This window comes from Streptococcus infantis (assembly GCF_047463655.1).
Taxonomy (GTDB): domain Bacteria; phylum Bacillota; class Bacilli; order Lactobacillales; family Streptococcaceae; genus Streptococcus; species Streptococcus infantis_Z.
The window spans coordinates 1-57671 of record NZ_JASHDM010000010.1 but is presented as its reverse complement, the minus strand read 5'-3'; the positions used below and the strand labels follow the sequence as shown (position 1 = coordinate 57671).

The following is a 57671-nucleotide window of genomic DNA, read 5'->3' as shown; positions in this document are numbered from 1 at the left end:
GTTAAACCGTGGAGGTGATGATATGTTTGAAAAGATGATTGAGGATCTAAAGTCGAATATTCTGGAATCAGTGGAACGGTATCTAAAGAACCATGAAAAAATTCCTCCAAAGAAGTTGAATTTGATTAGTAAAACGGAACTTAAGGAAGAGTTAAATATAGGGGACAAAACCCTGAGTAGTTGGGAACATGCAGGCTTACGGCAATATATTCCACCAATCGAGGATACTAGAAAGGCTTATTATAAAATTTCCGAAGTTCTCAAGTTCTTGGGGGTGGAAGAATGCGAGTGATCGAGTTGATTTTATCAGCTGACAAATTAGCATTATTTGCCTTTCTCAAGTCTACACCAACTCAAGTTTGGAAGAATGGAAACTACTATAAGTTTGTGTACTACGAGCCAATAGGTGAGGGACTGACGGATTTTCGTTACAAAGGCTTATATGTAGCTATCCGAGACGAAAAGAGTGATAGGGAGGGCTGGGAACTAGCTAGACCATTAGAAATTACCTTGGCCAGTCCTGACTTACTAATGATCTTGAAAGATTTAGAAGTAAACAAGTTGACTGAGCAACGGCAGGGGCTTGGCGTGGAGCTGAAAGGGTGGATTTTTGACTTAATATGTAATGGTATCCATACCAGGTATGAGACGGCTACACTAGTCCGATTATTATTTGTCAATGGCTACAGTTTTAGTCAGTTAGTGGACTTGTTTTCTACTATCGTCAGACGGAAAGAGTTGGCCAGTTATTTCCTTGAAGTAGCGACAAAATTCTATAAGGAGGTGGCTTTTGAATAACAATGACATTGTAAATAAAATCATTGAGGAAGAGCAAACGCCGCCTACCGTGGTGAACTTGACCCAAGCAAGAGAGACCAACGAGGATAATAATAGTCTGAATCTAACACCGAAAACCAAAGGGAAAGGCTTTGCGGTTACCTTGGACAATCTTAAGAAGATTTTAAGTGGAGATAGCAAACTGAAGGGGGCGATACAGTACAATACATTCACTTATGAAATTGACGTGACAAAAGCAACAAAATTGAACGGTAGAACCTTAAGCGGAACCATTGACGACCTAATTATTAGAGAGATTAGGGCTTATATTGCTACAAAGTACAAGATAGATTATAAAAAAGGGGATATCGCTGATATTTTGGAGGTGGTGGCTGGTGAGCATAGCTACAACCCTTTAAAAGACTATCTGGAATCATGCGAAAGCGAATATAGAGACTTAGTGAATCAGCGTGACCCCTTTGCTATTTTAAGGAATTATCTCAATATCAAAGATGATGAATATAACCGTATTATCATGGATTTGTTTTTCCGTGGGGCGGTTGCTAAGGTATTTGACCCCTCTATTAAGTTTGACTTTGTGCTGGACTTGACTGGAAGGCAGGGAGTAGGGAAAACCCAATTTTTTGAGGGGCTATTCACTCACAAGTATTTTACAACCGTTGAAACTTTCACAGACAAAGACGATAAGGCTAGAATGGTTAGAAATTGGTGTGTATTTGATGATGAAATGGTGGCCAGTAAAAAGGCTAGTTTTTCAGAGTTGAAGAAGTTCATCACCGAAACCAAACTAGAGTATAGACCTCCTTATGCTTCCAGTGATAGACGACTACCCAAGAATTTTATCATCGTGAGGGCAACTAATGATCATGATTATTTGAACGACTTAACAGGGGAAAGGCGCTTTCTTGTTGCTGAAGTACATAAGGATACCACTTATAAGGGCAGGAAGTGGACGAAAAAAGACCGCAGAGCCTTTTGGGGCGCTATGGTAGTAGCTTGGAAGTCTAACCAGTATTTGACGCTGACAGACGAACAGGAGAAGCTGGTAAATGAGGTAAGAAGTAGGTACAAATTTGCTGATGAAACTCTTGAGGATTTGGAGCGTTATTTGGCTTTACCTTTTCCAAAAAACATGTACCATTACCCAGTTACAGATAGAACCAGGTATTACTATATTTATGACATGATGAACGAGGGCTATTTTAGAAATAGTAAAGGCGGAACTGTTGAACTTGATACAGATAAATATGGCGAATTGGTAGAACGTGACAAGATGACTATAAACCTATTTTTCCAAGAAGTCTATCTAACTGACAAAGCACCACCAAAGGATAAAGCAAAGGTTAAAAAGTATATGCAAAATAAAGAGGGATGGGAACACAAACGATCTTTGAAATTTGGAAAAAGCGTTAAACCTGGTTACTCAAAACATAAAAGGTAGTTAGGGTAGTCACTAACTCAAAAAATAACTACCTTTTAGAGGGGAGCTAGAGCCTTTAAACAAAAAGGATTTAGAAAAAGTGTAGTTTTTAAGTTTTTACTGACTACCCTATTAAGCCCTTGATATTATTGACTTTTATATTAAAAAGTAGTTATTTTACATTATTTATAAAGTAAATAGAATAAATAGATTAAAAGCGTTTATTATTTATTTTTTTTCGGAGCGAGGTGACTACCTGACTACGCATTTTCTAAACCCTTGTGGCTGTAAGGCAGAAGTGGTAGTCACTAGATATTCAAAAATGACTACCTTTTTGAAACTGATTATTTTTCAGTGATTGAATTTGATTTTTGGAGGTTATTTTAGCTATAAAATTCATGTGTATTTAACATAATGAAAAAATGTAAATTAAAAAACGCAAAATAGGCCTTTCCCCTTGATACAAAAGGGATTGAGAAAACGGCTTGAATTTAACAGAATAGAAGATATGTTAAATATATGACACTAAAAAAGAGAGGAAAAACAGATGAATCCGAACAAAGATTACACGCCATTTTTACAGGATAACTTTATTATTTTTGTCAAAAATGGTATAATAGAAATGAAAAAAATACCAGACTTTGGAAGTGTAGTATTTACCAGTCAAGATGGTAATATTGTCCAGATTGAAACAACAATTAAAGAAAGATAGCTGACTAGAAAACTAGAGGCGTAACATTAAAGCTAAGTGGCTTTTTGTTACGTCTCTTTTTGCTTTTGGAAAGAGGAGAACAATGAGGAATAAAGATCCAGTAGACAATCGTAGGTAACAAGTACAATAAAAAAGAATAAAAGAAATGAGGAATAAAAACATGGAAACATTACAAACTATTGAAACTAAAATTGACAAACTGATTGAACAAAATAAGAAGGATATTGAGACAACTGAAGCGGAATTAGTTAAAGTCAATCAAGCTATTTCAGATGTTCAAGCCAAGCTGGTACAGGCTCAAAAAGAAATCAATTCAGAAAAATACGTTGAGGCAAAAAGCGAACTATGGGCAGCAGAACGTACAAAGGAATTTCATGAGGGACGTTTGAAAGAATTGACTAAAGCCCCAATGATTTCTTACGATGAATACCATGCTATGGTTGCAGACATATATAGATTGGCTGATGAAGAGCAAAATAATTTCTTTACACCAGCAGAAGCAAAATTGATGGAAGTTGTAGAACTTGGAGACGATGCAATTAAGGCAATGGAACGTGTAAACGAAGTGCTGAAAAAACTTGAAAAGGAAATCTCTAAAAATAATGAGGATTATAAGAAAGGTAAAAACGGCGGTTGGATTATGAATCCATTATCAGTTTTATCTTATTCTCCAAGAAATACCCTGTACGGATATCAGTATAGCTTGAAAGAAATTGTCGGGAATTTTAAAAAGGGACAAGGTTAAAAAATACTCCTCCCTTCCAATTATCAGCCCCTACTAGCCAAATAGAAAGATGAGGTATATACAATGACCCTACCCAATGTTAAGATTGATTTAAACGAATATGGGAAGAATTTAGCAGAAAAGTCTTCTGAGATTTATGAAGAGAAAACTAAACAAATTGAGGATGCTTGGGAACGTCAGAGACAAGGCTATATAGCAAGAGACGCTAAGTGGCAAGCGGTACTAGATCGTTCCGATGAACTATTAAAAGAACAGAAGGAAAGAAAGAGAGAGCAAGAGATTGAACGCTTGACGGAAGAGAAACGCAAAGAGGTTGATAAGGAAGTTAGTCAGCGCCTATCAATGCCAGATGAACATCAGCAAAAACTCAACAAAGCTATGAGTGAAATGCTGAAAGATTTATTTTAAAGAATCCATAAAAAATAATTTTAAAAATTTTTTTAATAAAGTGAAACGGGAAAAATATTTTTTGTGAAAGAGGTTGGAGCAATCAGGGAGAAGATGGGGGGATATCCCCCTCCCCCTCGGAGCTCGCGAGCTTCACGCCGTCACTGTACATTTTTTCTCGCGCCAAATCACAGAATTAAGAAATAATGAAATAAAATGTTAGGGCTTAGAAATATAAAAAATGATATAATCGAGATGTGGTAATTTTATATGAAAAAAGATGAAATTAAAAAACATTTAGACACAGATCTTGAATTTAATTATAATGGCCGAGGTGCTTGTTTCTTATCCAGCATTTGTGTAGTTGGTTATGACTATGAAGGTAAGCAGTTTGATACAATTGATGAAGCTATGGAAGCTAAAGTTTTTGATGGTAAAAGTTTAGTGGATATATGGGATGAAGTTTTTCCACAAGTATCGTAAAATAAAAATATGGTCACATTATTTCAAGAGATGATAGAAAGAGCCTGAATGATGTTAAATAATGACTTAATGGAGTGCGATAAACCAAGTTCATCCCATGAATTGGATGAAGTTCTTATTTCAGAGTCTAATCTTGAAGGATATAGTGATTTTTACAAAAACAATGAAGAATCAAAAATTTGGTGGATTGATAAGATAGATTTTAGAGGAGAGCTGTTGTTCAGTTTTGATCAGCAAAAAATTTATAACTTATTTCTTGATTATCCTCACAATATGACGGAAGAAGAAGTTAGAATTTTTGATAGAGAGAATCCTTTCTGGAGAGATTTTTTTCAATGAGTTAGGTAGTATGAAATGGAAGTAGACAACGTAGAGACAGCTAAAAGAGCATATCATTTTTTGAAGAGTTACAAGTCGCTGAAGAAGTTAGCCAATCTTAGAGATACTCCAGGAGCATTTGAAACCAAAGCTATAGAAATAGTCGAAATGATAGACTCTCATAGTAGTAGCCTAGACGGAAAGAAACGTGATATATTTTATAATTTATTTATTGTTTCCCAAAAACAAAAGCAGACTTTGAAAGAACTTTATAGCTCACTGGATATTGATAAAACAGAGTATGATCGTCTCAAAAGTGAAATCCTACTAGATTTTGCTCGTAATTATCGAGAAGGAGCATTATTGACATATTACGATTGAAAACTACTGGTGGAATAAAAAGTCCCTAGAAACAAATCTAAGGGCTTTTTGACTGCTCGGTTTTATCAGCAATTTCAACTTTTAAAATTTCATTTTCAAATAACCTCGTCCATCGTAAACCTGTCTTAACAGATAAAGCATCATACTCTTCATCAAAAGTATCCTTATCTTCAAAAAGACAAATTCCCTCAAAGGTCTGGTTATCAACGTCTGTCATCGTTACAACTTTATTGTTAAACTTTCTAAGTTTCATTTTTATTTTCCTGATTTTGTAGTACTATAGCTTGTTATATTATTGGAATCCCTTTAACGTAAGCTTCCTTAGCTTTTGCTAGTGTCATCTTGTTTGGGCCTCCATCAATGTTGGTTTCCCCCGTATTTTGCCAATTACAATGATCACAAATGTCATAAACTGCGGTCAATGTTCCGCAAACTGGACAATGTACGTATTCTTCATCATTAATCATTACTAAATTTTCTTTACCAGTCTTATTCATAATTATTTACTCCTAATTATTGTTTTTAAAATAGTGAAACCAGAAATATTAATTGGCTAGAACTAAATATTTTTATATTAAATTCTCTTATCTTTCTAAACTTTTCTGAGATAGGCTTTCTTAGCTTCTGCAAGAGTTATAGTATCATTATACTTCAACATTGGAGCTATTGCTAATGATTGAGAGAGTTTTCTGGATATGCTATAATATTACCAGGTATTAAAAAAGCACGTTTGACCGTGCTAGTTTCTCGCCTGCTGAACTCGTCAATATTACGCCCTTTTCAGGGCTTTTTTTGTGGACTTTTCTAGGAACTTTCAAGAAAAACTAAGGCGAATTAATGCCAAAGTGTTTTTTAAAAAAGTCAGTATTTCCAATGGTTGAGCCTTAAAAATTTGACTTATAGAGTGTTAAATGATAGTATAGTCAAAGATAGTCAAGGTTTAAAGAGAGGTGGGTTTGTTATGAGACTTAAAAATACATCAGATCATATTGAGGCCTACATCAAGGCAATTTTAGATCAATCTGGTATTGTGGAGTTGCAACGGAGTCAGTTGGCAGATACTTTCCAGGTTGTTCCTAGTCAGATTAACTATGTGATTAAGACTCGTTTTACAGAAAGCAGGGGATACTTGGTTGAAAGTAAGCGTGGTGGTGGTGGCTACATTCGTATAGGACGGATTGAATTCTCAAACCACCATGAAATGCTCCGCGATTTACTGTATTCGGTGGGCGAAGAAGTCAGCCTAGTTATCTTTGAAGATGTTTTAAGACTCTTGTTTGAACAGGATTTAGTGACTCGTCAGGAGATGAATCTATTACTAGCGATGGCGACAGACCGGGTTTTAGGTGAGGATGCCAATCTTATCCGTGCCAATATGCTCCGACAGTTATTACAAGAGGTAGATAGAAAAGGAAAATAGAACTAAATGAAATATTCAAAAGCATTGAAAGAATGTATAGACAGTGCCTTTCTGGTCGCAAGTCATTTTGGGGCAGAATACCTAGAGTCTTGGCACCTATTGATTGCTATGGCCAATCATAGTTACAGTGTAGCTGGGGCGACTTTAAATGAATTTCCCTATGAGATTGATCGTCTGGAGGAAGTTGCTGTAGAGCTGACTGAAACAAAGTATAGCGATAAGGAAAATTATCAGGAGTTGCCTTTTTCACACCGTTTGAAGGTATTGTTGTTGGAAGCAGAGCATGTAGCTTCTGTGGTGCATGCCAAGGTTTTAGGAACAGAGCACGTGCTTTATGCTATCTTACATGATGGCAATGCCCTAGCTACTCGCATTCTAGAAAAAGCGGGATTTTCTTACGAAGATCAGAAGGATCAGGTCAAGATTGCTGGACTTCGTCGTAGTCTTGAAGCGCGTGCTGGTTGGACTAGAGATGATTTGAAGGCCCTTCGTCAACGCCATCGTACGGTAGTGGACAAGCAAAATTCTATGGCTAATATGATGGGTATGCCTCAGACACCAAGTGGAGGTTTGGAAGATTATACGCATGATCTTACAGAGCAAGCTCGCTCAGGTAAATTGGAACCAGTCATCGGGCGTGACCAAGAAATCTCTCGTATGATTCAAATCTTGAGCCGTAAAACTAAAAACAATCCAGTTTTAGTTGGAGATGCAGGTGTGGGTAAAACAGCGTTGGCACTTGGCCTTGCGCAACGTATTGCCAACGGAGATGTACCAACTGAGATGGCTAAAATGCGAGTTTTAGAGCTTGATTTGATGAATGTGGTTGCGGGAACTCGTTTCCGTGGAGACTTTGAAGAACGTATGAACAATATCATCAAAGATATCGAGGAAGATGGCAAGGTCATCCTCTTTATCGATGAGCTTCATACCATTATGGGTTCAGGAAGTGGGATTGATTCGACCTTGGATGCGGCCAATATCCTAAAACCTGCCTTGGCGCGTGGAACTCTGAGAACTGTCGGTGCGACTACTCAGGAAGAGTATCAAAAGCACATCGAAAAAGACGCAGCCCTTTCTCGTCGCTTTGCAAAGGTGATGATTGAGGAGCCAAGTTTAGCAGATAGTATGGCTATTTTGCAGGGCTTGAAAGCAACCTATGAGAAACACCACCATGTCCAAATTACAGACGATGCAGTCGAAACAGCTGTCAAAATGGCACATCGTTATTTGACGAGTCGTCATTTGCCAGACTCAGCAATCGATCTTTTGGATGAAGCGGCAGCAACAGTGCAAAATAAATCGAAACACGCTAAACAAGAAGAGTCAGGTTTAACACCAGCTGATAAGGCCTTGATGGATGGTAAATGGAAGCAAGCTACTCAACTTATTGCAAAAGAGCAGGAAGTTCCGGTCTATAAAGACTTAGTGACAGAATCAGATATTTTGACCACCTTGAGTCGTTTGTCAGGTATTCCAGTTCAAAAATTGACCCAAACAGATGCCAAGAAGTATCTTAATCTTGAAGCGGAACTCCACAAGCGTGTGATCGGACAGGAACAGGCGGTTTCTAGCATTAGTCGTGCTATTCGTCGTAACCAATCGGGTATCCGCAATAACAAACGCCCGATTGGCTCCTTTATGTTCCTTGGACCGACAGGTGTTGGTAAAACTGAACTAGCCAAGGCTTTGGCAGAAGTTCTCTTTGATGATGAGTCTGCTCTTATCCGCTTTGACATGAGTGAATACATGGAGAAATTTGCAGCTAGTCGTCTTAATGGAGCTCCTCCGGGTTATGTAGGTTACGAAGAAGGTGGAGAATTGACCGAGAAGGTTCGTAACAAGCCATACTCAGTCTTGCTCTTTGACGAGGTAGAAAAGGCGCATCCAGACATCTTTAACGTCCTCTTGCAAGTCTTGGATGATGGTGTTCTGACAGACAGTAAAGGTCGCAAGGTTGATTTCTCAAATACGATCATCATCATGACTTCAAACCTTGGTGCGACAGCCCTTCGTGATGACAAGACAGTCGGCTTTGGAGCCAAGGATATTCGTTTTGACCAAGAAAATATGGAAAAACGGATGTTTGAGGAGCTGAAAAAGGCTTATCGTCCAGAGTTTATCAACCGTATTGATGAAAAAGTGGTCTTCCATAGCTTGTCAAGTCAAGATATGCAAGAAGTAGTTAAGATTATGGTCAAACCATTGATTGCAAGCCTAGCAGAAAAAGGAATTGACTTGAAACTCCAAGCATCTGCCCTTAAACTTCTAGCTCAGCAAGGCTATGATCCAGAGATGGGGGCTCGTCCACTGCGCAGAACTCTGCAAACAGAAGTAGAAGACAAACTAGCAGAGCTTCTCCTTAAAGGTGAATTGGAAGCTGGCAAGACTCTGAAAATTGGTGTTAAAGCTGGTCAATTAAAATTTGAGATTGTTTAAAAATGTGAGGTTGAAACAGATTGTTTCAGCCTCTTTTTTGAAAAGTTGTTGCCCAAATAGCTACTTGGATTGTGCATTTATTTTAAGGATTTCAAAACAGAATTCTCCTGATCCGGTTTTGCATATCAAGTAAAAAATTCTTATCATGCAGCAATGTTTTTATAAAAAATAATAAAAAAGCATTGACAAACAGAAGAAGATAGAGTATGATATAAAATATAAAAATTTATAAAAAGGTTGAACAGATATGAAAAAGAGTATAGCGGTGGTTTTTGGCACCTTTGCTCCCTTACATCAAGGGCATATTGATTTAATCCAAAGAGCAAAACGTCAATGTGATGCTGTATGGGTGGTAGTTTCAGGTTATAAGGGAGATCGTGGTGAACAGGTGGGGCTTACACTACAAAAGAGATTTCGCTATATTCGTGAAGCTTTTCGAGATGATGAGTTGACCTCTGTTTGTAAACTTGACGAAACCAATATTCCACGCTATCCAATGGGCTGGCAGGAGTGGTTGGATCAGATGTTGCAGGCCATTTCCTACGACCAGACTGGTCAGGAGCTCATCTTTTTTGTAGGAGAATCCGAATACCAACAAGAATTGTCAGAACGTGGTTTCGAGACTGTCCTACAGGAAAGAAAATTTGGAATTTCGGCTACTATGATTCGAGAAAATCCAAGCAAATATTGGAAATACATTGCTCAACCTTTCCGCTGTCAGTTTACGAAAAAAGTGTTGATTATGGGAAGTGCTAGTAATGGGAAAACAACTCTAGCCAAGGATTTAGCTCGCTTTTATGATGCGCCAGTCAGTCTGGAGTATGCTCGTGAATATCAGATAAAAAATAATGTCCGAGATGATGAGCTTACCCCAAAAGATTATTATTACCTTCTTTTGGGCCAATATGACCAAACTTCCAAGTTAATCGATAGCAATGCCAATCGAGGCCTGGTCATTGCAGATACAAACTCTTTGGTAACTAAGGGCTACTACGATTACTACATGGAAAGCGAAGAGCAGGAGGACTTATCCGGAGAGACCTTTGATAATCTCTTTGTTTCCATCTTAGCCAAGGAAAAGTGGGATTTAATCCTCTTTGTGCAACCTGTTGGCTCTTATGTCAATGATGGTTTTCGCGACATGACCATGGCAGAAGACCATATCCGTCACAGTTTTTCTCAGCATTTGGATATGATGAGGGAGCAATATCTAGCTACTATCCCTCATGTTTATCTAGCTGATGACTATCTAGGAAATTATGAAGCAGCAAAAGTAGCTATCGATGCCATTTACCAAGCAGATTAGGAGAAGAAAATGAAAAAAATAACTGAAAAAATTACTCGATTTATCGCAAACTTTAAAAATGTTCACGCAGAAGCTCGTAAAATTGGTTTTGCAGGAGTTATGCGTTTGCTTTGGAAAGACCTCTTTGTAGGACGTAGTCTTTTCCAGTGGCTCTATTTGATTGTTTTATCGAGTGTTCCTCTTATTCTGGAGTTTACACAAAATACAGAAAGTCATGACTGGATTGGTCTCTTGGCTTCTTGGACAGGGATTGTCTGCGTTATCTTAGTAGCTGAAGGTCGAGCTAGTAACTACCTTTTTGGTGCTATTAACTCTGCAATCTATTTGGTCCTAGCTATGAATGCTACTTTCTACGGTGAAGTTTTGACAACAGTTTATTTCTTTGTCATGCAGCCTATTGGTCTCTATACTTGGTTGTCTAATCGGATCAATGAACAAGGAAGACCAGAGGAGTCTCACTTTGAAGCTAAGAAACTTAGCCTGATTGATTGGCTCAAGTACTTGGCTTTGACAGTTCTCATCTGGATTGGCATGGGTTTGGCTTACCAAAGTATCCATAGCGCTCGCCCATTCCGTGATAGTGTAACTGATGCGACCAATGGTGTTGGTCAGCTCTTGATGACACGTCTTTACCGTGAGCAATGGATTTTCTGGATTGCAACCAATCTCTTTAGTATCTACCTCTGGTGGGGTGAAAACATCCATATCCAAGGGATGTACTGGGTCTACACCATCAATAGTCTAGTCGGTTGGTACCAATGGACTAAGGCTGTCAAGGAGGGATAAGATGACTGAAACGATAATCCCGGCTGGAATGACAGAGAGAGAATATTTTGAGATTCATGCGACTGAGAAGGAATTTTTAGACTGGTACTGCAAACAGGATCTTCCTCAGTATGAAAAACCGAGCGTGACGGTGGATATGGTAGCTTATTGCTTTGTGGAAGGGAAAATCAAACTCTTGCTAATTCGTCGCAAGGCCCATCCTTATCAAAACTGTCTGGCTTTGGTCGGTGGTTTTATGGATAAGAGCGAAGATGCAAGGCATGCTTGTCAGCGTGAAGTGAGAGAGGAGGTTAATCTTGACCTTCCTTTGGAAAAAATCGAACAGTTGATGACAGTGTCTACCCCAGGTCGTGATCCGCGGGGGTGGACGGTTACTATCGCCCACTTGGTGTATCTACCTAGCCGCGCACTTGATCTCGTTCAAGCTGGAGATGATGCCAAGGATGTGGTTTTTGTCGATGTTGATTTTCAGACGGGCAAGTGCTTCCTAGAGGGACTAGAGCTGGGGGAGCAAGCCTTCGCCTTTGACCATTATGCCATTATCCAAGAGTCTATTAAACGAATCCAAGGGCGTCTTGACTGGAATCCGACCTTTCTCTATCTGCTGGAGGAGGAATTCACTGTCTATGAAGGGACTGAACTGGTTAATCTCATCAACCCAGGACGACCAATCGTCAGCAATAACTTTCTCGTAAAATACGGAGAATACGTAGAAGAAGTTGGACTTAAACGAGTTCCTAAAAAGAAACCAAGAAAAACCTATCGATTAAAATAAAAAGATTGGGGACCGAAATCGATAGCCTAAGTCTTAGTTTCTTAGTTTCAGTCCTGAGAAGTTTCAACAAATCCGATGGCTGGTTGAGCTTGAGAATAGAGAAAATAAAGTTTGTGTCAAAAGTCAATTCAGCCATCGTGTCAAAGACTTATTAGTCATAAAAAAGTGAGGTCGGGATTTTTCCCGACCTCTTTTTTGATGCTATTTGACTGCTTTACTAATTAAGGATGTTTATCTGTCTTTGAATTACTCATGATTCGAATGAATAAATCTTTGTATTTATATTTTAAATAGGTTTCGTGTAAATACAATAAAGCTACATAGACAATCATGAAAATGGCAGTTAGGTAGAACAAATCAAATGTTGTTTGAGCGTAATGAGTAGCTGCCCCATAAGAAACGAAAGCATCTAAAATCACCCAAGGAAGATACTTGTAATATTTGCTTAACATAAGCCTACACCTCCAATATCCTATTTCAATTTTATTATAGTTCTTTAAGAAAAAAATGCAAGCGATTACACGTATAAAATATAGTATTCTCATAGGAAAAATTTTCCTGTTTTTTTTTAATTCTTTACGAATAAAAGATATAGGAGGGATAAGGAAATAAATGTACTAAAAAATAATTCTAAAAAATTTTAGATAAATAGTTGACAGATTCAAAAACAAATATTACAATAATGTTACAAAAATATTTCTTAACATTTCAAAAATGTTACAAAAGGAGCATAAAATGAAAAATAAAACTTCTATCAAATTAATGGCTGCAACTGTACTCGCTTCAACATTACTATTGGGGGCTTGTGGTAATAAGAAAGAAAATACCACAAGTGATAGTTCTAGCAAGACAACACAAGCATCTTCTAGTTCTAAGGCAAGTTCTTCAAGTAAAGAGAACAAGACTCAGAAATCCTCAAGTTCAACTTCATCAGAAAAAGCTAAATCATCATCTTCTGATCAGTCAACGACTACTGCTAACCAATCGCAAGCAACACCAGCACCAGAAACAAGACAGGGGCAAGAAGTTTCTAACCAACAAGCGTCTTCGCAAACTCCGTCAAATCAGCAAGGCTCTCAAGCACAGACAAGCCAATCAGCTTATGATCCAACTACTGACCGCAAACTTCAAGATAAGCAAGCAGAACACAACAAACGTTACAAGGGTGTTCTAACCATGGTTGATGGAGATTTCTCTGCCGTAGCTGGCAACTGGAAGGGGGCTAATGGCGAGACTATCACGGTTTCATCAGGTGGTCAATTTACAGTAGAATCTGCTGATGGTAAGAAAGAAAACTACTCTATCCAAGGCTATGCCTATACTCTTGATGATGGTAAATATAATGCCAAAATTGGTGGTGGAAAAATCATCCAAATTACAACAGGTGCGGATGGCACTGTTTCAAGTGTTACTTTGATTAAGCCATAGACTTCAGTACAGAAATAATTTGTTTAAAAATAGTTCAGTTGATGAGTACCTACAGCATTTGAAGTTGATAAGACGTCATAAATGAACTTCAGAGATGAGACGAACTTAGGAGTATATGTAATCATATCTACCTGAACTGACCGTTTTTCACTTAGTTTCTTTCAGAGAAAGTGGTATAATGAAAAAATCAAAGGGAAACGAGTGATGAATCAATGCCAGATAAATTAATTTTACCTCAAAACACACGACTCATGGGAGTGTTCCTTGGCTTTATCGGTGGTTCTTTGGATGTGTTCTGTCATATCCAGTACCATAGTTTGGTGGCGACACAGACAGGGAACATTCTCCTACTGATATCAGATTGGCACGATTCACATGTCATCAATACTATGTTGAGATTCTGCTCGATTATATTCTTTTCCCTAGGCTTTCTTTTTGCCTTACACATGAAAGAATATCGCAAAACAGCCTATTGGCGAATTAAGATGCTACTTCCCTTATTTATCGGGACCCTTGTTCTGCCCTTCTTTTCTCGCTTTCCTTTATTAGAAGTTCCTTTTATTGCTTTTGGAACTGGAATGATGATGCTAACATTTACGGGTAGTTTGATTGAAGATCATCCCTATGTCATTTTTATGACCTCTGGAAATTACCGAAAAATGTTGACTGCTTTGTATCGTATCGTTAGAGGAGAAGGAGATGTTCAAGAATATCGTCGTCAAGCCTTGAACTATGGCATTGTTGTAGGCAGTTTCGTAGTGGGGGCCATTAGCTTGGCTGTATCTATGCATTTTCTCCATGAATGGTCTATCTGGATTGTCAGCTTCAATCTGTTTTTGATCATGTCCTGCTATATTGCTAGAGTGAAGCAACTCGATTTGCAAGATGAAAATATATAAAAAAACGGCAGATCTCTCAAATTGAGATTTGCCGTTTTTGGTATGATGGACATGTCGTATCCGTGGGCTCCCCAATACCGGTGAACTCTTGAGCAACTGAATTTGTCCATTAGGTGATGGATAAATTATTTCTCATTGGGAAATATGAAGCGCATAGTCACCAGCGTAGATGAGCGATTGCGAACTCGCCTACAAGTGATTATCTGGAAGTAACGGAAAAAGAAACCTAGTTAACTGTGGGTCCTACTTAAGTTAGGAATTACTAAATGGATAGCAGATAAGGTATCTGGCTGGGGTGAACACTATCAATTAGGGCTCAGAGGTCGGTACTTAAACGCGATATATCAAAACCAGTCCTCGAAAACGTGGACTGGTTTCGTATTATGTGACTTTCAGTCCGTCTCGCTCCGTTAGGTGCGAGACAAAAAAATCACCCGCTATGCGGGTGCGCATCGAAGGTTATACCAAAAAACTCCAAACGCGATACAATTAAGGTGTTCAAGCCAATTGTAAAGCGAAAGGAGAAAAATATGGCTCAAAAAGCACATAGTTTATCACACACAAAATGGATGTGTAAATATCACATTGTGTTCACCCCTAAGTATAGACGAAAAGTGATCTATAATCAATATCGAAGTAGTTTGGGAGAAATATTCCATAGATTATGTAGTTATAAAGGTGTTGAGATTATCGAGGGCCATTTAATGCCAGATCATGTTCATATGTTGGTAAGTATTCCACCTAGAATTAGTATTTCAAGTTTCATGGGATATTTAAAAGGTAAAAGCGCTCTAATGATGTTCGATAAACACGCAAATCTGAAATATAAGTTTGGGAATCGACATTTTTGGGCAGAGGGATATTATGTGAGTACAGTTGGCCTCAATGAAGCCACAATAAAGAAATACATTCAGGAACAAGAGCGAAAAGATATTGCTTTAGATAAGTTGAGTGTAAAAGAATATGAAGATCCCTTTAGGGATAGTGGCAAGTAGTACATATGCCTCTTTGAGAGGCTTGTGACGAGTCAAAGGCAATAAGGCTTGAACAAAGTGAAAGCCAGCGTCTTTAGGCGCTGGCTGGTAATTTGGGCTTATAGCCCTAGTACAGACCACCCGTTTGACGGGTGGTTATGATTTGGCTTATTGCCTTGAACAGCATGCGTTAAAAGTTAGTTGAACTGCCGTATGCCGAACGGCATGTACGGTAGTGTGAGTGGGGATAGTCTTAGCCGCTACTCGATTTTATTTCACCAACTTCTTCATCTCATCAATACGCGCGACGGTCGCGTCGTATTTAGCTTGGTAGTCGGCTTGTTTGTCGCGTTCTTTTTGGACGACTTCTGGTTTGGCATTGGCTACGAAGCGTTCGTTAGAGAGCTTTTTGCCGACCATATCCAGTTCTTTTTGCCATTTAGCCAGTTCCTTGTCGAGACGAGCGAGTTCTTCTTCGACATTGAGGAGGTCTGCCAGTGGCAAGTAGATTTCTGCTCCTGTGATGACGCTTGACATAGCGAGTTCAGGTGCAGGGGTGTTTGATGCGATTTCCAAGTGTTCTGGATTTGTGAAGCGTTTGATGTAGTTGACATTACTGTTAAAGAAGGCTTCCAAATCGCTATCACTAGTCTTAACAAGAATCGTGATTGGCTTGCTTGGTGCTACGTTTACTTCCGCACGCGCATTACGAACAGCACGGATTAAGTCTTTAAGGCTTTCCACACCTGTGTGAGCAGCGAGGTCTTCAAAGGCTGGGTTAACAGTTGGGTATTCCGCTGTAACGATAGAGCCTTCTGAGATTTGTCCAAAGATTTCCTCTGTCACAAATGGCATGATTGGGTGAAGGAGACGAAGGATTTTGTCCAAAGTATAAAGGAGAACAGAACGTGTGATGACTTTCTCTTCTTCGTTATCGCTATAAAGGACTTCCTTAGTCAACTCAACGTACCAGTCCGCAAACTCATCCCAGATGAAGTTGTAGAGGATGTGGCCAGCAACACCAAACTCAAACTTGTCAAAGTTAGCAGTTGCTTTTCCGATAGTTTCATTGAGGTTGTGGAGAATCCAGCGGTCAGTGACATTTCCAGCTTCCTTGTTGACCACTTTTTCGACATTGGCAGTTGCTTGCTCAAGAGTCAAGCCTTCATTGTTCATAAGGATGTAGCGAGAGATGTTCCAGATTTTGTTAATGAAGTTCCAAGATGCATCCATTTTTTCGTAAGAGAAGCGCACGTCTTGCCCTGGTGCAGATCCGTTTGAAAGGAACCAACGAAGGGCATCGGCACCGTATTTCTCGATGACATCCATCGGATCAATCCCGTTACCGAGAGATTTAGACATCTTACGTCCTTGCTCATCACGGATAAGACCGTGGATCAGAACGTTTTGGAATGGTTGACGGCCAGTGAATTCCAATGACTGGAAGATCATACGAGACACCCAGAAGAAGATGATGTCGTAACCTGTTACCAAGGTTGAAGTTGGGAAGTAACGTTTGAAGTCTTCTGAGTCGACATCAGGCCAGCCCATAGTTGAGAATGGCCAAAGGGCAGAACTGAACCACGTATCCAAAACGTCTTCGTCCTGAGTCCATCCGTCACCTTCTGGAGCTTCTTCACCGACGTACATTTCACCCTCAGCATTGTACCAAGCAGGGATTTGGTGACCCCACCAGAGCTGACGAGAGATTACCCAGTCGTGGACATTTTCCATCCATTGGAGGAAGGTATCGTTGAAACGAGGTGGGTAGAATTCTACCTTATCATCTGTATCTTGGTTGGCAATGGCATTCTTAGCCAATTGGTCCATCTTAACGAACCATTGTGTAGACAAGCGTGGCTCAACCACAACACCTGTACGTTCTGAGTGACCAACACTGTGGACACGTTTTTCGATTTTAACGAGGGCACCGATTTCTTCTAACTTAGCCACGACTGCCTTACGAGCTTCGAAGCGATCCATACCTGCAAATTCGAAGGCCAAGTCATTCATGGTTCCGTCGTCGTTCATGACATTAACTTGTGGCAAGTTATGGCGTTGACCAACCAAGAAGTCATTTGGATCGTGGGCAGGTGTGATTTTCACGACACCAGTACCAAACTCAGGATCTGCGTGTTCATCTCCAACGATTGGAATCAATTTATTAGCGATAGGAAGGACGACGTTTTTACCAATCAAGTCCTTGTAGCGTGGGTCTTCTGGATTGACCGCAACGGCAACGTCCCCAAACATGGTCTCAGGACGAGTTGTCGCCACTTCAAGGGCGCGTGAACCATCTTCTAGCATGTAGTTCATGTGGTAGAAGGCACCCTCGACATCCTTATGGATCACCTCGATATCAGAAAGGGCTGTGCGAGCTGCTGGGTCCCAGTTGATGATAAACTCACCACGATAAATCCAGCCTTTCTTGTAAAGGTCCACAAAGACCTTGCGAACCGCTTTAGACAAGCCTTCGTCAAGCGTGAAACGCTCACGAGAGTAGTCTACAGAGAGGCCCATCTTGCCCCATTGTTCCTTGATAGTAGTGGCATATTCGTCTTTCCATTCCCAGACTTTCTCAAGGAATTTTTCACGACCGAGGTCATAACGACTAATGCCCTCACCACGCAAGCGCTCCTCAACCTTAGCTTGAGTGGCAATCCCAGCATGGTCCATACCAGGAAGCCAAAGCGTGTCGAAACCTTGCATGCGTTTTTGACGGATGATGATATCTTGCAAAGTTGTATCCCAAGCGTGACCGAGGTGGAGTTTCCCAGTTACGTTTGGTGGTGGAATGACGATTGAATAAGGCTTAGCCTTTTTATCGCCTGAAGGCTTGAAAACATCTTCGTCAAGCCATTTTTGGTAACGACCAGCCTCAACCTCGGCTGGATTGTATTTAGGTGAAAGTTCTTTAGACATGTGTGTGTCCTTTCTAGTTTATATCTTTAAATAAAATTAGTATGTAGAAGATAGGCTTTGATTCAACTCATCTTGTTTTTATCATTATCTTCTATAAGCAAAGAAACGGTGAAAAATTTTGCATTAACTTTCTCTCATTATCTTCATAATATGTTTATCAAAGTCTGATATGATTTGTTGAGTGCGGTTAAATTTTTCATACTCCTGGATGGCTTTTGAGTCTGCTTGTTTCTTGGAAATGCTTCCTTTTCCTTCTAAGATTTCATATTCATTAAAAGATAGAAAGCGATCAATACTATCTGCCAATCCTCGCATTGTAAAAGTGTTACGACGCTCAACCAAACTCTCGATATAATCAAAATAGGCTGTAACAGTTCGCTCTAGTTGTCGAATTTCTTGTTCTTGCAAATAATTTTTTGCCACCGTTACATCGGATTTGAGCACTCGTCCATCAGGTGCATTCTTCCAAGTAGTTAATCCCATTTTTTCTTTATTAGCATCGGCTTGCTGATAGATAATTTCTGCAGCAGTATTTCCAGTAATTGCATAATGAAATTTATTTTGCACCATAGCATAGAAGTTTTTAGTAATATCTGAGTTTCGATCATAATCTATAGCACATTCAGCAAAGATATCCGTAATTTGTTGATAGATTCGGCGCTCGCTAGAACGAATAGAGCGAATCCGTTCTAAAAGTTCACGGAAATAATCTTGTCCGAAAACTGTTTGTCCTTGTTTCAAGCGTTCATCATCTAAAACAAAACCTTTGATGATAAATTCTTTCAAGGTGTTGGTTGCCCAAATTCTAAATTGAGTAGCCTTGCTGGAATTTACACGATAGCCGACTGAAATGATAGCATCCAGATTGTAATATTCAAGTTCACGACGAACAGTTCTATTCCCCTCTTGTTGAACCTGTGCAAATTTTGCACAAGTTGACACCTTATCCAACTCACCACTATCATAAATGTTTCTCAAGTGCTTTGTAATGACACTTCGTTCAACTCCAAAGAGCTCTGCAAGACCTTTTTGAGTCAACCAAAGATTTTCATCTTGTAAAAGAATATCTAGCTGAACGTCACCATTTGGCGTAGTATATAGGATGAAATTAGAAATTTCATTCAAGACAATTTCACCTCCCCCCTTCCATAAACAATTACTTCTCGTTCTTAAACTTTATACCGTTTTCTTTCAGCTTTTTAACGGTTACGGGACCAATTCCCTTCAAAGCGAGAACTTCTTTTTCAGTCCATTTTTCGAAATCTGAAGACCTACGAATCCCATTTTCAACAAAGATGTGAACAAGATCCATCCGAATTCCCTTCATTTTTTCCTCGCTCATAAAGGAATGCCAGTCAGTGACCTCGGATAAATTTTTTATCATACTAGAATGATTCGAAAATACTGGTTTACGACGGAACTTCTTGGCTTCGTTTGTTAAAAATTTCGTTAAAATAATATTTTCTAGTAAATAATCAAACAGAGGATACAAACTAGCTTGTAACGATTCAACTGAATTTGGACAATAACATTCTTGGTTTTCGATCTCTATAACCTTGAATTGCCAATCTTCCTCTATAAAGAATTCAACAGCTTCATCATTGATTTCCACTAATTTTGCAAATAGCTGACTAGCTTCCTCAATTTTTCCTTGAGAAAAAGCAGAGATGATGGCATGAATAAGAATGGTATCATCCCGTTTCCCTTTATTTAATTCTTCGCGGTAGAAACGCTCAACCTTTAGTTCCTGACCAGTAATATGATACAAGGAAAGCATACAAAAGACAAAATTAGGAGGAAAACGTTCTGGTCGCTTACTCAAATATAGGTCAATCAATTCTATAGCCTTAGAATTTAAGTTCTCCGTCATATAATATTCAATCAGAAACATGAGAGCAGACAGGATAGGACGTGCTTCAAAATAATTCCAACTATTGTATCCGTTCATTTTCCATTTTTCTAAAACTAGAACTTCAAAATCCAATACTTTTTTAAAAGTTGACAAATCAAAATCTTCAACTTCTGATAAGAATAAATGAAAATCAGCAGCAAAATAATCTGGATTGATTTTTAAAACTTGCTTTAACAGTTTATTTCGCTTCTGTGTATTTGGAGTATGCATAGCTTCTCTAAATAAAGCGTGATCCTGACTCCAATCAAAAGTCCTATTTTTCAGTTGGTAATTGATTAGCTGAACATCTGGATACTCTCCGTGTTCATCAGCATATTGCATCACTGCTGTATGTAGTTCATCGAAATTTTGAATGGTCCGACGTTCTACAAAAGTTGGATTTTTGGCCATGATTTCTGTCCAAGCAGCCTCTTCTTCAGAAATAACTTTGATATCCAACTTTTGCTGGCGTTTTAATTCTTTTTTTCTATTTTTCTTTTTAGTCATCTATTTCTCCTCTAATTCATTCTTCAATAGGTCCTATCTCGACTGCCAGATACAAGCATTAATGGGAAAAACCACTTTCTCAGCGATTCGTTGATTTTGAAGGTTGTGCCCTAAGCGTAAGCAAGGTGGAGTTTTTCCAGTTACATTGGGTGGTGGGAATCACGAACGAAAAAGATTGAGACTTTTGAACTTCTTGAGTCTTGAGAACGTCTTCTTAAAGTTGTTTTGTTAACGACCAGCCTCAACATAGGATGGAGTGTATTTAGGTGGAAGTTGTTTCACTTTAGTTCTCCATTTTTTGCTTTTACATATAATTGTATAGTATTATTAAACTTGTTTAATCCCATTTTTTTACCTATATTTAATAAAAATTTGGCTACTCTTCCTTCTTCTTTCTTATGATTCAATAGATAATAATAGCCAAAGAGTATACTAAATAATATTATCACTGATACTACAAGAAATAACATTGAATATACTCTTGTTGCCCCGTTGCTTAAATAATCTTCAAAAGAACATGGACTTTTCTTTTCGAAGAATGACGATATTATAAGTGAAAAGTAAAATAAAAATGTGAAAATATAAATAACAAATTTATTAATTGACCACTTATATTTTAACTCTTTTGGAACATTTTCTATTTTTTTCCCACCTCTTAGATACATGAGAAAGTCCTCTGAATTAATAAAATTCCACAATGTTATGAAACCAGTGACTAGAGCCCACCATTTTATATCAAATGCTCCCAGTAATAATAAGATTGGAAGAAAAACTATCATAAGAACTAGAAGAGTTCGTACTTTTATCCCAATCATTATTGCTAAGAGTGAAAAAATTAATGAGTAAGCCAACAAAAGAGAGCAAATCTCCTTAAACTGATCATCTAAACTTATATTAAAAGATGAAAGTAATATTTGTATCCAAGCGAGTATTACAATCCATAAGAATCTAAAGACAATACTCCTTATAGCTAATGCAAGTTTATTTTTTTCATTTTTTCTATCTAACTGATAATAATTTGATAAAGTAAAGTATGAAATAGATAATATTACCATAGATAACAGTAATAGGTATTTTATAATAAAAAAATTAGCATCTTGAAGCCGAGAGGAAATAAATATTATTACAGCAAATGATAGTAAATGCCATCCAAAAATATTATTAAATAAGTCTGTAACAATTTTTTTCATTTCACCACCTCCCACTCACTCCTCAGCAAGCCGTATCTCAAATCATCGCAGCGATTGCCTTGGGCATCTTTGCGGTCTCGGATACGAGCTTCAAGAGTAAACCCAAGTTTATCAGCAACTCGTTGACTTTGGGTATTGTAACCAAAACAAGTCAGCTCAATCTTGTGTAGGTTCAATTCTTTAAAAGCTAAATCAATCAAGGCACGCGCCGCTTCAGGAACATAACCGCGGCCCCAATAATCTGGGTGCAAGGTATAGCCAATCTCTAGCACATCATCTTCGTGGCGATGGGGGAAATCGACAGAACCAATGATTGTATCGGTCCCTTTAATCACAATTCCATAGCCTGCTGGGAGATTATCCTTTTGATTACGCTCGGGAAGGATATGTTCTAGGTAATAAATTTCATCTTCCAAAGTCTTGATAGGTGGAAAACCTGCTGGGTAAGAAACTTCTGGACGATTAGCATAGTCAAAGATATCCTCTACATCCGCAACTGTACGGACTCGTAAGACCAGTCGCTCAGTTTCGATTCGTTCAGGCAGTTCAGCTCTTGTCATTCTTCTTCCTCGCTTTCTTGATGAAGCTCCCCATAGGATCGACTCGGTCATCTAGATAACGATAAACGCGCTGATGGCCATCCCCCATAAAGTAAGTAGGTGCAAAGTGGTCATTTTTAAAATGGCCCTTGTCATCTAAGAGCTCTTGGTCAGCCAGTCGCTCGAGAATTTTGGCAAAGATATGACAGATGCCATCTTCCTCGATAATCCGATCAACCTGGCAATCCAAAACGACTGGACAGGCCTCCAAAATCGGAGCCTGAGTTCGTTCAGAAATCTCGTAGTCAAGCCCTAGGTGTTTCAATTTCTCCCGATGGCTGATAAAGCCAGCCTGCTCCATCTGGATCATGAGTTTTTCGTCAGGGATGTTGACAGTGAACTGTTGGTAATGCTTAATCTGGTCAGCTGCATTTTCCTCAGCACCAACACCTATGACCAACCAATCTCCCAGACTATAAGAGGAACTGCAGGTCGTGATATTGTGCCCAAAGTTCTGGTCCTGATAGCCCAAAATGAAGATAGGAAAACCATAGTAGAGCTTACTGGTGTTAAAAGATTGTTTCATGGCAACCTCCTTTGGCTAGGGGTGTAAAAGAAAAATCGCCCCTGTCATTAATCTGACAGGGACGAATATGTTTATCCGCGGTACCACCCAATTTCGGGCAGAGCCCGCATCTCTCGTCTTTTAAACAAAAAGACATTTATATTTCATTTTTTAATTTCATCCATTAGCAACCAGTTTTGACACATTTGTGGACTTCTCAGCACCGCCACTTTCTGTAAAATGTGGGACTCAAAACACCTCTAATGGCTATATTTTAACAAGTTTTTGACGGAAAAGCAAGGAACAAGAAAGATTACTTGAACTTAATGCCGTTTTCTTTTAATTTCTTGATAGTTGCTGGACCGATTCCTTTCAAGGCAAGGAGTTCTTTTTCTGTCCAGTTTTTGAAGTCAGCTGCAGATTTAATCCCTTCATCGTAGAAAGTTTTAGCACGATCTACTGAAAGTCCACCTAGGTTAGCTGCGAATTCCTCTACAGAGCTTGTAACTTTTTGAGCTTGCTCTTTGGTTGCTTCTACAGTTTTTTCAACCTTTTTAGAGACAGCTTTACCTGCATCACTTGCTGCTTTTTCAGCGTGTTTTACAACTTTTTTTGTTTCTTCGACAACCTTGTTTACAGTGTTTGAAAATGCACCTGAGCGACGGAGGCTGTTTCTCAATTGTTTTTTACGTTGGAGTGCCTTTGACATGATAAAATCCTTTCAATAAAAAATCCCTGTGGCTGAACAAGGATCGAATCTCTATGGTCTTATTGTATCAACTTTCTTTAGGAATTGCAAGGCTTGATATACTGGAAATATAGGAGATATATGGGAAATTTCGCCGTAGAATGATAGGCGATAATAGAAGAAAAGTGAAAAATATGGTATAATGAAACGATAGATTTTTGAATAGGAATACAATCATGTTTGGATTTTTAAAAAAAGATAAAGCAACCGAAACCCCGACAATGGTGCCAGACCACATCGGTGTGATCATGGATGGGAATGGCCGTTGGGCTAAAAAACGGATGCAGCCACGAGTCTTTGGCCATAAGGCTGGGATGGATGCTTTGAGAAAGGTAGCTATTGCTGCTAGTGATATGGGCGTCAAAGCCTTGACAGTCTATGCCTTCTCAACTGAAAATTGGACACGTCCAGACCAGGAAGTCAAGTTTATCATGAACTTACCTGTTGAATTTTATGATAAGTTTGTTCCCGAATTGCATCAGAAGAACATGAAGATTCAAATGATTGGGGAGACTGATCGTTTGCCGAAGCAGACTTTTGATGCTCTTAAAAAGGCAGAAGAGCTGACTAAGTTAAATACAGGATTGATTCTCAATTTTGCCCTTAATTATGGTGGACGAGCTGAGATTACACAAGCGGTCAAGTTGATTGCACAGGATGTTTTAGATGCTAAGATCAATCCTGGTGATATCACAGAGGAATTGATTGGGGAATATCTCTTTACGGGACATTTGCCAAAAGTCTTGCGTGATCCTGACTTGATTATTCGAACCAGCGGTGAACTTCGTTTGAGTAATTTCTTGCCTTGGCAGGCTGCTTATAGCGAGCTCTATTTCACGGATGTCTTGTGGCCTGACTTTGATGGGGAAGCCTTGAAAGATGCTATCATCGAGTACAATCATCGCAATCGTCGTTTTGGAGGAGTTTAGGAGATATTATGATACAGGATTTACAAAAGAGAACCCTTTTTGCTATCTTGGCCTTGGCTATCTTTATCCCAATCTTGGCGATTGGTGGCTTATGGCTTCAGATTGCCATGGGGATTGTGGCTATGTTGGGAGTACATGAGTTACTGCGCATGAAGGGTTTAAATACCATGACGCCTGAAGGACTCTTGACTTTACTAGCGACCTTTGCTCTGACCGTACCTTTGGAAAACTACTGGAAGTTTTTACCTGTAGATGGGAATGTTGTAGCTTATAGTGTCGTGATACTGATTTTACTAGGGGCAACAGTCTTCAGCAAGAACTATACCATTGAGGATGCTGTTTTTCCGATTGCCATGAGTTTTTATGTTGGCTCTGGCTTTAATGCTTTGGTCGATGCTCGTATCGCAGGTTTGGATAAGGCGCTTTTGGGGCTTTGTATGGTCTGGGCAACCGATAGTGGAGCCTATCTAGTAGGGATGAAGTTTGGTAAGAGAAAACTAGCTCCGAGAGTTTCCCCTAACAAGACCATAGAGGGTGCTATGGGAGGTATATTGGCTGCTATGCTAGTGACTTTGATTTTTATGCTAGTTGATAGTACTGTTGCTTTACCTTATGGGATTTACAAAATGATGGTTTTTGCTATTTTCTTTAGTATAGCTGGTCAGTTGGGAGATTTGATTGAAAGTGCTATGAAACGTCACTTTGGTGTCAAAGACTCAGGCAAGTTTATCCCAGGTCATGGTGGGGTATTGGATCGTTTTGATTGCATGCTGGCTGTCTTCCCTATTATGCACCTCTTTGGCTTATTTTAAGGAAAGGTAAATAGAAATTAAATGATAGGATTACTAACATTTATCCTGGTCTTTGGGATTATCGTAGTGGTTCACGAATTCGGCCATTTTTACTTTGCTAAGAAATCTGGGATTTTAGTTCGTGAATTTGCCATCGGTATGGGCCCCAAAATCTTTGCCCACATAGGAAAAGATGGAACTGCTTATACCATTCGTCTCCTGCCACTTGGTGGTTACGTTCGGATGGCAGGTTGGGGTGAAGATACGACAGAAATTAAGACTGGAACTCCTGCAAGCCTAACATTGGCAGCGGATGGTAAGGTCAAACGCATCAATCTCTCTGGTAAAAAGGTTGACCAGACAGCTCTGCCAATGCAGGTCACTCAGTTTGATTTTGAGGATAAACTCTTTATTAGAGGCTTGGTCTTAGAAGAGGAAAAGACTTTCTCAGTAGACCATGATGCGACCATTGTGGAAGCTGATGGAACGGAAGTTCGTATCGCTCCCTTAGACGTCCAATATCAGAATGCGACTGTCTGGGGCAAATTGATTACCAACTTTGCTGGTCCTATGAATAATTTTATCCTAGGAGTCGTCGTTTTCTGGATCTTGATTTTCATGCAAGGCGGTGTTCGTGATACGCAAACGAACAATTTCAGCATTATTCCAGATAGCGCTTTGGCTAAGGTTGGAGTTGAAAATACGGCCCAAATCACTAAGGTCGGCAGTTATGAGATTTCAAACTGGTCAGATCTGATCCAGGCTGTTGATGCAGAAACCAGGGACAAAACAGATCCCGTTTTGGATGTGACAGTCTCTGAAAATGGAACTGAAAAACAAGTGAGTGTGATACCTGAAGAAAGCCAAGGACGCTATATCTTGGGTGTTCAACCGAGACTCAAATCAGATATATGGTCTATGTTTATGGGTGGATTTACAACTGCGGCTGATTCAGCTTTGCGCATCCTCAATGCTTTGAAGAGTCTGATTTTTCACCCGGATTTGAATAAGCTGGGCGGTCCCGTTGCTATCTTTAAGGCAAGTAGCGATGCTGCCAAGAATGGACTGGAAAATGTCTTGTACTTCTTGGCTATGATTTCCATCAATATCGGGATTTTCAATCTGATTCCGATACCTGCGCTCGACGGTGGAAAAATCGTGCTTAATATCATCGAAGCCATTCGTCGCAAACCACTAAAACAAGAAATTGAAACCTATGTCACTCTGGTCGGAGTTGTCATTATGGTCGTTTTGATGATCGCCGTAACTTGGAATGACATCATGCGAACCTTCTTTTAAGAAATAGAGGAGTAATTATGAAACAAAGTAAAATGCTTATCCCAACGCTTCGCGAAATGCCAAGCGATGCTCAAGTTATCAGTCACGCACTTATGTTGCGTGCTGGTTATGTTCGTCAAGTATCTGCAGGTGTTTACTCTTACTTACCACTTGCTAACCGTGTTATCGAAAAAGCTAAGAAGATCATGCGTCAAGAGTTTGACAAGATTGGTGCGGTTGAGATGTTGACTCCAGCACTTCTCAGTGCTGACCTTTGGCGTGAGTCTGGCCGTTATGAAACCTACGGTGAGGACTTGTACAAATTGAAAAACCGTGAGAAGTCAGACTTTATCTTGGGGCCAACTCACGAAGAAACTTTTACAGCTATTGTCCGTGATTCTGTCAAGTCTTACAAACAATTACCTTTGAACTTGTATCAAATCCAGCCTAAGTATCGTGATGAAAAACGTCCACGTAATGGACTTCTTCGGACCCGTGAGTTCATCATGAAAGATGGTTATAGCTTCCACGCTAACTACGATAGCTTGGATGTAACCTATGATGAGTACAAGGCTGCTTACGAGCGTATCTTTACTCGTAGTGGCTTGGACTTCAAGGCAATCATCGGTGACGGTGGAGCTATGGGTGGTAAGGATAGCCAAGAATTTATGGCCATCACACCTGCTCGTACAGACCTTGACCGTTGGGTAGTGTTAGATAAATCTGTCGCGTCGTTTGATGAAATCCCTGATCAAGTGCAAGAAGAAATCAAGGCTGAATTGCTCAAATGGATGGTTTCTGGTGAAGACACCATTGCCTACTCAAGTGAGTCAAGCTATGCAGCCAACTTGGAAATGGCAACCAACGCCTACAAACCAAGCAACCGTGTTGTGACTGAAGATCAAGTAGCTCGTGTGGAAACACCAGGTGTCAAATCAATTGATGAAGTTGCTGCTTTCTTGAATGTCTCTGAAGAGCAAACAATCAAGACCTTGGTTTATATCGCAGACGAGGAGCCAATTGTTGCCCTACTCGTTGGCAATGACCAACTCAATGAAGTCAAATTGAAAAACTACCTTGGAGCAGACTTCTTGGAACCTGCAACCGAGGCGGAAGTGAAAGAATTGTTAGGAGCGGACTTTGGTTCACTTGGCCCAGTAAATCTTCCAGAAAATGTCAAGATTATCGCAGACCGCAAGGTACAAGATAGCCGCAATGCTGTAGTGGGGGCTAACGAAGATGGCTACCACTTGACTGGTGTAAACCCCGGTCGTGATTTTACTTCTGAGTATGTCGATATCCGTGAAGTTCGTGAGGGTGAAATCTCTCCAGACGGACAAGGAGTTCTTAACTTTGCGCGTGGTATCGAAATTGGTCACATATTCAAACTTGGGACTCGTTACTCAGCAAGCATGGGTGCAGATGTCTTGGATGAAAATGGTCGTGCTGTGCCAATCATCATGGGATGCTATGGTATCGGTGTGAGCCGTCTCCTTTCAGCAGTCATGGAGCAACACGCTCGCCTCTTTGTCAACAAAACTCCAAAAGGTGAATACCGTTACGCTTGGGGAATCAACTTCCCTAAAGAATTGGCGCCATTTGATGTGCACTTGATTCCAGTTAATGTCAAGGATGAAGAAAGTCTTGCATTGACAGATCGTATCGAAAAAGCTTTGGTAAATAAAGGCTACGAAGTCTTGACGGATGACCGTAACGAACGTGTCGGTGTTAAATTCAGTGACAGCGACTTGATTGGTCTTCCAATCCGTATCACTGTTGGGAAGAAAGCAGCTGATGGTATCGTAGAAGTCAAGATCAAGGCGACAGGGGATACAATCGAAATTCACGCAGATAGCTTGCTTGAAACCCTTGAAATCCTAACAAATAAATAAAATCTATAATCAGAAGAAAAACAAGACAAAAATGTAACTAGTTTTTGCCTTGTTTTTTCTGTATAATGAGAGAAAGTAAGACTCAATGAAAATCAAAGAGCAAACTAGGAAACTAGCCGAAGGTTGCTCAAAACACCGTTTTGAGGTTGTGGATAGAACTGACGAAGTCAGTAACACATATACGGCAAGGCGACGTTGACGCGGTTTGAATTTGATTTTCGAAGAGTATAAACATTAAAAGCGTAAAAAGAGGTAGTACTATGCTAAAATTTCCAAAGGATTTTGTCTGGGGGTCCTCAACTTCTGGACCACAGACAGAAGGACGAGTACCTGGTGATGGCAAGGGAGATAATCTCTGGGATTATTGGTACCAAGTAGAGCCAAACCGTTACTACAATGGCATTGGACCTGATAAGACATCGACCTTCTATGAAAACTGGGAAAAGGATATCGAACTTCTGTTAGAAACAGGGCATACAGCCTTTCGAACTTCTATCCAGTGGTCTCGTATTTTCCCACAGGGGCGTGGAGCAGTCAATCCTCAAGGGGTGGCTTTCTACCGTCAGGTTTTTGAAGCTATCAAAGCTAAGGGGATTCGCCTCTTAGTCAATCTCTATCACTTTGACCTGCCTTTCGCCCTTCAAGAAGATGGGGATGGTTGGGAAAATAAGGCAACTATCAAGACTTATGAAGACTATGCTCGTTTCTGTTTTGAGACCTATGGTGACCTTGTGGACCAATGGATTACCTTCAACGAACCTATCGTTCCTGTTGAGTTTGGCTATTTCTATGATGCCCATTATCCTCACAAGGTAGATGCTAAGGCAGCAGTTAAGGTTGCCTATCATACACAACTAGCCAGCACTCTTGCAGTTAAGGCTTGTCATGAAGTCTTGCCTGGCTCTAAGATTGGGATTGTCCTCAACTTGACACCAGCCTATCCACGTAGCCAGCATCCTGCAGATGTGAAAGCTGCTCGTATTGCCGATCTCTTCCAGGCACAATCTTTCCTAGATCCGTCTGTTTTAGGAGCCTATCCAGAAGAGTTAGTAGAGATTTTAGCAGACCATGACTTATTACCAGAGTACACAGCCGAAGAGTTGGAACTCATTCGTGAAAACACCGTTGACTTCCTAGGAGTCAATTACTATCAGCCTTTGCGTGTTATGGCGCCACGTTTTGCTAAGCATCCTGATAGTCCACTATTACCAGAACATTTCTATGAACCTTACGTTATGCCAGGTCGTAAGATTAATCCGCATCGCGGTTGGGAAATCTACGAGCAAGGGATTTATGACATTGCCCAAAACATCAAGGAAAACTACGGTAATATTGAGTGGATGCTGACAGAGAATGGGATGGGTGTTGAAGGTGAAGACAAATTCCGTGAAAATGGCATGATTCAGGATGACTACCGTATCGACTTTGTCAAAGGTCACCTTCGTGAACTCCATCGCGCTATTGAAGATGGGGCTAACTGTAAAGGCTACTTGATCTGGACCTTTATCGATTGTTGGTCATGGCTCAATAGCTATAAAAACCGTTATGGTTTGGTCGAGCTAGACTTAAAAACACAAGAGCGTCGCTTGAAAAAATCCGGCCACTGGTTCAAAGAACTAAGTGATAATAATGGATTTTAAGATTTTGTAGTCTAACGAATGATATGAAAAAACCATTGGACCTCAACTCTTTTCGAGTTTTTCCAATGGTTTTTCTTGTTCTTATAATAGTCCAATAAAGAGTAGTAGAGCTGATAAACCAATAAAGGCTAGCGTTGCTATACCACGTTGCCCAAAACTATAAATCTTTCTTTCGCCTCGAACTGGGAAGACAATAGCTAGTAATGCGCCACCGACAGCTCCACCTACGTGTCCAGTAAGGCTGATACCAGGTATTAAAACACTACCTACTAGGTTGATGACCAAGAGGGAGAGGTAAGATTGACCGAGCTGTTGCAGATAGGGATTGCGTGAGGCATAACGGAGAACGACAATAGAAGCGAACATACCGTAGAGGGCAGTTGAAGCACCTGCAGTAATGGCATTGGGACTAAAAACGAGGACAAAGAGATTTCCCATCATACCTGATAGAAGGTAGATAAAGAAAAACTGTTTGGAGCCAAAGATTTGTTCCATCTGACGTCCCAAGAAGTAAAGGGATAGCATATTGACTAAAAAGTGCTCCAAGCCAATGTGGACAAAGGTTGCCGAAAATAAGCGCCAGATTTGTTCAGGCATGGCCTTGATAGCAGGAGGATAAACAGCTCCAAACCGATACAAGGTAGCTGCACTTGTGTAATTGAAACCACTGGTTAGAAACATGAGTATAAAAACCAGGGTGGTCACGAGAAGAAAGAAGCTCGTGACAGGATAACGACGATCAAAAATTTCTTTCATAGATGAGTACCTCCTCAACGGGAATATCATGTGGATCAGGATGGAAATCCTGAATCTGACAAGGATAAAGTGTACTAATGGTATGGCCTGGGAAATGCTCCAAGTAGCGGTCGTAATAGCCTCCTCCGTAGCCAACCCGATAGCCAGAAGGATTGAAAGCCAAACCAGGAACATGAATCAAGTCAATCAGAGAGGGTTCAATGATTGAGAAGTTTCCTTTGGGTTCAAGAAGTCCAAAAGAATTTCTTTCGAGCTTCTCTGGTTCATAGAGCACCAGGTCCATTTTCCCATGTGGATAAGTTTTGGGAATGAGGATAGTCTTCCCATCTTTTTGAGCTTGTTCAATGAGCTCAGCTGTCTGAAATTCATGAGGGAAAGACAGGTAAGTGGCGATAGTTTTTGCTTCCTTATAAAAAGGATGTTGAAAGAACTGCTCTGTGAGCCAATCGTTCATGCTCTGCTTTTCTTCCTTAGATAGAGACTTGAGTTCTTGTAAGACCTGCTTGCGTAAGCTTTTTTTCATAGTTTACTCCGCAGCTTTCTTTGCTAAGAAGCTTGATACAGCTTCGACACCGATAGCTAGAGCTTCTTCTTTAGGACTCATCTTTGGATGGTGAAGGGCGTAGGGACTATCAATACCTAGCCAGAACATGACGCCAGGAACCTTTGAAAGAAGATACCCAAAGTCTTCACCTGTCATGGCAGGTTCAATATCGATTAGTTCAATGCCCTCTTTTTCATCAAAGAAGGTCATCAATTCACGGGCTAGTTCAGGGTTGTTTTCGACAGGTAAATAACCTCTCTGCTTGAGTTCAACTTCCACTTCCATATCAAAGGCAGCTACCACACCTTCTGCGATAGCTTTGACACGTTTTTGAACCAAGAGACTCATATTGTGTGTAAGAGCTCGAATGGTTCCATGTAAGAAGGCTGTATCAGCGATGACATTATTGGTTGTACCAGCTTGAAAAACACCGAAAGTGACAACAGCTCCCTCGATAGGATCGACATTACGGCTGACAACCGACTGAACTTGGGTCACAAAATAGCTAGCTGCAACCAGAGCGTCGTTGGCTTCATGTGGAAAGGCAGCGTGACCACCTTTACCCTTGAAACGAATCTTGACTTCGCAAGTTCCTGCAAAGAGTGTATGGGTATTGGTCGCAATTTGTCCAACTTTTAAGTCGGGACGAACATGAAGTCCATAGAATTGGTCAGGCAACCAGTCGCCAAAAGCATCATCTTCATACATGAGCATACCACCTGCTTCGTTTTCTTCTGCAGGTTGGAAGAGAAAGAGGAGGTTGTTTTTTGGTTGTTTTTCTAAAGCACGTTCGAGACTTCCAAGTGCAATGGTCATATGAAAATCATGCCCACAAGCATGCATGCGGTCTTGGTGTTGAGAGGCAAAAGGAAGGCCTGTTTGTTCAACAATTGGGAGTCCGTCGATGTCTGTTCGCCAACCAATGGTACGTTCTGGCTGACTTCCCTGCAAGTAAACTAAAATACCTGTTCGCCAAGTACGAATCTGAACGAAATCCTTACCAGCTGTTAATGTTTCAATGACATTGAGTAAATAAGCGTGAGTCTTGAATTCTTCTAAACCAATCTCAGGAATTTGGTGAAGATCGCGTCGAGTTTGAATCAAATCTAACATAGTTAATTTCCTTCTATTGATACGAGAAAGAGGCTGGAAATATTTCCGCCTCTGTTACTAATTACAAGGTGCGAAGCGCATCTTCTAGCGCTGTTTTTTGTTGGGTTTGGCTATCGATTTCTTTGATAACACGAGCTGGAACACCTGCCACCACAACATTTTCTGGGACATCTTGAGTGACGATGGCACCTGCTGCAACAACAGAACCGCTACCGATTTGAACACCTTCGATAACTACAGCGTTAGCACCGATGAGAACATTATCACCGACACGGACAGGCTCTGCACTAGCTGGTTCGATGACACCTGCAAGAACGGCACCTGCACCAACGTGACTGTTTTTCCCCACGATGGCACGGCCACCAAGGATAGCCCCCATGTCAATCATAGTTCCTGCACCAATTTCAGCACCGATATTGATAACTGCTCCCATCATGATAACAGCATTGTCACCAATTTCAACTTGGTCACGGATGATAGCGCCTGGCTCGATACGAGCATTGATAGCACGTTTATCAAGGAGAGGAACAGCAGAGTTGCGAGCGTCTTGTTCAACAACATAGTCCTTGTTTTCTGTAAGTCCTTCAAGAAGTGGAGCGACATCTTTCCAGTCTCCAAAAAGAACATTCCCAAGCTTGATAACAGAGGCAGGGATCGATCCGTCAAGTTGTCCTTCAAAGGTCACTTTTACGCTTGTCTTTTTCTCAGCATTTGCGATAAATTGGATAATTTCTTGTGCATTCATTTTTGTAGCAGTCATAGGTGTCTCCTCACTCTTTGTAATGCTTACTATTCTACCAAAAAAGGCTTCAATTTTGAAGCCTTAAGTGTCAAAAGAAGGTGTTTAATTCTTGGATTTTGATTCTTCGATGGACAAGAAAATCATAGGAACGATAATCAAAATCATGGCCAGTATTAAGAAACCATCCAGAACCATGCCAAGGAAAAGAACGCTTAGAATAGCAGAGGATAGCGGTTCGCTTGCGCTGACGACTGACACCACCAAGGGAGAAACGAGAGAGACAGCCTTCATCGATAGGAAGAAGGCAAAGGCAGTTCCCAAAAAGGCAATAGTCAAACAAATACAGATACTGATGGCATCAACCTGGAAGCTAATCTTATAAACGGGGTAGAGAAAATTACTAAAAAGGCCCGCAATAATCATTCCCCAACCAACAGTTGGCACAAAACCGTATTTTTTAGCAAAGCGTTGGGGTAAGATGACATTGAACATAACACCTAGGGCACTGAGAAGACCTGTCAGTAAAGCAAGAGGAGTGATGGATAGCTTAGACAAATCGCCTTTGGTAGCCATCAAAAAGACCCCAACCATAGCGACCAAAACATAAAAAATCGCACTTTTAGAAGCTTTTTTCTTGTAGATGATGCGATTATATAGAAGTATAAAGACAGGACTGATAAATTGGAGGATGGTTGCTGTTGTTGCATTAGAGTATTCTACACAGAGATAGAAGAAATACTGAACGGAGAAGATTCCTAAGATAGCATAGGCCAGAAAAGGAAGGTAATTGTTTCGATTTTTCCAGATCTCGAAGAGTTGGGACCGGAGTTTAAGACTAGATAAGACGATTACGAAACTACCTGCGACGAGTAGACGCATAGAAGTAATCCAGCCTGAAGATACTTGATAATGGGCAAAAAAGTACTCTCCTAAAATTCCGCAGATCCCCCAGATCAAGCCAGATAGGAGAGAATAAATGGTTCCCTTAAAAATATTCTTTTGATATTTATTCATGTTGCTATTGTACCATGAAATGAAAAAAGAAAAAAGAGAGTGGAGAAAAATCATTTCTTTCCCACTCTCAATGATTGTGCTAGTTAGCGCTGTTGATTGCTGCTTCTATTATTGGAACTAGAGCTACTGCTCCCGTTACTATTAGAAGTATTATTACGATTATTATTGTTATTGCTATTGTTCGATGAGGAAGAAGATGCTTTAGGAAGACTTCCTAAAATGGTGTTCCAAGCATTTTGGTAGTCTGCATCGCTTCCACCAATAGCGAATTTATAAGTGGTAGTCGGAGCACCATTTTGGTTAGCCCAGTAACTTGTTACCATTTCACCAGTCACATTAATCTCTTTACCATTGATAGTAACCTTACCTGGTTTTTGACCAGTTGATTTGAGGACTTGTGATGAAGTGACACTTGGATCGAGTTTGAAACGTTCTGAACCCCAAGAAGAAGGGGCTGCTTGTTGAATGGCATTTACCAGATGAGCCATATATTTTGCATTACGGTAGTGTCCTGCACCTTTGCCAAGTGGTCGGTTATCATCGTGACCAAGCCAAGCACCAAGGGTTAATCTTGGAGTTGAAAGCATGAGCCACATATCGCCATCTTCATTGGTAGTACCAGTTTTACCAATCCAGTCAGCACCTGCCAAACTTGGGTTGATTGCAACAAGATCGCTCTGGAAGCTTGAAGTCACTTGGGAAGAAATCACATCTCTTAGTAAGCTCTGCATAATGGTTGCAGTTGCTTTAGAGTAGACTTGTACAGGTTCATCTTTGTGCTCATAGATAACCTCGCCGCTGGTTTTTTCGATTTTCGAAATCATGTATTTCTTATGGTAAACACCATTGTTAGCCAAGGTTTGGTAGCCATTTGTATGTTGGGCTACAGTGACATCGATTCCTCCCCCCATAGGAAGACTTTCGATGCCGTACTCAGGAATATCATAGCCCATTTTTTCCATGTAAGAGCGTACATCAACTCCTTTTTGAAGAAGTAACTGATAGGTCCAGTAGGCTGGGATATTCCAAGAGTAATTCAGAGCTTCTTTCAGACTCATCATGGCAGTACCAGAACTATTGACATACATAATCGGATTTCCGTTAGAGAAGTTAGTTGGATAGTTAGATAAGACGCTTGCACTTCCCATCAAACCTTGGTCAATCGCAATACTGTAGGCTAGGATTGGTTTAGTAGTTGAAGCAGGAGACCGTTTAGTGTTAAAGGCGTGGTTGTTTTGATTACTTTGGTAATCACGACCACCGACAAATCCTAAAATGGCTCCTGTTTGGTTATCCATCAAGACATTTCCGACTTCTGGTTGACCAGTATTATCATCGACAAGGTAGCCATAGTTTGCGACAGCATCTTGCATGGCAGAATGGATAGCTTTATCAATTGTAGTTGTGATACGGTAACCACCATTTTGAATCTCTTTTTCAGCCAATTCATGATAAGATTTTTGGATAGATTCGTTCTTTTGTTCTTGTGCAGAGACGTTATCTTTTTTGATTAGATAATCATACATGAGGTTCGTCGCTTCATCGAGGGCAGAGAAGTAGAGGAAACCTTTAGCAGTTACGTTGACATTTTCTGCTGGCAGGAAGTCTTTCTTAATATCGTAGGCTTTATAGGTTTCGTAATCTTCTTGGCTAAGGACTCCAGTTCTGTACATATTGTAGAGAACATCTTTTGAGCGCTTGATTCCAAGTTCAATATCTTCTTCGCTCTTCATCTCACCAGTAGACTCATAAGGTGAGTAGGAAATAGGGCTTTGTGGTAAACCTGCTAGGAAGGCTGCTTGAGGAATGGTTAGTTTGCTAGCATCCACTCCGAAAATCCCAGTTGCAGCCTGCTGAGCCCCTGCGATATTTTGCCCCTTGTTATTGCGACCAAAAGGTGCAACATTTAGATAGGTAGTCAGGATTTCATCCTTATTCATAGCACGTTCTAGGGCTAGAGCATCTACGATTTCACTAGCTTTACGAGCAAGAGTAGGAGCGTCCCCAACTACTTGTTGTTTGATGAGCTGTTGTGTTAGGGTAGAACCACCACTCGAAGAACCAAGGCCGATAAAGTTTCCTAGACTGGCACGAATGACCGCTTTGGGGACGACACCATTGTGCTCTGCAAAGTGTTCGTCCTCGGTTGCAACGATAGCTTGCTTGAGATTCTCTGAGATGGCATCGGATGCGACAGATGTTCGCAAAAGATCGCTCTCGATGGCCCCAATCATGGAACCATCTGCATAGCGAATCTCAGAAATAGATGAAATATCGTTCACCTGTTTAACCAAATCCTCCGTTTGAGGGACACTAACCTGATCAAAAAGAGAAACCGCATACCCCAAAACAACCCCAGTCCCGAGGAGACCGCCAATAAAAGCTAGGATAAAAAGAGTGTTAAAAGTTGCTTTTATTCCAAGTAAAATCTTGGTCCAAATAGTCCAAATGGTTAGTTTTGTTTTGACTTTCTTATTTTTATCTGGATTTTTTTTGGAAGTTGTTAATTTTAGAGACCGAAGTAAGGCCAGTCCTTTTTGTTTGATTCTTGTTACATGTTTGTTCATAGAATTCCTCACTCTTTATTATTATACCATAAAAGCATCTCTTGCAAGAAATTAGGCTTAGAATGGGGGTTAGATAGGGATTGGTTCTTGGGATTTAGACATCAAAAAAGCCAGATTTAAACTAAATCTGACTGTTTGGTAAATTGTTTATTTGTCTCCTGAAAGTTCTTTTCCAAGATCAATCAAGTAGTCCTTCAAGTGCTCTTTGACTTGTGGATGTTTGAGAGCGTATTCGATGGAAGTCTTCATAAATCCAAACTTATCTCCAACATCGTAACGTGAGCCTTTAAACTCGCGAGCAAATACTCGTTGGGTTTTGTTGAGGGTATCGATAGCATCTGTTAGCTGGATTTCATTTCCTGCTCCTGGTGTTTGATTTTCAAGAATACCGAAAATCTCAGGTGTGAGAAGGTAGCGACCGATGATGGCTAAATCACTTGGTGCATCCTCAGGAGCTGGTTTTTCAACGAAGGTTTCAACGCTGTAAAGACCGTCATTTCCTTCACCTTGAGGAGCGATGACACCGTATGAAGAAACTTCATCATGTGGGACAGGCATTACGGCGATAGTAGAAGCATGAGTCTTCTCATAATCATTCATGAGCTGCTTGGTCAATGGAATGGCCTTGTCATTTGTGATATCCATGAGGTCATCTCCAAGCATAACCACAAAGGGTTCGTTTCCAACGAAAGCTTTGGCTTGTAAGACGGCATCTCCGAGTCCACGTGGGTGTGTTTGACGGATGAAGTGAAGACGCATACCAGTTGTTTCGTCAACTAGTTTCAAAAGGTCGGTTTTTCCTTTTTCCTTGAGGTTGTATTCTAGTTCAAAGTTTGAGTCGAAATGGTCTTCGATAGAACGTTTTGACTTTCCTGTTACCACAAGAATGTCCTCAATTCCAGACTTAAGAGCTTCTTCAACGATGAACTGGATGGTTGGTTTATCGACGATTGGCAACATTTCTTTGGCCAAAGCTTTAGTAGCAGGTAGGAAACGAGTTCCAAGTCCCGCAGCAGGGATAACGGCTTTTCTAACTTTTTGCTTCATGAGCTTCCTTTCTAACGGTGACTAAGACCACTCGTTCTCTGCCTTGAACTCATTGCTCATGAGTTCAGAAACGGCATCCTTAATATTAACATTTTCATAAATAACTTGGTAAATGGCTTGGGTGATAGGCATATAAACTCCGAGTTCTTGCGCCAATTCGTAAGCAGCTTTGGTTGTTGAAATTCCTTCAATGACCATTCCCATATTTGCTTCAATATCTGCCAAGGCTTCACCGCGACCAAGAGCATCTCCAGCACGCCAGTTACGTGAGTGGACAGAAGTTCCTGTAACGATTAAATCCCCAACTCCAGAAAGACCACTGTAAGTTAATGGATTTGCTCCAAGTTTAACTCCCAGACGGGTAATTTCTGCCAGCCCGCGCGTGATAATAGCAGCTTTTGCATTATCACCAAATCCAAGTCCATGAAGGGCACCTGCACCAACAGCGATGATATTTTTAAGAGCACCAGCTGTTTCCACTCCGATCACATCCGTATTGGTATAAAGGCGGAAGTAGTGGTTACTAAAGAGTGTCTGAACATATTGAGCAGTTTGTAAATCCTTGGATGCAGCCGTAATCAAGGTGATGTCACGTACAATCGTTTCTTCCGCATGGCTAGGACCAGATACAACCACAATCTCACTACGCAATTCTTCAGGGATTTCTTCTTCTAGAATGGTTGAAAGGCGTTTGTGGCTATTGGGTTCGAGGCCTTTTGAAGCATGCATGACCACCACTTTATGATCCAAAACAGCAGCCACTTGTTGAGCTACCAATCTGGTCACCTTGGTTGGCACCACAAACAAGACAGCATCAACACCCTTCAAGGCTTCTGCTAAATTATGGTAGGCAACAATTTTTTCGTCTAATACAGTATCCTTAAAATAGCGTTTGTTAGTATGTTGTGTATTGATTTCGTCAATTTGATCAGGAATATTTCCCCAGATACGCACTTGGTGTCCGTTGTCATTAAGAACTTGTGACAGTGCAGTACCCCATGAACCAGGCCCTAAAACAGCGATGGTTTGTTTGTCCATATTTTCCTCCTTCTGAGAAAGCACTTTCTTATATTCTACCATAAAAAGCCCTATCATGCATCTATAGAATTCATTAAGAAATTTTTGTCAGACTATTTATGTATCTGAGAAAGAAATTGAAAAAATGACAGTAGAATAATAGGGTGTTCATGGGTCAAAACAATAAAATCACGAAAAGAGAAACAATATTCCCCCTAAAAATGGTATAATAGGAGCATCACGAAAATTGGAGAGACGCTATGAGTTTTTACAATCATAAAGAAATCGAGCCTAAGTGGCAAAAATACTGGGCTGACAATCACACTTTTAAGACAGGAACAGATGCTTCAAAACCGAAGTTTTATGCACTCGATATGTTCCCTTATCCATCTGGAGCTGGTCTTCACGTAGGACACCCAGAAGGCTACACAGCAACAGATATCCTTAGCCGTTTCAAACGTGCGCAAGGCTACAATGTCCTTCATCCAATGGGATGGGATGCCTTTGGTTTGCCTGCAGAGCAATACGCTATGGATACAGGAAATGACCCGGCGGAATTCACAGCGGAAAACATTGCCAACTTCAAACGCCAAATCAATGCCCTTGGTTTCTCTTACGACTGGGACCGTGAAGTCAATACGACAGATCCAAACTACTATAAGTGGACGCAATGGATCTTTACTAAGCTTTACGAAAAAGGCTTGGCCTATGAAGCTGAAGTGCCAGTAAACTGGGTTGAAGAATTGGGAACAGCTATCGCCAACGAAGAAGTACTTCCAGATGGAACATCTGAGCGTGGTGGCTATCCAGTTGTCCGCAAACCAATGCGCCAATGGATGCTTAAAATTACTGCCTATGCGGAGCGCTTGCTCAATGACTTGGATGATCTTGACTGGCCAGAGTCTATCAAAGATATGCAACGCAACTGGATTGGGAAATCAACTGGTGCCAATGTCACTTTCAAAGTAAAAGGGACTGACAAGGAATTCACTGTCTTTACGACACGTCCAGACACCCTCTTTGGTGCGACCTTCACTGTTTTGGCGCCTGAGCATGAACTAGTAGATGCCATCACAAGTCCTGAACAAGCTGAGGCTGTAGCGAACTACAAACACCAAGCTAGCTTGAAGTCAGACTTGGCTCGTACAGATCTTGCCAAGGAAAAAACAGGGGTTTGGACTGGAGCTTATGCTATTAACCCTGTTAATGGTAAGGAAATCCCAATCTGGATTGCGGATTACGTTTTGTCTAGCTATGGTACAGGTGCTGTTATGGCTGTACCTGCCCACGACCAACGTGACTGGGAATTTGCTAAACAATTCGGCCTTCCAATCGTAGAAGTCTTGGAAGGTGGAAACGTAGCAGAAGCTGCTTACACAGAGGATGGCCTTCACGTCAACTCTGACTTCTTGAACGGTCTCAACAAAGAAGAAGCGATTGCTAAAATCGTGTCTTGGCTAGAAGAAAAAGGCTTTGGTCAAGAGAAGGTGACTTACCGCCTTCGCGACTGGCTCTTTAGCCGTCAACGTTACTGGGGTGAACCAATCCCAATTATTCATTGGGAAGATGGAACTTCAACAGCTGTTCCAGAAAGTGAATTGCCACTTGTCTTGCCAGTAACCAAGGACATACGCCCTTCAGGTACTGGAGAAAGCCCATTGGCGAACTTGACAGACTGGCTTGAAGTGACTCGTGAAGATGGTGTTAAAGGTCGTCGTGAAACAAATACTATGCCACAATGGGCAGGTTCAAGCTGGTATTACCTCCGTTATATCGATCCACACAACACTGAGAAATTAGCCGATGAGGACCTCCTCAAACAATGGTTGCCAGTCGATATCTATGTGGGTGGTGCAGAACACGCTGTTCTCCACTTGCTTTACGCTCGTTTCTGGCACAAATTCCTCTATGACCTTGGTGTTGTACCGACTAAAGAGCCATTCCAAAAACTCTTTAACCAAGGAATGATCTTAGGAACAAGCTACCGTGACCACCGTGGTGCTCTTGTGGCAACTGACAAGGTTGAAAAACGTGATGGTTCCTTCTTCCATGTGGAAACAGGCGAAGAGTTGGAGCAAGCACCAGCCAAGATGTCTAAATCCCTCAAGAACGTGGTTAACCCAGACGATGTGGTGGAACAATACGGTGCGGATACCCTTCGTGTCTATGAAATGTTCATGGGACCACTAGATGCTTCTATCGCTTGGTCAGAAGAAGGTTTGGAAGGAAGCCGTAAATTCCTTGACCGTGTTTACCGTTTGATTACAAGTAAAGAAATCGTTGCGGAAAACAATGGCGCTCTTGACAAGGTTTATAACGAAACTGTTAAGGCTGTCACTGAGCAAATAGAGTCGATGAAATTCAACACAGCCATTGCTCAGCTCATGGTCTTTGTCAATGCGGCGAATAAGGAAGACAAACTCTATGTGGATTACGCCAAAGGCTTTATCCAATTGATTGCCCCATTTGCGCCTCACTTGGCAGAAGAACTCTGGCAAACAGTCGCAGCAACAGGTGAGTCTATCTCTTATGTAGCTTGGCCAACATGGGATGAAAGCAAATTGGTTGAAGACGAAATTGAAATCGTCGTCCAAATCAAAGGTAAAGTCCGTGCTAAACTCATGGTCGCTAAAGACCTATCACGAGAAGAATTGCAAGAAGTCGCTCTCGCTGACGAAAAAGTCAAAGCAGAGATCGATGGCAAGGAAATTGTGAAAGTGATTGCGGTACCGAATAAGCTCGTGAATATTGTCGTTAAATAACGAGTTTATTAGCCATATCTGCCACCTTCAATAGTCCACTGGACTATTGAAGCCAACCAAACTTGTAAATATTGTTGTGAAATAAATTTAAAAGTCCTTCAGAGCTAAGCTTTGGAGGATTTTTTAGGCTCAGCTTGACAACAAATAGTATTTTTGTTAATATCATTAACAAAAGAGGGGCGTTATGAATAAGAAAGAACTGCATAAGTTTAATAATCGTTTTAACAGCTTTGCTTTAGCTTTTGAACAGTTGAAAAAAGCTCAGCATAGGAACAGTATTGATAAATCAATCACTATTAATGAAGTCCATTTGATCGACCTGATAGGCCGCAATCAGCCTGTGAATCTAGTGAAATTATCTGAGTTACTTGAAGTATCTAGGAGTGCCATTACTCAGAGTGTTAGACGTTTAACCCAGAAAGACCTCGTTGCTTTTGAATTTGCATCGGATAATGAAAAGAATAAATATCTGATATTATCCCAAAAAGGGGTTGACGTTTTTAACATTCATAAAGAACAGCAAGAATATATAGAGACAGCCATTTTTTCAGTTTTAAATAACTATAGTGAAAAGGACCTTCAAATGATTATGAAATTGATGGATGATGTTGAAAAGGTATGGCAAGAATTACCGTGGTAAAAATCACGGTAATTTTAAAACTATATTGTTAATTATATTAACAAAAAGAGGAAGATATGAATATAAAAATTGAACTGATTTCAGAGTCTGATTTAGCAGACGAATCTTTTAATATTGTCATCGATGGCTTAAAACCAAGAGAAACATATCGAGTCGAAATGTTTCTATCCGATTATTATTGTATCAATGCTCCCATGCTATTAGCTCATGATGTCTTATGGAAATCAACAGCGACTTTTGTATCGGATATGAATGGTATTATTGATATTTCACAAACTCCATCTTGTTCTGGCTCTGATGAAGATATTGCAATAATGGGGTTATTCTTTAATGCCAAGCCCTTGACCAATAAGGAAAAGAAACTGTCAAACTCTCTTTCTAAAATTCCCTTATTAGATCATTTTTTTGTGGAAGTCAAAATTATGCAAGGAAGTACTGTCATTGCAGAGAGAACTTTCACAAGACATTACATGAGTTCGCAAATTAGTCATCAAGATATTTACGGGAAACATTTTCAAGGGAGACTCTTTTATGATCAAAAGGCAATAAAAGCACCAGCATTGATTATTGTGAGCGGTAGTGAAGGAAGGATTGAAAAGGCACAGAATATAGCTCAGCTTCTATCTTCTAGAGGTTATATTTGCCTAGCAGTTGCCTACTTTGGTTTAGAGGGGTTGCCAAAACATTTGGAACGTATTCCTTTAGAGTGCCTTGTGGAAGCAAAGGATTATCTACGTCAGCATCATCAAGTAGATAGTGAAAGAATTGGAATCTATGGACGGTCTAAGGGAGCAGAGTTAGTTTTAGCTGAGGAGAGCATTTTTAATGACGTTCAATGTTTGGTACTAAATTCACCCTCTGATGTGGTGTATGAAGGGATAAAAGGGAAATGGAACTCCCATACTTCTTCTTGGACGTATTTGCAAAGAGAACTTCCCTATCAAAAGTTTCGACTTAGAGATTATCTGTTTAGCAAACTTTTTAGAAAAAGCTTCCCTAAAGATCGTACTGCTAAGATAGATATTGGTCAAATGCATTCACCTATCTTATTGCTCGGAAGTACTGTTGATGAAATATGGGATGCCTCGTCAGCAATTGATGATATTGTCTCAGATTATAAAGGACACCACATTACATTTAAAAAATATCATGAAACAGGTCACATGTTGACAGTGGCTTATCAACCAAATCACCGTTATCGAAAAGATTGGCGTTTATTGATGAGAGAGAGTAAGGATTCTTGGCTAGCTACGATTCATTTTTTTGATAGGCATTTGAAGAAGAAATAAAAATAGATTATAAATATGCTATAATAGTTCCAACTAAGATAAAAACACAGTTCTGGTTGGTAGTCCAGACGTAGGCAAGCCTATCAGTAACCTTCCTCCTTGGTTGTCCATTCTTAGGGATAGATTTAAGGAGGTGCTGTCGTGGAAACAATTTCAATTGGATTGACAGTTTATTTTGAAGATGGATTTTGGCATGGTTTGTTCGAACAAGTGTATCGAGAAACTTATCAAGTTTGTCGTGTGACATTTGGTCAGGAGCCAAAAGATGATGAAATTCTAGAGATCTTACAGACTCAGTTTACTCAATTATCTTTTAGTCCAGAAGCTACAGTTAAGCAGCATGTAAAAATCAAGAATCCTAAACGATTACAGCGAGCTGTGAAGAAACAAGTAAAGCAGAAAGTTTCTTCCAAGTCGAAAGAATTATTGCAGTTGCAGTATGAGGAAAGGAAAAAGATTTCAAAACATCAATCTAGTGTCCAAAAACAATTGCTCAAACAAGAGAAATTCGAACGCAAACAGCAAAAACGTAGAGAGAAGCACAAGGGGCATTAACTCACTCGTTTCCATATTTGATCAATCCTCCATAAACTGGAGGATTTTTTGTAGATTACCTGTGAGATGTGATATACTATTCACATCTTTAAACTTATAAGAGTGAGACAAGGAGAAAACTATGCCTGTGAATGAATATGGTCAGATGATTGGTGAACCTGTAGACGATACACCTGGAGTTTTACCTTCACTTGTACGGATAGAAGGACAGTATACGATTATCGAAGCTTTGTCAGTAGAAAAGCATGCGGAGGATTTGCTGGATGTTTATGGTCCAGATACACCTCGGGAGATGTGGACCTATCTCTTTCAACCACCAGTAGAAAATCTTGAAGAATTAATTGTTGCTTTAAAGCAGATGATTGAGCGCAAGGATCGCTTCTATTATGCGATTATTGATAAAGCGACTGGAAAGGCGCTGGGGACTTTTTCTCTCATGCGCATTGACCAAGCCAATCGCGTGATTGAAGTTGGCGCGGTGACCTTTTCGCCGGCTCTTAAACAGACCAGGATGGGAACAGAAGCCCACTATTTGCTTGCTCGTTATGTCTTTGAAGAGCTTAACTATCGCCGTTATGAGTGGAAATGTGATGCACTAAATCTACCTTCTAGAAAAGCGGCAGAACGTTTGGGTTTTATCTACGAAGGCACTTTCCGCCAAGCTGTTATTTATAAAGGGCGTACCAGAGATACGGACTGGATGTCTATGATTGATAAGGATTGGCCAAGGGTTAAAGCTCGTTTTGAATCGTGGTTGAGTCCAGATAATTTTGATGAAAATGGGCAACAGTTGAAATCCCTTAGAGAATGTTAGAAAGGTTTGCTATGATTAAGATTACAAAAGAAACATCTGTTTCACTTGATGACGTTTTGCATCTCTACCAGGCAGTTGGTTGGACAAATTATACCAATCAGCCTCAAATGTTAGCCCAGGCTCTGACTCATTCACTGGCCATTTATCTAGCGCGTGATGGTGAGAAAATCGTTGGTCTAGTTCGCTTGGTTGGAGACGGTTTTTCTTCGGTTTTTGTCCAGGATTTGATTGTTTCGCCTAGCTATCAACGCCAAGGGATTGGTAGCACCTTGATGAAGCAAGCTCTAGCTGATTATAAGGATGCCTATCAAGTCCAACTAGCGACAGAACAAACAGAAAAAAACTTGGGATTTTATCGTTCTCTGGGGTTTGAAACCTTATCTAGTTTCCAGTGTACGGGCATGATTTTGGTGGACCGAGAAAATTTAAAATAATTTTTTTCACTTAAGCTAACTTTAAGTCTTATCCTGTATCATTTAGTTATTAATAAAGACCTCCTAACTTTATTTAATAGAAATCCTAAAACTTTTTTTCATCATAATCTCCTAATAAAGTCACCCAATTTGGTGGCTTTTTTTGTTATGTGACTTTCAGCGATATTTCATTGGTATTCGTTGTTTTGAACAAAAGTAAAAGTTCGTGTCAAGGATAACGCGGATATCCATATAATACAAAGATCGCCGAATCTTCTATTGTTTAGAAACTTGATGCCTTTAAAATTGGTGTTATTAAACTTTTTAATGACCTACTTGAGATCCTGATAAAAAGTATCTGATCTATCGTGGTTTTATCAAAAGGTATCGAAATATGAAAGAATTAAATTTTTCAAAAAGAAGATTGTCGAGGAAATCTCGTGTAAAAATATACTATCTAGCGAGGAGGTAAGGCTATGAGAAAAATACTTTTCTTGATGAAAATCTATATCTAGTATATAATCAATCTATATCGTATAGATTGGAGATATATCATGGCTATAAGCGTATCGAAACAATACAATTTCAAACTAAATGAAGCTACTATGGAGCAAGCTAGAAATATTATCAAGGAAAAGGGCATGACAATGACAGATGCTATTTCTTTATTTGTAGAGCAAATAGTTCTAGAACAAGATTTGCCTATTAAGACGGCCGAAGATTTGCATAGAGAGCAGTTAATTGCTGAACTACAAGCCCAATCTGAACGTGCCTTGAGAGAATATGAGGCAGGTGAAGGAACTTCCCTAGACAATGTGAGGGCACGCTATGGCTTATAAAGTGATTCTTTCAAAAGAAGTTGAACAAGCTATCGAAAATATACACGAATATATAGCTACGGTACTTTTAGCCCCTCAATCTGCGAAAAATACTGTAGTAAAAATTTTAGACGGCTTAAAAAGTCTAGAAGTCTTTCCTGAGGCTGGTTTTGATGCAGATGAGAAAATCGGTGTAAAGATTAATAGTAAGTTTCCTACACGAGGAAAAATTATAGATCAATACGTTTTGCTTTACTTTATTGATCAGACACAAAAGACTGTTTTTCTCTCCCATTTATTTCATACCAAGAGTGACTATGTCACCTTGCTACAAAAAGACAATAAAAAAAGTTCAAAATCTTAAGCTAACTTTAAGTCTTATCCTGTATCATTTAGTTATTAAATAAAGACCTCCTGACTTTATTTAATAGAAATCCTAAAACTTTTTTTCATCATAATCTCCTAATAAAGTCACCCAATTTGGTGGCTTTTTTCTTGTTTGCTTTTAGCAATTTTTAATTAGTATTTATTATTTTTGAACAAAATTAAAAACTAGCAAATCTTAAGTTAATTTTAAGTTTGCTTGTATATTATGTAATCATTAAATAAAGACCCCCTAACTTTATTTAATAGAAATCCTAAACTTTTCTTTTTCATAATAATCTCCCTTAACTCCACCCAATCAGGTGGAGTTTTTTTGCTCTATTTCAGGCTTTTAGAGAGTTTCCTAAACGTCGTTTTCCGATAAATTTCGGTAGTTTTCGGATTTTGATCGGGGAATTGGCGGGGACTTTTTAGCGAATATGACTAAGAAATAGGTCTGTTGTCACTTCAGCAAGTTCGTCCTCAACTTGGTTATAACGATCGGTCATATAGACTTTTGTATGACCTAGTGCCTGGCCGAACTGCTCGGTTGGAACTCGTGAAATAATGTGAGGAAGTGGTACATCATGTGTAAGTCTGTCGTTTCATTTCGTGGATTAAAATGTTGGTTTGACTAATTTGAGTTGATGAGCGCCCATGTTCATTGATAGTGATGTAATCTTTTGTTTTCTTTGATAATTCCTAAGGTTCTCTTAATGTTGAAAGTCTTATTGGACAAGGGAGTAAACTTTTGACAAAAATCGCGAACTGTGCGATAATGGACAGGAATTAAGTATTGTGTCTATATCATAGGCTAGAAAAGACCCCAAGCTCACGACCAAATAAGCTTGGGATCTTTTTTGACACTATTTATCCTTGTTTAGCCATTTATCGACTAATACTCTTCGAAAATCAAATTCAAACCACGTCATCTTCCATCTGCAACCTCAAAACAGTGTTTTGAGCAGCCTGCGGCTAGCTTCCTAGTTTGCTCTTTGATTTTCATTGAGTATAAGCGAAGAACAACACCGACCACAATTGGTCCGATGATAGTTTTGAGTACTAATTCCATCACGGGCCATTTCACCTCCTTTCGTAGGCGGTGTAGCAGTGCCGTACAATATTGTACCACATCAGTGCTAAAGTCGGGAGCCACCCAATTCGGTGGCTTTTTTGTTTGTAGGCTGGATTTTTGCTATAATAGGAACATGAGTAGAATTTTAGATAATGAAATCATGGGTGATGAGGAGTTGGTAGAACGTACCCTCCGTCCCCAATATTTACGTGAATATATCGGTCAGGACAAGGTCAAGGATCAGCTGCAAATCTTTATCGAGGCAGCAAAAATGCGTGATGAGGCGCTGGACCATGTTCTTTTGTTTGGTCCTCCAGGTCTCGGGAAAACAACCATGGCTTTTGTCATTGCCAATGAACTGGGAGTCAATCTCAAACAAACGTCTGGTCCCGTTATCGAAAAAGCCGGTGATCTGGTAGCGATTTTGAATGACTTGGAGCCAGGAGATGTTCTTTTCATTGATGAGATTCATCGCTTGCCTATGTCGGTGGAAGAGGTGCTTTACAGTGCTATGGAAGACTTCTACATCGACATCATGATTGGTGCGGGGGAAGGTAGTCGCAGTGTTCATCTGGAATTGCCACCTTTTACCTTGATTGGTGCGACGACACGAGCAGGGATGCTGTCAAATCCTCTTCGTGCACGTTTTGGAATTACTGGTCATATGGAGTATTATGCTCATGATGACTTGACAGAGATTGTCGAGCGGACTGCAGATATTTTTGAGATGGAAATCACCCATGAGGCAGCTTCCGAGTTGGCCCTCCGTAGTCGTGGGACTCCTCGTATTGCCAATCGTCTCCTTAAGCGCGTGCGTGACTTTGCGCAGATTATGGGCGATGGCTTGATTGATGATGTCATTACGGACAAGGCTCTTACCATGCTGGATGTAGACCATGAAGGCTTGGACTATGTGGACCAGAAAATTCTTCGCACCATGATTGAGGTCTACGGTGGAGGTCCTGTCGGTTTAGGAACTCTTTCGGTAAATATCGCCGAAGAGCGTGAGACGGTAGAGGATATGTATGAACCTTACCTAATCCAGAAAGGCTTTATCATGCGAACTCGTTCAGGACGGGTCGCGACAGCTAAGGCTTACGAACATTTGGGGTATGAATACATTGAAAAATAAGGCTGAAATCTTAGACTCCTTCAGAGAAAATCCTGACATGATGGCTATTTTGACCATCATCCGTGACTTGGAGTTGAAAGATTCTTGGTTGGCGGCTGGTTCGGTCCGAAATTTTATCTGGAATCTCTTGTCAGATAAATCCCCTTTTGACCGTGAAACGGATGTGGATGTGATTTTCTTTGACCCAGATGTGAGTTACGAAGAAACGCTGGCTATAGAGAACAAGTTGAGAGAGGACTTCCCTCAGTATCAGTGGGAGCTGAAAAATCAAGTCTATATGCATCAGCATAGTCCCCACACACCTCCGTATAGAAATTCCTGCGATGCCATGAGTAAGTATCCTGAACGTTGTACGGCAGTGGGACTTCGCTTGCAAGCTGACGCAACTTTAGAGCTCTTTGCGCCTTATGGTTTGGAGGATATTTTGAACTTTCAAGTTCGTCCGACTCCTCATTTTTTAGAAAATCAAGACCGAATGAAGCTCTATCAAAAGCGTTTATCTAAGAAAAACTGGCGAGAAAAATGGAAAAATCTCACAGTTAAAAATACTTAAGGAAACTTTAAGATAGGAGTTGTATACTTATCTCATAAGTTAAAAAGACCTTAACTTATACTCCTAAAACTTTTTCATAATAATCTCCCTATAAAAAATTAAGTCGCCCAATCAGGCGGCTTTTTTTGATGGATCAATGATTCGACATATAGTAGATTGAACCTAGAATAGTACGCTACGGATTTTAAAATATTTTTAGAAATTGATCTGACTTTTCTTTCTGGTCAATTTGTTTATATTTTATTTCATCCTACTGATTTTTTACAATAATATTTGATTTTTCAAAGGTGAACAGATGATTATTGGACAAAAAAGAATCTTACAATCAGGGAAAATCTACAAAAAGTTCAAGGTGTTTTTGTTAATCTATTTTCAACTTAATCTTTGGACAAAGAAGCCTATAGTGTGCTATAATAAAGTGTTATAGATTGAGCTCTATATCAAAAATTTTTTAAGACTACACCATTGCTTGTCAGGGTGAAAAAAGAGAAAATATCCATGTAACGTGGCTGTGTATCTTAAGGATGTTTTGGTATTTAGTTTTTTATAAAAAATGAACTCAAGGAGAAAAAACATGTTTTTTAGACGTCAGGAAGGACGATATAGAGAAACAGACCGAGTAACGAGGTATAAATTGATCAAGTCAGGGAAACACTGGCTTCGAGCATCTACCTCTCTTTTTGGTTTGTTCAAGGTTCTTCGTGGTGGTGTTGATACTGCTCAGGTGACAACTGAAGTTGTGGAAGATCGTGTCTCAACTTCTTTAACTGGGATAGATGTCCTCAAGGGGATAGTTGCCGCGGGGGCCGTTGTTGGTGGTGGAGTTGCCACTCATACGCAAGTCCATGCCAATGAACAGCTGGCTGTAGAGAAAGTCGTGGATGGTACTGACAATCTAGTGAATTCTGATCAGGTTGTTTTGGGAACTGTCAATAAAGATGAGGAGCAGCAAACGTCTGTTTCAACATCTACCTCTGTTAGTGAGAGTGTCTCAATCTCTGCTTCTACAAGTGCCTCTATTTCGGCCTCAACAAGTGCATCCGAGTCCGTAAGTGCCTCAACATCAGCTAGCACTAGTGCCAGTGTTTCATCTTCAACTTCAGCTAGTATCTCATCTTCATTGAACGATTCTGCCTCAACATCAGATAGTGCTTCGACTGTTGCAAGCAGTTCCCTCTCTGAGGTTTCGCATGTAGAAGGTTCACAGACGGCTCCTAGCGAAGATGCTATCAGTAATGACGGAACATCCAGAGCCACAGTTAAGGCTAGCGATATTAAGGTCAATCCTGATCTTTCTAGTTCTCTTTTAACTGCAGAAAACTTCACAAGCCAAAATGCGAGTCTGACAGCAACCACAACAGCGACTCTTGCTGCGACAACGACTGCAGAAGTGAGCGCTAAAAAGCAAGCAGAAGACCGTAAGAAACTGGCAGCACTTTCAGCAGAAATGGGAGAATACCTAGCTAAAGCCGTGGACCTTCCAGATACAAGCTCAGCCATTCTTAAGGTGAAATCTGCTATTGCTGAGATTGAGTCTGCTCTCAAGGATCCAAATGCTGACCTAGGAACAGTTGTCAAGACAGCTACTTCAGCTCGCAACTCTATCGCCAATGCGGTTTCACGTGCAACCTCTGGCCAACGTGATAGCCGTAATGGGAAACCAATGGCAACGGGAGAAAATCTCCGAGGCCTTTCTCCGATTGCAGTAAACAATCACACCACAGCTCAACTTGGTCAAGGTAGTTATTCAAGTTCAAATCGTGAGGTTGTCTGGACAATCAAAATGCATTCGCAGAGTCCGCTTAATTATGCAGGTCTGATCGCACAAGTGGATAGAAACACAACCATCACTCGTGTTCTTTTCAATGGAGAAGCCATGGAGAAACGTGGTGGATCTGGTAATGAATATGTATTCAATAAGCGCCATGATTTGAATGGAAACCTTGAAGCGACTATATTGGTGTATGCGACGGTAAACAATCGTTCTAACGCAGCTACTTTGAATGCTCAAGTGGCAACAAGCAGTCAACCGTTTACAAGCGCAAATGCTTCAGGGAATTATAGTAGCTCAATGAGCTCAACCGTTTCGACTGGGGAAACAGGTCAGTCTAGAAACACGGGAGGTCAGAGCCGTGCGGCATCTCAGCGACCAACTATTAGCTTGCCAAGTGAGATTGCTTATTATAATGATGATACCATTACACCTGTGAATATGATCCTTAGTGATGACACCGGAATGGCAAAAGTAGAACCTGGGAATAATCCTATCATCACAGGTTTGGGTGCACCAGACTATCCATATAATATAGTAAAAGGTAAGAAAATAAACGGAGATCTTGCGACATATGACCAACGTGGGCATAAAACTGGATACCGCACATCTTATACGGTACATATTGTTGGAACCATTGGTCGTGAAGGAACAAATTGGCGGCCGTATGCGACTGGTGCTTATGCTATTGAATATAAAGTGACAGACAAAGATGGTCAAACAGCTACAGCACGTATGACTGTCCGTATTAAAGGTTTCAATGAACGTAACGAGCCTGTGGGTGGTGATACTGTTACGGTTAACAATCCATCTGCCTTGAGCGAGACTGAAAGAGCTCAAATCCTTGAAAACTTCAAAAGCAAAAATGCTACTATCCTCAACAGATCTGATTACAAGAAAGATTCTGAAGGTAATCATGAAATTACAGTGTCTAACACTGGTGAAATTACCATTACCTATCGTGATAATACGGTAGATGTTGTCCGAGCTAATGTAAGAGCTGAAACTGTTCCTCCTGTGCCTGCTGTTACAGTGACGCGTGATGGCGAGCCCATCCAAGCGACAGAGAGTCCAGACCCTAGTCGTGGGAAGGAACACATCGTCTATGCTGGTGATAACTTTACAGTTGATTTCACAGCGTATGATAATAGTGGGAAACTAAAAGAGTTTAAGATTATCTCCAAAGCGGACGCTAATCGACCTGCTTTAACAACCAACTTCTTCCAAGGTGATAATGATACAGGAGATGAGTATGGTACAGGTGTGGTTGACCATCTAAATAGTGGCGATATCAATGCTACTGAGAGCAGTCCAGCTCATATCGTTGTAAAGGCCCATCTTAGGGATGATTTGGAGTGGAAGTCAGGAAATACTTGGCAACGAAATGCGGTTGCTACCGACCAAGTAAATAATCGAAATGTCACAACAGGAACTGGTAATGTTCGTATCACTCAAGGACAACTGAAAGACCGTCTTAAAGTAATAAATCCTGACTTTACACCTGTAGCAAATAAAGATAGCTTAACAGATGATGAAAAGGCAGCTGTCAAGACTGCCATCTATGCTAAAAATAATCAGGCAATACACCGTATCAAAGATATTCAAGTTGCAAACGATGGAACTGCAACGATTATTTATAAGGATTTAACAAGAAATACTATTTCTCGATCTGTTACAGTTAATGAACGTCCAAAACTGGAGATTCATTATGATAATGCTACAACTAAGGAAATCTATCTATACCGTGGGGAAGAAGTTAATGTAACCTTTAGAGCAACTGATGATTCTGGCAAGATTTCTTCATTGAAGTTTGAAATGCAAGGTACAGCTGACAGTACTAATGGTACAAACTATGCAGGATATACTGGAATTACTCGTTCAAATCCGATCGCTAGCTTAACGAATCAAACCGATGCAAAGATTACCCTTACAGGCACTCTAGCAAAAAATGTACCGTTAGCATCATTTGAACGCTATTTAATGGCAACAGATGACCAAAACACCTCTGATAGTAACCATGCAAAAAACGGTATTACCGACAATGGTTATGTCAAATTTGTAATCAAAAGCCAGACTGATAAATATACTGCTGTAGCGAAGGCGTCGACTATTTATACCTATACTGGTGAAACGGCAACGGATTTAAACGATGCTACGAACTTTGTCCAGCTTGATGGCGGAGGACAGCTCCCTCAAGGAACGACTGTTTCATGGGTTAGTCGCATTGACAACACATCTGCTGGGACAAAAAGTGCAGTTGCACGGGTTACTTATTCTGATGGCTCGACTGATGATGTAACAGTTAACTATACTGTTTATCCGAAAGTTGAAGCCAAGACTTACAATGGTGTGACAGGTAAGTTCTATGCCTTTAAAGGAACGAAAGAAGCTAACCTTAGTAAAGTTGATGGAGGAGATTGGGCTAATAATATTGGTAGAGATTCTGATTTGTATACCAATCTTAAGGAACTTCCAACAGGAACCAAATGGTCTTATAAATATAAGTTAAATAACACAGGGGCTGAACAAACAACTAATGTTGGAACTCCTACTTTTGGTGAAGTATGGTATACGACTAAAGAGGTTGTGAATCTGGAACCTGTTAGTCACCATACAACCTATACGCTAATTGCCACTTATCCAAAAGGACGTTTTGGGGATGTTTCAACAAGCAATCCAGCCTTGACAAGTCAGACAAGCTTTGATTATACAGTTGTTGATCCTGTAGCTAGACAAGAGTATGTTACAACTGTGGGAAATAAGGCTCCATTAGCAGAGATTATTGCTAAGCCAGGAGAGGCACTTAAAAATTCGAATACAAGTGTAGCTTTCCCAACAGGAACAACCTTTAGTTGGGTCCAGGCTCCTGATGACGCTATGCTGGCAAACCCTGGGGTTTATACGAAAAAAGTTACAGTCACTCTTCCGCAAGGTTCCTATAGTGGAGCTCCTGGAAATAGCAGAACAGTAGACGTGACTATTAAGGTAAACCCACAAGCGCCAGTTATCTCAGTTAATTCTACCAATGAAACTGGTGGCTTGCCAAATCGTTCGATCGTTGTTACGAATGTCACACCTGGAGCTCTTGTAACCTTGACTTTAGCTGGGCATACATTTACCAAGACAGCTAAAGACAATGAAACAAGCGTTACCTTTGAACCTGCAAAATTGCAAGACGCATACGACGGCAACAATGGTCTTCTTCCGACAGGTAACGTAACTGTTAAACAAAGCAAGGTCTTTACAAATCCTAGCACTGGTGCAAATGAAACCTTGGAATCAGCTACAACGACGAAGACGATTACCAAGGAAACTGTAGCACCTGAAGTAACTTTTGAACTTTATATTAAGAACGATAAAACTGGCCTATGGGAAAAACAATCGATTAAGAATAATGTTCGTCCAGGAGTCAGTGGTTACGAAGTCTTCGCAGGCGACAAGATTAAAGTTGTTTTAACTGCTAAAGATAATAGTGGTAAGATTAAAACTCTGAAATTAAACGATGGAACTTCTGATATCAGTCGTATTTTCCAAGATGGCTATTCTTCAGATGATGATGCACTAGGAATTAAGGATATTACCACTGAAGCTTCGGCGACAACTCCAAAAGTGCTAGAGTACACTGCTACTTATGGAGAAAATGTACAGTATAAAGATGGAAACAAATGGACTCGTGGAACTAATGCTACAGACTTATCAGATAATACGGGTAGAGTAACGACTGTAGTAGCACAAGGGAAACTGAACGAAAAATTCCCAGGTGTTAAACCAAAAGATGCTGTCCAGGTTTCTAATCTAACTTCCTTGACTCGAAAAGACCTTGATAAGATTCTTAATGCAGTGAAGACGTCTAACCCTGCAACAGATTTCCGTATTAAATCGTACGATATTGATAGCAATGGAACTGTAACGATTACCTACAAAGATGGAACAAAAAATACAGTAACTCCTGATTTGTCAGATTCGGATCATAAGTCAGCATCAGCGTCAACCAGTGCGTCAGTGTCTGCTTCAACCAGTGCGTCAGTGTCTGCTTCAACCAGTGCATCAGTAAGTGCAATGACCAGTGCATCTGAGTCAGCTTCAACAAGCGCAAGTCAATCAGCAAGCACCTCAGCTAGCCAGTCAGCATCGACAAGTGCGAGCCAATCAGCCAGCACGTCAGCAAGCCAAAGTGCTTCAACAAGCGCAAGTCAATCAGCAAGCACCTCAGCAAGCCAGTCAGCTTCAACCAGTGCGAGCCAATCAGCAAGCACGTCAGCAAGCCAGTCAGCATCAACAAGCGCAAGTCAATCAGCAAGCACGTCAGCAAGCCAAAGTGCTTCAACAAGCGCAAGTCAATCAGCAAGCACGTCAGCAAGCCAAAGTGCTTCAACAAGCGCAAGTCAATCAGCCAGCACGTCAGCAAGCCAAAGTGCTTCAACAAGCGCAAGTCAATCAGCAAGTACATCGGCTAGCCAGTCAGCGTCAACCAGTGCAAGCCAATCAGCAAGTACATCGGCTAGCCAGTCAGCATCAACAAGTGCGAGCCAATCAGCAAGCACGTCAGCTAGTCAGTCCGCATCAACAAGCGCAAGTCAATCAGCAAGTACATCAGCTAGCCAGTCAGCATCGACAAGCGCAAGTCAATCAGCAAGCACATCAGCTAGCCAGTCAGCATCAACAAGTGCAAGTCAATCAGCCAGCACGTCTGCAAGTCAGTCAGCATCGACAAGTGCGAGCCAATCAGCAAGCACATCAGCAAGCCAGTCAGCATCGACAAGTGCAAGTCAATCAGCAAGTACATCAGCTAGCCAGTCAGCATCGACAAGTGCAAGTCAATCAGCCAGCACGTCGGCTAGCCAGTCAGCTTCAACAAGTGCAAGCCAATCAGCCAGCACGTCAGCTAGCCAGTCAGCATCGACAAGTGCGAGCCAATCAGCAAGCACGTCAGCTAGCCAAAGTGCTTCAACAAGCGCAAGCCAATCAGCCAGCACGTCAGCTAGCCAGTCCGCATCAACAAGCGCAAGTCAATCAGCAAGCACATCAGCTAGCCAGTCAGCATCAACAAGTGCAAGTCAATCAGCCAGCACGTCTGCAAGTCAGTCCGCATCGACAAGTGCGAGCCAATCAGCAAGCACGTCAGCTAGCCAGTCCGCATCAACAAGCGCAAGTCAATCAGCAAGTACATCGGCTAGCCAGTCAGCATCGACAAGTGCGAGCCAATCAGCAAGCACGTCAGCTAGCCAAAGTGCTTCAACAAGCGCAAGCCAATCAGCCAGCACGTCAGCTAGCCAGTCAGCATCGACAAGTGCGAGCCAATCAGCAAGCACATCAGCGTCTGAGTCAGCATCGACAAGTGCGAGCCAATCAGCCAGCACATCAGCCTCTGAATCGGCGTCAACCAGTGCGAGCCAATCAGCCAGCACATCAGCAAGCCAAAGTGCTTCAACAAGTGCGAGCCAATCAGCAAGTACATCGGCTAGCCAGTCAGCATCGACAAGCGCAAGTCAATCAGCAAGTACATCAGCTAGCCAGTCAGCGTCAACCAGCGCAAGTCAATCAGCAAGTACATCAGCTAGCCAGTCAGCATCGACCAGTGCGAGCCAATCAGCAAGCACGTCAGCAAGCCAAAGTGCTTCAACAAGCGCAAGTCAATCAGCAAGTACATCAGCTAGCCAGTCAGCATCAACCAGTGCAAGTCAATCAGCAAGCACATCAGCTAGCCAGTCAGCATCGACAAGTGCGAGCCAATCAGCCAGCACGTCTGCAAGCCAAAGTGCTTCAACAAGCGCAAGTCAATCAGCAAGCACATCGGCTAGCCAGTCAGCATCAACCAGTGCAAGCCAATCAGCCAGCACGTCAGCAAGTCAGTCAGCATCGACAAGTGCGAGCCAATCAGCAAGTACATCAGCTAGCCAGTCAGCATCAACCAGTGCGAGCCAATCAGCCAGCACATCAGCAAGCCAAAGTGCTTCAACAAGTGCGAGCCAATCAGCAAGTACATCGGCTAGCCAGTCAGCATCGACAAGCGCAAGTCAATCAGCAAGTACATCAGCTAGCCAGTCAGCGTCAACAAGCGCAAGTCAATCAGCAAGTACATCAGCTAGCCAGTCAGCATCGACCAGTGCGAGCCAATCAGCAAGCACGTCAGCAAGCCAAAGTGCTTCAACAAGCGCAAGTCAATCAGCAAGTACATCAGCTAGCCAGTCAGCATCAACCAGTGCAAGTCAATCAGCAAGCACATCAGCTAGCCAGTCAGCATCGACAAGTGCGAGCCAATCAGCCAGCACGTCTGCAAGCCAAAGTGCTTCAACAAGCGCAAGTCAATCAGCAAGCACATCAGCTAGCCAGTCCGCATCGACAAGTGCGAGCCAATCAGCAAGCACATCAGCTAGCCAGTCAGCGTCAACCAGTGCAAGTCAATCAGCAAGCACGTCGGCTAGCCAGTCAGCATCGACAAGTGCGAGCCAATCAGCAAGCACATCAGCGTCTGAGTCAGCATCGACAAGTGCGAGCCAATCAGCAAGCACATCAGCCTCTG

51 protein-coding genes and 5 pseudogenes (1 of these 56 running past the window's edge) are annotated in these 57671 nt (G+C 40.8%); 36 read left to right on the top strand and 20 right to left on the bottom strand.

Features of this window, described 5'->3' with window-relative positions:
• From QM877_RS07680 to QM877_RS07635, 10 genes are all read left to right on the top strand, one after another.
• Positions 1–18: the final stretch of a hypothetical protein gene (locus tag QM877_RS07680; protein WP_414318065.1), read on the top strand. 189 nt of this gene lie to the left of the window's left edge; only the last 18 of its 207 coding nucleotides appear in the window; its start codon lies beyond the left edge, outside the window; it ends in the stop codon at positions 16–18.
• Positions 19–22: 4 nt separating this feature from the next.
• Positions 23–292, top strand: a complete 270-nt coding sequence (locus QM877_RS07675) for a hypothetical protein (protein ID WP_060956277.1) — start codon at positions 23–25, stop codon at positions 290–292.
• Complete coding sequence (locus tag QM877_RS07670) at positions 283–798, top strand: hypothetical protein (protein ID WP_414318064.1); 516 nt, start codon at positions 283–285, stop codon at positions 796–798. The genes QM877_RS07675 and QM877_RS07670 overlap by 10 nt, the downstream gene beginning before the upstream one ends.
• A complete protein-coding gene (locus QM877_RS07665) occupies positions 791–2239 on the top strand; it encodes a virulence-associated E family protein (RefSeq protein WP_414318063.1) in 1449 nt (482 codons plus the stop codon). The genes QM877_RS07670 and QM877_RS07665 overlap by 8 nt, the downstream gene beginning before the upstream one ends.
• A 526-nt stretch (positions 2240–2765) precedes the next feature.
• A complete protein-coding gene (locus QM877_RS07660) occupies positions 2766–2930 on the top strand; it encodes a DUF2292 domain-containing protein (RefSeq protein WP_096421471.1) in 165 nt (54 codons plus the stop codon).
• A 160-nt stretch (positions 2931–3090) separates the two neighbouring features.
• Complete coding sequence (locus QM877_RS07655; RefSeq protein WP_414318062.1) at positions 3091–3675, top strand: hypothetical protein; 585 nt, start codon at positions 3091–3093, stop codon at positions 3673–3675.
• Positions 3676–3738: 63 nt separating this feature from the next.
• Positions 3739–4083 carry a hypothetical protein gene (locus QM877_RS07650; protein ID WP_414318061.1) on the top strand — a complete coding sequence of 115 codons (345 nt, stop codon included), beginning with the start codon at positions 3739–3741 and terminating at the stop codon, positions 4081–4083.
• 249 nt (positions 4084–4332) lie between these two features.
• Positions 4333–4545, top strand: a complete 213-nt coding sequence (locus tag QM877_RS07645) for a hypothetical protein (RefSeq protein WP_414318060.1) — start codon at positions 4333–4335, stop codon at positions 4543–4545.
• 48 nt (positions 4546–4593) lie between these two features.
• Positions 4594–4884, top strand: a complete 291-nt coding sequence (locus QM877_RS07640) for a hypothetical protein (protein ID WP_414318059.1) — start codon at positions 4594–4596, stop codon at positions 4882–4884.
• Between the two features lie 15 nt (positions 4885–4899).
• Complete coding sequence (locus QM877_RS07635; protein WP_414318058.1) at positions 4900–5244, top strand: hypothetical protein; 345 nt, start codon at positions 4900–4902, stop codon at positions 5242–5244.
• Between the two features lie 37 nt (positions 5245–5281).
• Here QM877_RS07635 and QM877_RS07630 read toward each other — a convergent pair whose 3' ends face one another.
• Complete coding sequence (locus QM877_RS07630) at positions 5282–5497, bottom strand: hypothetical protein (RefSeq protein ID WP_414318057.1); 216 nt, start codon at positions 5495–5497, stop codon at positions 5282–5284.
• A 34-nt stretch (positions 5498–5531) separates the two neighbouring features.
• Positions 5532–5741 carry a CPCC family cysteine-rich protein gene (locus QM877_RS07625; protein WP_001044018.1) on the bottom strand — a complete coding sequence of 70 codons (210 nt, stop codon included), beginning with the start codon at positions 5739–5741 and terminating at the stop codon, positions 5532–5534.
• A gap of 464 nt (positions 5742–6205) precedes the next feature.
• Here QM877_RS07625 and QM877_RS07620 point away from each other — a divergent pair, with 464 nt between their 5' ends.
• From QM877_RS07620 to QM877_RS07600, 5 genes are all read left to right on the top strand, one after another.
• On the top strand, positions 6206–6664 hold the full coding sequence (locus QM877_RS07620; RefSeq protein WP_001237459.1) for a CtsR family transcriptional regulator: 459 nt from the start codon (positions 6206–6208) through the stop codon (positions 6662–6664).
• Between the two features lie 6 nt (positions 6665–6670).
• On the top strand, positions 6671–9103 hold the full coding sequence (locus tag QM877_RS07615; protein WP_414318056.1) for an ATP-dependent Clp protease ATP-binding subunit: 2433 nt from the start codon (positions 6671–6673) through the stop codon (positions 9101–9103).
• 247 nt (positions 9104–9350) lie between these two features.
• Positions 9351–10409: an AAA family ATPase gene (locus QM877_RS07610; RefSeq protein ID WP_414318055.1), complete on the top strand. Its 1059-nt coding sequence runs from the start codon at positions 9351–9353 to the stop codon at positions 10407–10409.
• Positions 10410–10418: 9 nt separating this feature from the next.
• Entirely contained in the window at positions 10419–11195 is a 777-nt protein-coding gene (pnuC, locus tag QM877_RS07605) for a nicotinamide riboside transporter PnuC (RefSeq protein WP_414318054.1), read from the top strand.
• Position 11196: 1 nt separating this feature from the next.
• A complete protein-coding gene (locus QM877_RS07600) occupies positions 11197–11970 on the top strand; it encodes an NUDIX domain-containing protein (RefSeq protein WP_049503793.1) in 774 nt (257 codons plus the stop codon).
• Positions 11971–12191: 221 nt separating this feature from the next.
• Here QM877_RS07600 and QM877_RS07595 read toward each other — a convergent pair whose 3' ends face one another.
• A complete protein-coding gene (locus QM877_RS07595) occupies positions 12192–12422 on the bottom strand; it encodes a hypothetical protein (RefSeq protein WP_315640071.1) in 231 nt (76 codons plus the stop codon).
• Between the two features lie 283 nt (positions 12423–12705).
• Here QM877_RS07595 and QM877_RS07590 point away from each other — a divergent pair, with 283 nt between their 5' ends.
• The 4 genes and pseudogenes from QM877_RS07590 (at position 12706) to tnpA (ending at position 15292) form a co-directional block, all read left to right on the top strand.
• Complete coding sequence (locus QM877_RS07590; RefSeq protein ID WP_414318053.1) at positions 12706–13398, top strand: hypothetical protein; 693 nt, start codon at positions 12706–12708, stop codon at positions 13396–13398.
• A gap of 212 nt (positions 13399–13610) precedes the next feature.
• A complete protein-coding gene (locus tag QM877_RS07585; RefSeq protein WP_414318052.1) occupies positions 13611–14297 on the top strand; it encodes a YoaK family protein in 687 nt (228 codons plus the stop codon).
• Between the two features lie 87 nt (positions 14298–14384).
• Positions 14385–14685, top strand: a pseudogene (locus QM877_RS07580) (group II intron maturase-specific domain-containing protein); the annotation flags it as partial.
• A gap of 142 nt (positions 14686–14827) precedes the next feature.
• The gene (gene tnpA, locus QM877_RS07575; RefSeq protein WP_414318051.1) at positions 14828–15292 is read left to right on the top strand and encodes an IS200/IS605 family transposase; all 465 of its coding nucleotides are present in this window, start codon (positions 14828–14830) and stop codon (positions 15290–15292) included.
• Positions 15293–15541: 249 nt separating this feature from the next.
• Here tnpA and QM877_RS07570 read toward each other — a convergent pair whose 3' ends face one another.
• The 7 genes from QM877_RS07570 to QM877_RS07540 form a co-directional block, all read right to left on the bottom strand.
• The gene (locus QM877_RS07570) at positions 15542–18193 is read right to left on the bottom strand and encodes a valine--tRNA ligase (RefSeq protein ID WP_414318050.1); all 2652 of its coding nucleotides are present in this window, start codon (positions 18191–18193) and stop codon (positions 15542–15544) included.
• A gap of 123 nt (positions 18194–18316) precedes the next feature.
• On the bottom strand, positions 18317–19318 hold the full coding sequence (locus QM877_RS07565) for a virulence RhuM family protein (protein ID WP_414318049.1): 1002 nt from the start codon (positions 19316–19318) through the stop codon (positions 18317–18319).
• Positions 19319–19349: 31 nt separating this feature from the next.
• Positions 19350–20591 (bottom strand): hypothetical protein, encoded by a 1242-nt coding sequence (locus QM877_RS07560; RefSeq protein ID WP_414318048.1) that lies wholly within the window; start codon positions 20589–20591, stop codon positions 19350–19352.
• Between the two features lie 278 nt (positions 20592–20869).
• On the bottom strand, positions 20870–21781 hold the full coding sequence (locus QM877_RS07555) for a hypothetical protein (protein WP_371560120.1): 912 nt from the start codon (positions 21779–21781) through the stop codon (positions 20870–20872).
• A complete protein-coding gene (locus QM877_RS07550; protein ID WP_414318047.1) occupies positions 21778–22341 on the bottom strand; it encodes a GNAT family N-acetyltransferase in 564 nt (187 codons plus the stop codon). The genes QM877_RS07555 and QM877_RS07550 overlap by 4 nt, the downstream gene beginning before the upstream one ends.
• The gene (locus tag QM877_RS07545; protein ID WP_414318046.1) at positions 22328–22906 is read right to left on the bottom strand and encodes a flavin reductase family protein; all 579 of its coding nucleotides are present in this window, start codon (positions 22904–22906) and stop codon (positions 22328–22330) included. Before QM877_RS07545 ends, QM877_RS07550 begins: the two co-directional genes overlap by 14 nt.
• A gap of 292 nt (positions 22907–23198) precedes the next feature.
• Positions 23199–23594: a helix-hairpin-helix domain-containing protein gene (locus QM877_RS07540; protein ID WP_414318045.1), complete on the bottom strand. Its 396-nt coding sequence runs from the start codon at positions 23592–23594 to the stop codon at positions 23199–23201.
• A gap of 215 nt (positions 23595–23809) precedes the next feature.
• Here QM877_RS07540 and QM877_RS07535 point away from each other — a divergent pair, with 215 nt between their 5' ends.
• The 5 genes from QM877_RS07535 to QM877_RS07515 all read left to right on the top strand — a co-directional run bounded on the left by QM877_RS07535 (position 23810) and on the right by QM877_RS07515 (position 30163).
• The gene (locus tag QM877_RS07535; protein ID WP_248034973.1) at positions 23810–24562 is read left to right on the top strand and encodes an isoprenyl transferase; all 753 of its coding nucleotides are present in this window, start codon (positions 23810–23812) and stop codon (positions 24560–24562) included.
• 8 nt (positions 24563–24570) lie between these two features.
• Positions 24571–25374, top strand: coding sequence for a phosphatidate cytidylyltransferase (locus QM877_RS07530; protein ID WP_414318044.1), 804 nt, complete (start codon positions 24571–24573; stop codon positions 25372–25374).
• Positions 25375–25395: 21 nt separating this feature from the next.
• Positions 25396–26652, top strand: a complete 1257-nt coding sequence (rseP, locus tag QM877_RS07525) for an RIP metalloprotease RseP (RefSeq protein WP_414318043.1) — start codon at positions 25396–25398, stop codon at positions 26650–26652.
• 17 nt (positions 26653–26669) lie between these two features.
• Entirely contained in the window at positions 26670–28523 is a 1854-nt protein-coding gene (locus QM877_RS07520; RefSeq protein ID WP_414318042.1) for a proline--tRNA ligase, read from the top strand.
• 260 nt (positions 28524–28783) lie between these two features.
• On the top strand, positions 28784–30163 hold the full coding sequence (locus QM877_RS07515) for a glycoside hydrolase family 1 protein (protein WP_414318041.1): 1380 nt from the start codon (positions 28784–28786) through the stop codon (positions 30161–30163).
• An 81-nt stretch (positions 30164–30244) separates the two neighbouring features.
• Here QM877_RS07515 and QM877_RS07510 read toward each other — a convergent pair whose 3' ends face one another.
• The 8 genes from QM877_RS07510 to QM877_RS07475 form a co-directional block, all read right to left on the bottom strand.
• Positions 30245–30919 (bottom strand): rhomboid family intramembrane serine protease, encoded by a 675-nt coding sequence (locus tag QM877_RS07510; RefSeq protein WP_414318040.1) that lies wholly within the window; start codon positions 30917–30919, stop codon positions 30245–30247.
• Complete coding sequence (locus tag QM877_RS07505; protein ID WP_414318039.1) at positions 30903–31442, bottom strand: 5-formyltetrahydrofolate cyclo-ligase; 540 nt, start codon at positions 31440–31442, stop codon at positions 30903–30905. Before QM877_RS07505 ends, QM877_RS07510 begins: the two co-directional genes overlap by 17 nt.
• Positions 31443–31445: 3 nt before the next feature.
• Positions 31446–32576, bottom strand: a complete 1131-nt coding sequence (locus QM877_RS07500; RefSeq protein WP_414318038.1) for an N-acetyldiaminopimelate deacetylase — start codon at positions 32574–32576, stop codon at positions 31446–31448.
• A gap of 61 nt (positions 32577–32637) precedes the next feature.
• Positions 32638–33336: a 2,3,4,5-tetrahydropyridine-2,6-dicarboxylate N-acetyltransferase gene (gene dapD, locus QM877_RS07495; protein WP_414318037.1), complete on the bottom strand. Its 699-nt coding sequence runs from the start codon at positions 33334–33336 to the stop codon at positions 32638–32640.
• An 84-nt stretch (positions 33337–33420) separates the two neighbouring features.
• Positions 33421–34332, bottom strand: coding sequence for a DMT family transporter (locus tag QM877_RS07490; protein ID WP_414318036.1), 912 nt, complete (start codon positions 34330–34332; stop codon positions 33421–33423).
• An 83-nt stretch (positions 34333–34415) separates the two neighbouring features.
• On the bottom strand, positions 34416–36899 hold the full coding sequence (gene pbp1b / locus QM877_RS07485; RefSeq protein WP_414318035.1) for a penicillin-binding protein PBP1B: 2484 nt from the start codon (positions 36897–36899) through the stop codon (positions 34416–34418).
• Between the two features lie 147 nt (positions 36900–37046).
• On the bottom strand, positions 37047–37946 hold the full coding sequence (gene galU, locus QM877_RS07480; protein WP_414318034.1) for a UTP--glucose-1-phosphate uridylyltransferase GalU: 900 nt from the start codon (positions 37944–37946) through the stop codon (positions 37047–37049).
• A 21-nt stretch (positions 37947–37967) separates the two neighbouring features.
• Positions 37968–38984 (bottom strand): NAD(P)H-dependent glycerol-3-phosphate dehydrogenase, encoded by a 1017-nt coding sequence (locus tag QM877_RS07475; RefSeq protein WP_414318033.1) that lies wholly within the window; start codon positions 38982–38984, stop codon positions 37968–37970.
• Between the two features lie 239 nt (positions 38985–39223).
• On the opposite strand from QM877_RS07475, the gene leuS reads away from it, so the two are divergent.
• The 8 genes from leuS to QM877_RS07435 all read left to right on the top strand — a co-directional run bounded on the left by leuS (position 39224) and on the right by QM877_RS07435 (position 46618).
• The gene (gene leuS / locus QM877_RS07470) at positions 39224–41725 is read left to right on the top strand and encodes a leucine--tRNA ligase (RefSeq protein WP_414318032.1); all 2502 of its coding nucleotides are present in this window, start codon (positions 39224–39226) and stop codon (positions 41723–41725) included.
• A gap of 184 nt (positions 41726–41909) precedes the next feature.
• Complete coding sequence (locus QM877_RS07465; RefSeq protein WP_178894497.1) at positions 41910–42365, top strand: MarR family winged helix-turn-helix transcriptional regulator; 456 nt, start codon at positions 41910–41912, stop codon at positions 42363–42365.
• A 56-nt stretch (positions 42366–42421) separates the two neighbouring features.
• Positions 42422–43654 (top strand): acyl-CoA thioesterase/BAAT N-terminal domain-containing protein, encoded by a 1233-nt coding sequence (locus tag QM877_RS07460; RefSeq protein WP_201037011.1) that lies wholly within the window; start codon positions 42422–42424, stop codon positions 43652–43654.
• A 141-nt stretch (positions 43655–43795) separates the two neighbouring features.
• Positions 43796–44209 (top strand): YjdF family protein, encoded by a 414-nt coding sequence (locus QM877_RS07455; RefSeq protein ID WP_178894499.1) that lies wholly within the window; start codon positions 43796–43798, stop codon positions 44207–44209.
• A gap of 121 nt (positions 44210–44330) precedes the next feature.
• Positions 44331–45023, top strand: coding sequence for a GNAT family N-acetyltransferase (locus QM877_RS07450; protein ID WP_414294842.1), 693 nt, complete (start codon positions 44331–44333; stop codon positions 45021–45023).
• Between the two features lie 11 nt (positions 45024–45034).
• Positions 45035–45457 carry a GNAT family N-acetyltransferase gene (locus QM877_RS07445; protein ID WP_414294841.1) on the top strand — a complete coding sequence of 141 codons (423 nt, stop codon included), beginning with the start codon at positions 45035–45037 and terminating at the stop codon, positions 45455–45457.
• Between the two features lie 533 nt (positions 45458–45990).
• A complete protein-coding gene (locus QM877_RS07440; protein ID WP_315640031.1) occupies positions 45991–46275 on the top strand; it encodes a type II toxin-antitoxin system RelB/DinJ family antitoxin in 285 nt (94 codons plus the stop codon).
• Positions 46265–46618 carry a type II toxin-antitoxin system RelE/ParE family toxin gene (locus QM877_RS07435; protein WP_315640030.1) on the top strand — a complete coding sequence of 118 codons (354 nt, stop codon included), beginning with the start codon at positions 46265–46267 and terminating at the stop codon, positions 46616–46618. The genes QM877_RS07440 and QM877_RS07435 overlap by 11 nt, the downstream gene beginning before the upstream one ends.
• 430 nt (positions 46619–47048) lie before the next feature.
• Here the strand turns inward: QM877_RS07435 and QM877_RS07430 are convergent.
• Positions 47049–47335, bottom strand: a pseudogene (locus tag QM877_RS07430) (site-specific integrase); the annotation flags it as partial.
• A gap of 288 nt (positions 47336–47623) precedes the next feature.
• Positions 47624–47689 (bottom strand): annotated as a pseudogene (locus QM877_RS07425) (type I toxin-antitoxin system Fst family toxin); the annotation flags it as partial.
• A gap of 136 nt (positions 47690–47825) precedes the next feature.
• Between QM877_RS07425 and ruvB the strand changes: the two are divergent.
• The 4 genes and pseudogenes from ruvB to QM877_RS07405 all read left to right on the top strand — a co-directional run.
• The gene (ruvB, locus tag QM877_RS07420) at positions 47826–48824 is read left to right on the top strand and encodes a Holliday junction branch migration DNA helicase RuvB (protein ID WP_315640029.1); all 999 of its coding nucleotides are present in this window, start codon (positions 47826–47828) and stop codon (positions 48822–48824) included.
• Positions 48805–49377 (top strand): nucleotidyltransferase family protein, encoded by a 573-nt coding sequence (locus QM877_RS07415; protein WP_414318031.1) that lies wholly within the window; start codon positions 48805–48807, stop codon positions 49375–49377. Before ruvB ends, QM877_RS07415 begins: the two co-directional genes overlap by 20 nt.
• Positions 49378–49930: 553 nt before the next feature.
• A pseudogene (locus tag QM877_RS07410) lies at positions 49931–55039 on the top strand (accessory Sec-dependent serine-rich glycoprotein adhesin); the annotation flags it as partial.
• Positions 55040–55456: 417 nt separating this feature from the next.
• Positions 55457–57247 (top strand): annotated as a pseudogene (locus tag QM877_RS07405) (hypothetical protein); the annotation flags it as partial.
• Between the last annotated feature and the right edge of the window lie 424 nt (positions 57248–57671).

What these genes read in the sequence shown, in the direction of transcription:
- QM877_RS07505 (WP_414318039.1), bottom strand. Translation starts at nt 31,442, where the DNA reads ATGAAAAAAAGCTTACGCAAGCAGGTCTTACAAGAACTCAAGTCTCTA.
- QM877_RS07620 (WP_001237459.1), top strand. Translation starts at nt 6,206, where the DNA reads ATGAGACTTAAAAATACATCAGATCATATTGAGGCCTACATCAAGGCA.
- QM877_RS07460 (WP_201037011.1), top strand. Translation starts at nt 42,422, where the DNA reads ATGAATATAAAAATTGAACTGATTTCAGAGTCTGATTTAGCAGACGAA.
- QM877_RS07650 (WP_414318061.1), top strand. Translation starts at nt 3,739, where the DNA reads ATGACCCTACCCAATGTTAAGATTGATTTAAACGAATATGGGAAGAAT.
- QM877_RS07635 (WP_414318058.1), top strand. Translation starts at nt 4,900, where the DNA reads ATGGAAGTAGACAACGTAGAGACAGCTAAAAGAGCATATCATTTTTTG.
- galU (WP_414318034.1), bottom strand. Translation starts at nt 37,946, where the DNA reads ATGAAGCAAAAAGTTAGAAAAGCCGTTATCCCTGCTGCGGGACTTGGA.
- QM877_RS07475 (WP_414318033.1), bottom strand. Translation starts at nt 38,984, where the DNA reads ATGGACAAACAAACCATCGCTGTTTTAGGGCCTGGTTCATGGGGTACT.
- rseP (WP_414318043.1), top strand. Translation starts at nt 25,396, where the DNA reads ATGATAGGATTACTAACATTTATCCTGGTCTTTGGGATTATCGTAGTG.
- QM877_RS07595 (WP_315640071.1), bottom strand. Translation starts at nt 12,422, where the DNA reads ATGTTAAGCAAATATTACAAGTATCTTCCTTGGGTGATTTTAGATGCT.
- QM877_RS07645 (WP_414318060.1), top strand. Translation starts at nt 4,333, where the DNA reads ATGAAAAAAGATGAAATTAAAAAACATTTAGACACAGATCTTGAATTT.
- QM877_RS07535 (WP_248034973.1), top strand. Translation starts at nt 23,810, where the DNA reads ATGTTTGGATTTTTAAAAAAAGATAAAGCAACCGAAACCCCGACAATG.
- pnuC (WP_414318054.1), top strand. Translation starts at nt 10,419, where the DNA reads ATGAAAAAAATAACTGAAAAAATTACTCGATTTATCGCAAACTTTAAA.
- QM877_RS07440 (WP_315640031.1), top strand. Translation starts at nt 45,991, where the DNA reads ATGGCTATAAGCGTATCGAAACAATACAATTTCAAACTAAATGAAGCT.
- QM877_RS07445 (WP_414294841.1), top strand. Translation starts at nt 45,035, where the DNA reads ATGATTAAGATTACAAAAGAAACATCTGTTTCACTTGATGACGTTTTG.
- QM877_RS07630 (WP_414318057.1), bottom strand. Translation starts at nt 5,497, where the DNA reads ATGAAACTTAGAAAGTTTAACAATAAAGTTGTAACGATGACAGACGTT.
- QM877_RS07540 (WP_414318045.1), bottom strand. Translation starts at nt 23,594, where the DNA reads ATGTCAAAGGCACTCCAACGTAAAAAACAATTGAGAAACAGCCTCCGT.
- QM877_RS07560 (WP_414318048.1), bottom strand. Translation starts at nt 20,591, where the DNA reads ATGACTAAAAAGAAAAATAGAAAAAAAGAATTAAAACGCCAGCAAAAG.
- QM877_RS07510 (WP_414318040.1), bottom strand. Translation starts at nt 30,919, where the DNA reads ATGAAAGAAATTTTTGATCGTCGTTATCCTGTCACGAGCTTCTTTCTT.
- QM877_RS07415 (WP_414318031.1), top strand. Translation starts at nt 48,805, where the DNA reads ATGAATACATTGAAAAATAAGGCTGAAATCTTAGACTCCTTCAGAGAA.
- QM877_RS07615 (WP_414318056.1), top strand. Translation starts at nt 6,671, where the DNA reads ATGAAATATTCAAAAGCATTGAAAGAATGTATAGACAGTGCCTTTCTG.
- pbp1b (WP_414318035.1), bottom strand. Translation starts at nt 36,899, where the DNA reads ATGAACAAACATGTAACAAGAATCAAACAAAAAGGACTGGCCTTACTT.
- QM877_RS07600 (WP_049503793.1), top strand. Translation starts at nt 11,197, where the DNA reads ATGACTGAAACGATAATCCCGGCTGGAATGACAGAGAGAGAATATTTT.
- QM877_RS07545 (WP_414318046.1), bottom strand. Translation starts at nt 22,906, where the DNA reads ATGAAACAATCTTTTAACACCAGTAAGCTCTACTATGGTTTTCCTATC.
- QM877_RS07515 (WP_414318041.1), top strand. Translation starts at nt 28,784, where the DNA reads ATGCTAAAATTTCCAAAGGATTTTGTCTGGGGGTCCTCAACTTCTGGA.
- QM877_RS07555 (WP_371560120.1), bottom strand. Translation starts at nt 21,781, where the DNA reads ATGAAAAAAATTGTTACAGACTTATTTAATAATATTTTTGGATGGCAT.
- QM877_RS07640 (WP_414318059.1), top strand. Translation starts at nt 4,594, where the DNA reads ATGATGTTAAATAATGACTTAATGGAGTGCGATAAACCAAGTTCATCC.
- QM877_RS07610 (WP_414318055.1), top strand. Translation starts at nt 9,351, where the DNA reads ATGAAAAAGAGTATAGCGGTGGTTTTTGGCACCTTTGCTCCCTTACAT.
- QM877_RS07590 (WP_414318053.1), top strand. Translation starts at nt 12,706, where the DNA reads ATGAAAAATAAAACTTCTATCAAATTAATGGCTGCAACTGTACTCGCT.
- QM877_RS07500 (WP_414318038.1), bottom strand. Translation starts at nt 32,576, where the DNA reads ATGTTAGATTTGATTCAAACTCGACGCGATCTTCACCAAATTCCTGAG.
- QM877_RS07675 (WP_060956277.1), top strand. Translation starts at nt 23, where the DNA reads ATGTTTGAAAAGATGATTGAGGATCTAAAGTCGAATATTCTGGAATCA.
- leuS (WP_414318032.1), top strand. Translation starts at nt 39,224, where the DNA reads ATGAGTTTTTACAATCATAAAGAAATCGAGCCTAAGTGGCAAAAATAC.
- QM877_RS07550 (WP_414318047.1), bottom strand. Translation starts at nt 22,341, where the DNA reads ATGACAAGAGCTGAACTGCCTGAACGAATCGAAACTGAGCGACTGGTC.
- QM877_RS07660 (WP_096421471.1), top strand. Translation starts at nt 2,766, where the DNA reads ATGAATCCGAACAAAGATTACACGCCATTTTTACAGGATAACTTTATT.
- QM877_RS07520 (WP_414318042.1), top strand. Translation starts at nt 26,670, where the DNA reads ATGAAACAAAGTAAAATGCTTATCCCAACGCTTCGCGAAATGCCAAGC.
- QM877_RS07490 (WP_414318036.1), bottom strand. Translation starts at nt 34,332, where the DNA reads ATGAATAAATATCAAAAGAATATTTTTAAGGGAACCATTTATTCTCTC.
- QM877_RS07530 (WP_414318044.1), top strand. Translation starts at nt 24,571, where the DNA reads ATGATACAGGATTTACAAAAGAGAACCCTTTTTGCTATCTTGGCCTTG.
- QM877_RS07585 (WP_414318052.1), top strand. Translation starts at nt 13,611, where the DNA reads ATGCCAGATAAATTAATTTTACCTCAAAACACACGACTCATGGGAGTG.
- QM877_RS07570 (WP_414318050.1), bottom strand. Translation starts at nt 18,193, where the DNA reads ATGTCTAAAGAACTTTCACCTAAATACAATCCAGCCGAGGTTGAGGCT.
- QM877_RS07435 (WP_315640030.1), top strand. Translation starts at nt 46,265, where the DNA reads ATGGCTTATAAAGTGATTCTTTCAAAAGAAGTTGAACAAGCTATCGAA.
- QM877_RS07625 (WP_001044018.1), bottom strand. Translation starts at nt 5,741, where the DNA reads ATGAATAAGACTGGTAAAGAAAATTTAGTAATGATTAATGATGAAGAA.
- QM877_RS07655 (WP_414318062.1), top strand. Translation starts at nt 3,091, where the DNA reads ATGGAAACATTACAAACTATTGAAACTAAAATTGACAAACTGATTGAA.
- tnpA (WP_414318051.1), top strand. Translation starts at nt 14,828, where the DNA reads ATGGCTCAAAAAGCACATAGTTTATCACACACAAAATGGATGTGTAAA.
- QM877_RS07670 (WP_414318064.1), top strand. Translation starts at nt 283, where the DNA reads ATGCGAGTGATCGAGTTGATTTTATCAGCTGACAAATTAGCATTATTT.
- QM877_RS07465 (WP_178894497.1), top strand. Translation starts at nt 41,910, where the DNA reads ATGAATAAGAAAGAACTGCATAAGTTTAATAATCGTTTTAACAGCTTT.
- ruvB (WP_315640029.1), top strand. Translation starts at nt 47,826, where the DNA reads ATGAGTAGAATTTTAGATAATGAAATCATGGGTGATGAGGAGTTGGTA.
- dapD (WP_414318037.1), bottom strand. Translation starts at nt 33,336, where the DNA reads ATGACTGCTACAAAAATGAATGCACAAGAAATTATCCAATTTATCGCA.
- QM877_RS07450 (WP_414294842.1), top strand. Translation starts at nt 44,331, where the DNA reads ATGCCTGTGAATGAATATGGTCAGATGATTGGTGAACCTGTAGACGAT.